Here is a 47,045-nt window from a genome sequence, read left to right as displayed (position 1 = left end):
CGGCCAGGAGCAGTACGGCCAGGAGCAGTACGGCCAGGAGCAGTACGGCCAGGAGCAGTACGGCCAGGAGCAGTACGGCCAGGAGCAGTACGGCCAGGAGCAGTACGGCCAGGAGCAGTACGGCCAGCAGGGGTACGGGCAGCAGGGGTACGCCCAGCAGTACGGGCAGCAGGGCTACGGCACCGAGCAGTACGGCCAGCAGTACGGGCAGCAGTACGGCCAGCCCGGGTACGCCCAGCAGTACGGGCAGGGCGGCGTCCCGGCCAAGCCCGGCAGCGTGGTGACGGCGGTGGTCCTCGGGTTCGTCTTCGGTGCCATCGGCGTGCTGTTCAGCCTGCTGCTGCTGTTCGCCGGAGCGGTGACCAGCAGCGCCGGCAGCGACGTCGAGAACGAGATCCCCGGCTTCGAGGCCGTCGCCGGCGCGCTCGGCGGCGTGCTCCTGGTGTTCGGCCTGCTGGCGCTGATCTGGACGGTCCTGATGATCTGGGGCTCGGTGTGGGCGCTCACCGGGCGCAGCCGCGTGCTGCTGCTCGTGGGCGGCGCGATCGCCCTGGCCGTCACGCTCCTGGGGCTGGTCGGGAACCTCGCCGACTCCCAGACCGCGGGGGCCGGCGGGATCATCACCAGCCTGCTGTTCTTCCTGGGCGCGCTGGCGATCGTCGTCCTGCTGTCCATGAAGCCGGCGGCCGCCTTCTTCGCCGCGCACCGCGCCCGCCGCGGCCGCTGACGGTGGGCGGCGGTCCCGTCCCCGGCCCCGGCAGGCCGGTCCCGCGTCCGGGGCCGGTGGTCGCCGCGGGGGCGCTGGGGCTGCTGCTGGCCGTCTACACGCTGGTGTACGCGCTGCTGCTCTTCTCCGCGGTGTCGATCAGCCCCGGGTACGCCGTGTTCGGCGTCGTCTTCCTCGCCATCTCGGGGCTGGCCGCCGGCGGCTCCGTGCAGACGCTGCGCGGCAGGGGCGGCCGGCTGCTGACGGCCGCCGGTGCGGCGTTCGCGCTGCTCACGACCCTGGGACTGGTCACGGCTCTGGTCAGCGGCGGCGTGGGGCTGCTGCCCGTCGCCCTGCTCGCCGTGGGGATCGCCGTCGCGGTGCTGCCCAACCGGCCGGCGTCGCGGTCCTGGTTCGCCGCCGTGCGCGACCGCCGCTGACCGTCCCCCGGAGGAGGGAGCGGCCGCGCCGCGCGCTCCCCACGGATCGTGTCCCCCGCCCTACACTCCGCCGACCGCCGACCCGGCGCCCGTCCCGTCCAGAGGAGATCCGCAGGCACATGACCAGCCCGAGCTTCGACAAGAACACGCCGCCGGGGGGTCAGCCCGGAGCCGGGGCGCCCGGCCAGCCCTACGGCCAGCAGCCCTACGGTCAGCAGCCCTACGGCCAGCAGCCGTACGGGCAGCAGGCGTACGGCCAGCAGGCGTACGGGCAGCAGCCCTACGGCCAGGCGGCGGCGCCCTACGGCGGCTTCGGCGGCCCCTCCCCCTCCGGCGGTCCGGCCGGGCAGCGTCCCGGTCAGGTCACGGCCGCGGCGGTCATCGGTGTCGTCATCGGCGGCCTGGGGTCGCTCTTCGGCCTCCTGGCGCTGCTGGGCATCGGCCTGCTGTTCGCGCTGAGCCCGCTGCTCGGGCTGGTCACCCTCCTGGCGATCGCCACCGCCGTGGTGGTGCTCGTGGGCGGCATCCAGGTGCTCACCGGCAAGGGTCCGCGGCTGCTGCTGCTGGGCAGCTACGCCTCGGTCGGCATCCAGCTGCTGACCCTGGTCGTCTCGCTGGCCGTCGGCGGCGGGTTCGAGTTCTCCGCGCTGCTCGGCTTCCTGCTGCCGGGGCTGATCATCTTCCTGCTGCAGCAGCCGCAGTCGAAGCAGTACTTCGCCTCGCGGGGCCTGTCCTACTGAGCCCCCGGGCCCGGACGCACGACGGCCCCCGCTGCCACGGGCAGCGGGGGCCGTTCGGTGTCCGGGCTCAGCCGCGGTCGGCGGTGCCGGTGTAGTCGTCGGAGGCCGACACCCAGCTCATCAGACCGCGCAGCTGGCGGCCGGTCTCCTCGATGGGGTGCGCCTCGGCCTCGGCGCGGCGGCGCTTGAAGTCGGGGGCGCCGGCGTCCTGGTCGGCGATGAACTCCGCGGCCCAGGAGCCGTCCTTGATGCGGGCCAGGACGTCCTTCATCGTCTCCTTGACGCGCGCGTCGATCACCCGCGGGCCGGAGGTGTAGTCGCCGTACTCGGCGGTGTCGGACACCGACCAGCGCTGCTTGGCGATGCCGCCCTCGTACATGAGGTCGACGATCAGCTTCAGCTCGTGCAGGCACTCGAAGTAGGCGATCTCGGGCTGGTAGCCGGCCTCGGTCAGCGTCTCGAACCCGGCGGTGACCAGGTGCGACATGCCGCCGCAGAGCACCGCCTGCTCGCCGAACAGGTCGGTCTCGGTCTCCTCGGCGAACGTCGTCCGGATGACGCCGGCACGGGCGCCGCCGATGGCCTTGGCGTAGGACAGCGCCAGCTGGAGCGCCTCCCCGGTGGCGTCCTGCTCGACGGCGACCAGGCAGGGCACGCCCTTGCCGTTCTCGAACTCCCGGCGGACCAGGTGGCCGGGACCCTTGGGGGCGACCATGGCGACGTCGACACCGGCCGGGGGCTTGACGTAGCCGAACCGGATGTTGAAGCCGTGGCCGAAGAACAGCGCGTCGCCGTCCTGCAGGTTGGGCTCGATGGACTCGGTGTAGAGCGTCCGCTGCACGTGGTCGGGCGCGAGGACCATGACCAGGTCGGCCTCGGCGGCGGCCTCGGCGGGGGTGACCACCCGCAGGCCCTCGGCCTCGGCCTTGGCCCGGCTCCTCGAGCCCTCGGGCAGGCCGACGCGGACGTCGACGCCGGAGTCGCGCAGCGACAGCGCGTGGGCGTGCCCCTGGCTGCCGTAGCCGATGACGGCGACGGTGCGCCCCTGGATGATCGACAGGTCGGCGTCGTCGTCGTAGAAGATCTCGGCGGCCATGCGGTGGTGCTCCTCTGGTGTGGTGCCTTCATCGTGCTGAAGGCCGGTTCGGACGGTCGGGTTCAGGCGCTGCGGTCGACCGGGCGCAAGGTACCGGCGCCGCTCATCGAGCGCGGTCCACGGCCCAGGGCGACGGTGCCCGACTGCGCCATCTCCTTGATCCCCAGCGGGGCGAGGACGGCGAGCAGGGCCTGCAGCTTGTCCGGCGTGCCGGTGGCCTCGAGGGTCACCGTGTCGGTGTTGACGTCGACGACGCGGGCGCGGAACAGCTCGGCGGTCTGCAGCACGGTGGTGCGCTCGGCCAGCGGCGCGCGCACCTTGACCAGCAGCAGCTCGCGCTGCACCGCCGCGCCGCCGTCCAGCTCGACGATCTTGATGACCTCGACCAGCTTGTTCAGCTGCTTGGTCACCTGCTCCAGCGGCGCGGACTCGGCGTCGACGACGATCGTCATCCGCGACAGGTCGGGGTTCTCGGTGGGCCCGACCGCGAGGGACTCGATGTTGAACGCGCGCCGGCTGAACAGCGCCGAGACGCGGGCGAGGACACCGGCCTTGTTCTCGACCAGGACCGACAGGGTGTGGCGGGACATGCGCGTACTCCCTCAGACCTGGTTGTCGCCGAAGACCGGGCGCAGGTCGCGCGCGGCGAGGATGTCGTCGTTGCTGGCGCCCGCGGCGACCATCGGCCACACCTGGGCGTCGGCGCCGACGACGAAGTCGATGACGACGGGGGCGTCGTCGATGGCCATGGCCTTCTCGATGACGGCGTCGACGTCGTCCTTGGTCTCGCAGCGCAGCCCGACGCAGCCGAGCGCCTCGGCGAGGGCGACGAAGTCGGGGATGCGCACCGGCTTCGGCGTGCCGTCGGCGTTGCGCGCGTGCAGCCGCGTGTTCGAGTAGCGGCCCTCGTAGAAGAGGGTCTGCCACTGCCGGACCATGCCGAGGTTGCCGTTGTTGATGACGGCGACCTTGATCGGGATGCCCTCGATGGCGCAGGTGGCCAGCTCCTGGTTGGTCATCTGGAAGCAGCCGTCGCCGTCGATGGCCCAGACGGTGGCCTCGGGGCGGCCGTACTTGGCGCCCATGGCCGCGGGGACGGCGTAGCCCATCGTCCCGGCGCCGCCGCTGTTGAGCCAGGTGCCCGGCTTCTCGTAGCGGATGAACTGCGCGGCCCACATCTGGTGCTGGCCGACGCCGGAGGTGTAGACCGCGTCGGGCCCGGCGATCGCGCCGAGCCGCTCGATGACGTACTGCGGCGACAGCGAGCCGTCCTCGGGCCAGTCGTAGCCCAGCGGGTAGCGGGTGCGCCAGTCGTCGAGCTGGGCCCACCAGGCGGTGAGGTCGGGCCGGCGGCCGGCCTCGTGCTCGGCGCGCAGGGCGCCGACCAGCTCGGCGATCGTCTCCTTGGCGTCCCCGACGATCGGGACGTCGGCCCTGCGGTTCTTGCCGATCTCGGCGGGGTCGATGTCGGCGTGCACGACCAGCGCGCCGGGCGCGAAGGTGGACAGCTTCCCGGTCACCCGGTCGTCGAAGCGGGCGCCGAGGGCGACGAGGACGTCGGCCTTCTGCAGCGCGGTGACCGCGGCGACGGTGCCGTGCATGCCGGGCATGCCCAGGTGCTGCGGCGAGCTGTCGGGGAACGCGCCGCGGGCCATGAGCGTGGTGACGACGGGCGCGCCGGTGAGCGCGGCGAGCTCGGCCAGCTCCCCGGTCGCGCCGGCCTTGAGCACCCCGCCGCCGACGTAGAGGACCGGGCGGCGGGCGCCGGCGATCAGCGTCGCCGCCTCGCGCACCTGCTTGCCGTGCGGGCGGGTGGTCGGCTTGTAGCCGGGCAGGTCCAGCCGCGGCGGCCAGGCGAAGTCGGTGGTGGCCTGCAGGACGTCCTTGGGGATGTCGACCAGGACCGGGCCGGGGCGGCCGGTGGCGGCCAGGTGGAAGGCCTCGGCGATCCGCTGCGGGATCTCCGCGGCGTCGGTCACGAGGAAGTTGTGCTTGGTGATCGGCATCGTGATGCCGCGGATGTCGGCCTCCTGGAAGGCGTCGGTGCCGATCGCGGCGCTGGGCACCTGGCCGGTGATGGCCACGATCGGGACCGAGTCCATGTAGGCGTCGGCCAGCGGGGTGACCAGGTTGGTCGCGCCCGGGCCGGAGGTGGCCATGCAGACGCCGACCCGGCCGGTGGCCTGCGCGTACCCGGTGGCCGCGTGGCCGGCGCCCTGCTCGTGCCGCACCAGGACGTGGTGGACGTGCGAGTCGAACAGCGGGTCGTAGGCCGGCAGGATCGCCCCGCCCGGGATGCCGAAGACCACCTCGACCCCCACGGCCTCCAGCGAGCGGACCAGGCTCTGCGCGCCGGTGATGCCCGACGCGGGCCGGGCGGCGGACTCGGCGATCGAGCGGGCCGTCGTCTCGACGCCGGTGAGGGCGGCGGCGGCCTCTCGGCTTGCGGACTCGCTCGGGGTGGTGGTCATGCGGGGCGTCTCCTGGGCCGGACGTGCGGGGGCGTGCGGTTCGGGTGCCAGCTCGGGCAACAAAAAACCCCTCGTGCCGCGGGCACAGAGGGGGACAGCGCGTCGGTCGGGCGACCGGCGCGCTAGGCGACTACGAGGAGCTGGCAGGCGGAGGGCACGACGACACTGTGCGCCTCCGCCGCCGCGACGTCAACCAGACCGTCCCATGCAGTGGGACCGTGTCGGCCGGTTCATGGGACGGCGACGGGGACCGGGACGGCCCCGGCGAGCGGTGCGGGGTCGAACCCGCCGACGAGCGCGGGCAGCTCGGCGGCCGGCACCGGGCGGCCGATCAGCCAGCCCTGCAGGAAGGCGCAGCCCAGCCGGGTGAGCACCGCCAGCTGCGCCGGGGTCTCGACCCCCTCGGCGACGACGTCCATGCCGAGGGTGCGGCCGAGGTCGACGACGCTGCCCACCAGCGCCGCCCCGCGCGGGTCGGTGTCGATGCCGGAGACGAAGCCGCGGTCCATCTTCAGCACCTGCACGGGCAGCCGCGCCAGGTAGGCCAGCGACGAGTACCCCTTGCCGAAGTCGTCGAGGGAGACGATGCAGCCCAGGGCCGACAGCTCGGCGAGCTCGGCGAGCAGCCGCTCGTCGTCGTCCATGAGGACGCTCTCGGTCACCTCGATCATCAGCAGGTGCGCCGGCAGGCCGGAGCGGTGCAGGGCGCGGGTGACGTCCTCGACCAGGCAGCGGGCCTGCAGGTGGCGCACGGAGATGTTGACGCCGAGCTTGAGGTCGCGGCCGCCCGCCAGCAGCCGGGCGTGCTCGGCGGTCGCCGTCTGCAGCACCCAGCGCTGCAGCGGGACGATCAGCCCGTCCTCCTCGGCCAGGCCGATGAACTCCTCCGGGGACACCGGGCCGAGCTCGGGGTGGTCCCAGCGGACCAGCGCCTCGACGCCGAGGACGCGCTGCTCCACGGTGCCGGCGACGGGCTGGTAGACCAGCCGCAGCTGGCCGCCGGTGATCGCGCCGGGCAGGTCGCGGGCCAGCCGGCTGCGGCGGGCGACCTCCTCGACGAGGGCCTCCCCCGACGCCCGCACGCCGTTCCTGCCCTGCGCCTTGACGGTGCGCAGCGCCAGGTCGGCCTCGCGGACGGTCGCCGAGACGTCGGCACCGGGCAGCACCTCGGTGACGCCGACGCTGGCCGAGACGTGCAGCAGCGGGCCGGCCTCGCCGTGGCGGCGGGTGTGGTCCAGCCGGGCGACCAGCCGCTCGGCGAGGACGAGCGCGTCCTCGGGACCGGCGTCGACGACGAGGGCGAACTCGTCGCCGCCGAGGCGGGCGACCAGGTCACCCGCCCGGGCCTCGGCGCGCAGCGCGTCGGCCACCTCGCACAGCAGCCGGTCCCCCGCGTCGTGGCCGGCGACGTCGTTGACGGCCTTGAAGCCGTCGAGGTCGACCAGCAGCACGCAGGCGCTGCGGCCCCGGCCGGCGCGGTCGAGGGCGGCCTCGAGCGCGGCCATGAACCGGGCCCGGTTGGGCAGGCCGGTCAGCGAGTCGGTGTAGGCCATCCGCTCGAGCTCGCGGTGGGTGGCGCGGCGCTCGGTCACGTCGCGCAGGTGCAGCACCAGGCCGTCGCCGGCGCGCCGGTCGCCGGTGCGGGCGGCCCCGGCGACCTCCACGTCGCGCCAGGTGCCGTCCTCGGTGCGCAGCCGGCCGGTGGCGGGCAGGCCCTCGGGGGTGCCGTCGCGCAGCGCCGCGGCGACCCGGACGAGCAGGTCGTGGTCCTCGGGGTGCAGCAGGTCGGCCAGCGCCCGGCCGCGCAGGTCGACCTCGGCGCGACCGAGCTGGTCCTGCACCGGCCCGGTCGCCGAGGTGATGGTGCCGGTGCCGTCCAGGACCACGGTGACGGCGTCGCCGCTGTGGACCAGCGCGCGGAACCAGCCCTCGGTCCGCTCCAGGCGGCGGGTGAGGCGGGCGGCGTCGAGGGCCCAGCACAGCGTGCGGGCGGAGGTGAGCAGCAGCAGGACGGCGGCACCGGCGGCCTCGGCGGCGGTCAGCGGCCGGCCGGCCACCACGCCGGCGCTCAGGCTGACCAGCGCGGCGGTGGCCGCGACGTGCGCGAGCACCCCGCCGCGCAGCGGCAGCGCGCGGCGCCGCCCGCCCTCCGGGTCGGCCGCGCCGGTGCCGGTGCGGTCGGCGGCGGCCGCGCACAGGACGGCGCCGAGCGCCCCCAGCCAGGCCAGCACGGTGAGCACGCCCCACAGCCGGGCCTGCCCGGCGTCGGGGACGGAGCGGAGGGCGGCGTTGCCGAGCGCCCCGGCGGCCATGGCCGCGAAGGCGGTGAGCAGCCAGCCGGCGGAGCGGCGCCGCTGCTCGGACACCGCGGTGACGGTGACCAGCCCGACGCCGCACAGCAGCGCCCCGGCCAGGAGGTGGCCGCGGGTGACCAGGCCCGGCCCCGGCGTGCCGACGGTGCGGACGACGCCGGCGAGCAGGACGCCGACGAGCAGCACCACGGAGGCGGTGACGACCAGGCCGTCGAGCAGCACCCGGCTGCCGAGCCGGCGCTGCGCGCGGGGCGGCAGCAGGCAGACCGCCGCAGCGACGGCGACCGGGCCGGCGAGCAGCGTGGCGAGGCCCCCGGCGCCGCCGGTGACCGGGCCGCCGGCCGGGGCGGTGACGGTGAGCAGCTGGCCCAGGGCCAGCAGGCCGCCAGCGGCGGCCAGCACCCGCCACGGCCGGCCCGGCCGGCCCGGCCGGCGGCCGGCCGACCCGGCGAGGACGGCGGCGACGGTCCCCGCGGCCAGCGCGAGCGCGCCGTGCACGAGCGCGGCGCTCCCGGGGGCACCGGTCAGCTGGACGGTGGTCGCGCCGGCGGCCAGCAGGGCGAGGAGTCCCAGCGCGGCGGGGACGGCGCGCGGGCGCGGGTCAGGCACCGCGGACCACCGGGACCACCCGCGTCTCGTCCCCGTCGGCCGACAGCCCGACCAGGCCGGGCCACAGCGCGCCGGCACCCTCGCTCAGCACCTGCACCAGCTCGGCCGGCGGCAGCGGGCGGGACAGCAGGAAGCCCTGCGCGAAGCCGATGCCCAGGCCGCGCAGCACGCCCAGCTGCGCGGGGGTCTCCACGCCCTCGGCGACGACGTCGAGGCCGAGCGTGCGGCCGATGGTCACCACCGACTCGCACAGCGCGCGGCTCTGCCGGTCGCGGTCGACGCGGGAGACGAAGGCGCGGTCGAGCTTGAGCACGTCGATGGGCAGCCGCACGAGGGTCACCAGCGAGGACGAGCCGGTGCCGAAGTCGTCGAGCGCCACGTGCACGCCCATGAGCCGCAGCGCCTGGATGTCGCCGGCCGCGGGGCCGTCGTCGGCGAGCACGGTCTCCTCGGTGATCTCCAGGACCAGCCGCTCGGGCTCCAGGCCGGCGGCCGACAGCGCGGCGGCGACGTCCTCGACCAGGGTGCGGGCGGCGACGTGCGCGGCGGAGATGTTGACGCCCAGCCGCAGCGGCAGGCCCTGCACGAGCGGCAGCGCGGCGGTGACCGTGCAGGCCTCCCGCAGCGCCCAGCGCTGCAGGTCGGCGATGACGCCGGCGCGCTCGGCGACCGGGACGAACTCGCGCGGCGGCACGTCGCCGAGCTCGGGGTGCCGCCAGCGCAGCAGCGCCTCGACGCCGGTGACCCGCTGCTCCTCCATCGACACGATCGGCTGGAAGGCCACCCACATCTCGCCCCGTCCGGCCGCGCCGGCGACGTCCTCCCGCAGCCGGTCGCGGCGGACGGCGGCCGCGCCGAGCGCCGGGGTCCACACGGTGGCGCGGGCCGAGCCGGAGGTGCGGGCGGTGGCCACGGCCAGCTCGGCGCGGGCGGTGAGCTCGGCGACGTCGAGGCCGGGCTCGGCGAGGACGACACCGACGTCGCCGGTGAGGTCGAAGACGCCCGCGGGCGTGGCCACCGGCTGCTCGACCACCGCCAGGCAGCGGTCGGCGAGCAGGGCGGCGGTGTCGGACGGGCCGGCGGCGAGGACGCCGAACGTGCCGCCGGCGATGCGCGCGACCACCTCGTCGCCGCGGACGGTGGCGCGCAGCCGTCGGCCGAGCTCGACCAGGACGGCGGACACCGTGTCGCGGCCGGCGTCCTCCCGCACGGCGTCGAGTCCGCGGACGTCGACCAGCAGCACGGCCGGCCGGGGTCCGGTCGGCTCGGCGGTCAGGGCGGCGGTCAGCGCGGCCTCCCAGCCGGCCCGGTTGGGCAGGCCGGTGAGCCCGTCGGTGTAGGCGACCTCCTCCAGCGCGCGCTCGCGGGCCTCGCGCTCGGTGACGTCGCGGCAGTGCAGCACGACCACGGCGACGGCGTCGTCGGCACGCAGGTCGGAGACGCTGGCCTCCAGGTGGCGGGTGTCCCCCGCGGCGTCGCGCAGCCGCAGCAGGACCAGCCCGCCGGTGCCGTCGGAGGCGCCGTCGAGGGCGCGGCGCAGCCGGGCGGCGTCCTCGGGGTCCATCGTCCCGGGCCGGCCGGGGGCGCCACCGAGCAGGTCGCGGCCGGCCAGCTCGCCCGGCGCGACACCCAGCAGCGCGGCCAGCGCCGGGGACGCCCAGTCCACGCGCAGCCGGCGGTCGAGGACGAGCACCGCCTCGCGGGTGGAGTGCAGCAGGTTGCGGAAGTAGGCCTCGTCGTGGCGGAGCCGGGCGCTGCGCTGGTGGTCCTCGCGGGCGGTGACCCAGCGGTGCGCCGCCGACAGCGCCACGCACAGCAGCGCGCCGGCGAGGGTGACCCAGGTGGGCCCCGTACCGAGGGCGAGCGACCCGACGACGATGGCGACCACCACGACCAGGGCGAGCTGGGGCAGCACCGACCGCAGCTGGACGGCGGGACCGCTGAGGGGCACGCGGACCGCGTCGGGGTCGGCGGCCGGGCCGGTGTCGAGCGAGCGGGCCAGCACCAGCAGCGCCAGCCCGACGACGACGGCGACGCGGGTGGCCGCGACGACGTCGGGCGCGCCGAGCAGCGCGGCGGAGGTCCCGGCACCGCGGGCGCTGGCGAGCAGGACCAGCGCGCCGAGCAGCACGGCGGCCATGCGCTGGCGGTGGGCCTCCACGGCCCCGAGGACGGTCAGGGCGGCGGCCATGACCGCGCCGGTGGCCACGACGGCGGCACCGAGGACGAGCTGCGCGCCGAGCGAGAGGGCGGTCCAGCTGTTGCCGGGGCCGACCATGAGCACCTGCATGACCACCAGCGCCGCCGCACCGAAGAGGGCCAGCTCGAGCACCGTGCGGGGGTCGGTGCGGCGCAGGCCCGCGCGCCCGGCCATGCCGAGCAGCGCGGCGACGGTGACGACGTAGCCGGGGACGGTCGGCAGCCAGCGCAGCACGACCTGGTGCAGCACGGTGTCCGGCTGCACCGTCCACGAGACCAGCAGCGCGAGGACGGGGAACAGCGGCGCGAGGGCGAGCAGCCGCCACGGGCGGTCGGCGGCCTCGCCCGAGCGGCTGGCGGCCCACAGCGCGGCCGCCGTCGCGACCCCGGCGAGGCCGGCGACGACGTCCCCGGACAGGTGCAGGGCCGGGTCCACGGCGGCGGCGACGCACACCGCGACGGCCGGCACGGCCGCCGCGAACAGCCACCTCGTCCGTCGGTCCACACCCGGGGTGTCGGCACCCCGGCCGACCGGGGACACCCGCCGGGGCGCCCGCTCACCCCAAGGAGGGGGTGGCGGGCCCTAGCCGCAGATGGCGCCCGAGGCCGCCGAGCCGACGAGCTTGGCGTACTTGCCGAGGACGCCGGTGGTGTAGCGCGGGGGCAGCGGCGCCCAGTCCGCGCGGCGGCGGGCCAGCTCGTCGTCGTCGACCAGCAGGTCCAGCGTGCGGGTGGTGAGGTCCAGGCGCACCGGGTCGCCGTCGCGGACCAGCGCGATCGGGCCGCCCTCGGTGGCCTCCGGCGCGACGTGGCCGATGCACAGGCCGGTGGTGCCGCCGGAGAAGCGGCCGTCGGTGAGCAGCAGGACGTCCTTGCCCAGGCCCGCGCCCTTGATCGCGCCGGTCACGGCGAGCATCTCGCGCATGCCCGGTCCGCCCTTGGGGCCCTCGTAGCGGATGACGACGACGTCGCCGGCCCGCAGCGTGCCCTCGGTGACCGCGTCCATGGCGCCCTGCTCGCCGTCGAAGACGCGGGCGGTGCCCTCGAAGACGTCGCGGTCGAAGCCGGCGGACTTCACCACCGCGCCCTCGGGCGCGAGCGAACCGCGCAGGATCGTCAGCCCGCCGGTCGTGTGGATCGGCTCGGACATGGCGTGGATGATCGCCCCGTCGGGGTCCGGCGGGGCGATCTCGGCGAGGTTCTCGGCCATCGTCCGCCCGGTCACGGTGAGCGTGTCGCCGTGCAGCAGGCCGGCGTCGAGCAGCGCGCGCAGGACCACGGGGACGCCGCCGATGCGGTCGACGTCGGTCATGACGTAGCGGCCGAACGGCTTGACGTCGGCCAGGTGCGGGGTGCGGTCACCGATCCGGTTGAAGTCGTCGAGGGTCAGCTCGACGCCCGCCTCGTGCGCGATCGCCAGCAGGTGCAGCACGGCGTTGGTGGAGCCGCCCAGCGCCATGACCACGGTGATCGCGTTCTCGAACGCCTCGCGGGTCATGATCTGCCGCGCGGTGATCCCCTTCCGCAGCAGGTTGACCACGGCCTCGCCGGAGGCGACGGCGAAGGCGTCACGGCGGCTGTCCGGCGCCGGCGGTGCGGCGCTGCCGGGCAGCGCCATGCCCAGCGCCTCGGCGACGCTGGCCATGGTGTTGGCGGTGTACATGCCGCCGCAGGACCCCATGCCGGGGCAGGCGGCGCGCTCGACGGCGCCCAGCTCCTCCTCGGTGATCAGCCCGCGGGCGCAGGCGCCGACCGCCTCGAAGACGTCGATGATCGTGATGTCGTCGCGGTCGCCGAGCCGGCCGGGCAGCGTGGACCCGGAGTAGAGGAAGACGCTGGCGAGGTCGAGTCGCGCGGCGGCCATGAGCATGCCCGGCAGCGACTTGTCGCAGCCGGCGAGCAGCACGGTGCCGTCGAGGCGCTCGGCGAACACCACCGTCTCCACCGAGTCGGCGATGACCTCGCGGCTGACCAGCGAGGCGCGCATGCCCTCGTGGCCCATGGAGATGCCGTCGGAGACGGAGATGGTGCCGAACTCCAGCGGGAAGCCGCCGGCGGCGTGCACGCCCTCCTTGGCCCGCTTGGCCAGCCGGTCCAGCGAGAGGTTGCAGGGGGTGATCTCGTTCCAGGACGAGGCGACGCCGACCTGCGGCTTGTCCCAGTCGTCGTCGCCCATGCCGACCGCGCGCAGCATCGCGCGCGCCGGGGCGCGGGTGATGCCGTCGGTCACCTCCCGGCTGCGGGGCTTGACGTCGGCGGTGGCGCGGGGCTCCTCCACGGTGGTCACGGAACAGCAGGGTAGGCCGGTCGGCGGGGCCGTCCCAGGCGCGCTCGATACTGGTACCGGTACCACCACCGAGGAGGCCGGCCGTGCCCACTCCCGCCCGCCGGGAACTCGCGGAGTTCCTCCGCTCCCGCCGCCGGCAGGTCGACCCGCGGGCCGCCGGGCTGCCGGCGTCCGGGGCGCGCCGGACGCCGGGGCTGCGCCGCGAGGAGGTCGCGCTGCTGTCCGGGGTGAGCCACACCTGGTACACGTGGCTGGAGCAGGGCCGCGACATCCACCCGTCCCGTCAGGTGGTCGACGCGCTGGCCCGCACGCTGCGGATGTCCCCGGCCGAGCACGGCTACGTGCTGGGGCTGACCGGGCACGGCGGCCCCGCCCCGGACGGCACCGCCGGGGGGATGCCCGGGCACGTGCAGCGGCTGCTCGACGCGCTGGGCCCCTCCCCCGCCTACGCCATCACCGCGGACTGGTCGATCGCCGGGTGGAACCGCGCCTACGAGCGCCTCTACCCCGGTGTCGCCCGCGTCCCCGCCGCCGGGCGCAACCTGCTGTGGCTGGTGTTCACCGACCCCGCGGTGCGCGCGCTGCTCGGCGACTGGGCCACCGACAGCCGCCGGTTCCTCGCCCAGTTCCGCGCGGAGGTCGGCCCGCGGCTGGCCGACCCCGCCGTCGTCGACCTGGTGTCCCGGCTGGAGGCGGCCAGCCCGCACTTCCGCGCCGGGTGGGCCAGCCACGACGTCGACCGGTTCAGCTCCGCCGAGCGCCGCTTCGAGCACCCCGAGGTGGGCACGCTGTTCCTGGAGCACCACCAGCTCGCGCCGGCCGACGCCCCCGGCCTGCAGGTCGTCGTCTACACCGCGGCCGAGGGCAGCCGGACCGCCGCCCGGCTGCAGGTGCTCGCCGGTCAGGCCGACGGCGGCTGAGGGACGTCGAAGCGGCCGCCGGACCACCCGGCCAGCCGCGGCAGGTCGCGGGCGCGCAGCACCGGCAGCGGCACCTCGCCGCCCTCGCGGGTGACCAGCCGCAGCCGCGCGTTGCGCCCGACGCGGATGCCGGCCAGGTCGTCCCACGCCACCCGGCGCTGCCCGAGCAGCCCGCGGGTGGTGATGCCGGCGTCGTCGACGTCGACCCCGACCCGCAGCACCCACGCCGCCGCGGCCAGCGGCAGCAGCAGCACGAGTGCGGCGGCGGGCGACGCGGCGGCGAACGGCAGCACGCAGACGGCGAGGAAGACGACGGGCAGCAGCGCGACCTTGCTCAGCCGCAGACGTGCGAGGACAGCCACGTCTGCCGATCATCCCCGCTCGGCCGGCGTCTCAGTACGCGTCGACGACGTCGGCCAGCGGCTCGCCGGCCAGCACCCGCCGCAGCTGGGCGAGGACGGCGGCCTGCGCCCGGGGGCCGGCGTCGGGCACCGTGCCGGCCACGTGCGGGGTCAGCAGCAGCCCGGGCGCCGACCACAGCGGGTGGCCCTCGGGCAGCGGCTCGGGGTCGGTGACGTCGAGGGCGGCGCGCAGCCGGCCGGCGGTGAGCTCGGCGAGCAGGGCGGACGTGTCGACGACGACCCCGCGCGCGGCGTTGACCAGCAGGGCACCGTCGGGCATCGCGGCGAGGAAGGCGGCGTCGACCAGGCCGGTGGTCTCGTCGGTGACCGGCACGAGGACGACCACGACGTCGGCGTGCGGCAGCAGGCCCGGCAGCTCGGCGGTGGCGTGCACGCCGTCGCGGGCGGTCCGCCCGACGTAGGTGAGCTCGACGTCGAAGCCGGACAGCATCGCGCCGACCCGGCGGCCGATGTCGCCCGCGCCGACGACGAGCACCCGCGCCCCGACCAGCGAGGAGAAGGTGCGCGGCGACCACCGCCCGGCGTCCTGCTCGCGCACCAGGTCGGGCAGCCCGCGCTGTGCGGCCAGCGTCGCGGCCACCACCCACTCGGCCGTCGCGGGGGTGTGCGCGCCGCGGGCGTTGGACAGCGCGATGCCGTCGGGCAGCCGGCCGGCGAAGCGCTCGGCGCCGGCGCTGAGCAGCTGCACCAGCCGCAGCCGCGGCAGCGCGTCGAGGAACTCCGGCGGGGGGACCGACCCGCCGAAGGGCGGCACCCAGACCTGCGCCTGCGCGGCCTCCCCGGTCGGCGGGCCGTCGCCGGGGTCGGCGACCAGCGCGCGCACCCGCGGGGACAGCGCGCCGGCGGCGTCGGCCAGCTCGCAGGTGGGGACCAGGACGGTGAGCGTCTCGTCGGGTCCGGCGACGTCGGTACCGCGGATCTCGGGGGCCACGGCACCCGAGACTGGCACCCGCCGCCGCGGGCCGCCCGGTGGCACCGTGGCGCCGGGATCCGCCCGTACTGTGGACCGGGTGAGGCGGCAGCGGGGACGGCGGGCGGCCGGCGCCGCCTGCGCGGTGGCCCTGACCCTGGTCCTCGCCGGCTGCGGCGACGACGGCTACGAGCCGCGCGGGCCGTTCCGGCCGCTGCCCGAGGGCGCCCCGCCGGAGGTCGGCCCGCCCACCGAGTCCTCCCCCGCCCCGGCGCCCGGTGAGCCCGCCGAGCCCGGCTCCGGGCAGACCGCCGGCGACCCCAACGTCGTCGCCACCGACCTGACCGTGCCCACCGGGCTGGTCGTGCTGCCCGACGGCAGCGCGGTGGTCGGCGAGCGGGAGACCGGCCGGCTGCTGCAGGTGTTCCCCGACCGCTCCCCCCCGCGCGAGCTGATGGTGCTGCCGGGGATCGACACCGCCGGCGACGGCGGGCTGCTGGGCCTGGCGCTGTCGCCGACGTTCGACGAGGACGGGCTGTTCTACGCCTACGTCTCGACCGCGACCGACAACCGCGTCGTCCGCTTCCCGATGGGCGGCACGCCCAACCCGGTCTACACCGGCATCCCGCGCGGGGAGACGCACAACGGCGGCGGCCTGCAGTTCGCCCCCGACGGCACGCTCTACGTCGGCACCGGGGACACCGGGAACCCGGCCCTGGCGCAGGACCTGACGTCGCTGGGCGGCAAGGTGCTGCACATCGACGTCTTCGGGCAGCCGGCCAACGCCGCGGGGCCGGTGTTCAGCAGCGGCTTCTCCGACGTCACCGCCGTCTGCCTGACCGGCGACCAGCCGACCGTCGTCTACGCCGTCGACGAGTCCGCGGCCGGGCCCGACGAGCTCAACCGGCTCAGCGAGGGCACCGACCACGGCTGGCCCACCCCCGGTGCCGCGACGGTCCCGCCGGTGCACACGGTCGACAACGGCGCCGGCGGACTGGGCGGGTGCGCCGCCGCCGGCACCACGGTGTTCCTCGGCGCGCTCGACGGGCAGCGGGTCTACGCCGTGCAGGTCGACGGCCAGGGCGGCGTCGTCGAGGTGCCCGAGGAGCTGCTCGGCGGCCGCTACGGGCGGCTGCGCACCGTCGTCCTCGACGGCGAGGGCGCGCTGTGGATCACGACGTCCAACCGGGACGGCGTCGGCACCCCCGCCGAGGACGACGACCGGGTGCTGCGGATCCTCCCGCCGAGCTCGACCGGCTCCAGCCCGGTCTGAGCGGGTGCGCCCGCCGGGCGCACCCGCCCGGACTCAGCTCCCGAGCACCCGCTCCTCGAGCATCCGGCGCACCGTGGCCGCGTCGGCCTTGCCGCGGGTGGCCTTCATGACCGCGCCCACGAGCGCGCCGAGGGCCTGCACCTTGCCGCCCTGCACCTTGGCGACGACGTCGGGGGCGCCGGCGATCGCGGCGTCGACGGCGGCCACCAGCTCGTCGGACTCCCCCAGCACGGCCAGCCCGCGCGACTCGACGACGGCGCGCGGGTCGCCCTCCCCGGCCAGCACGCCGTCGAGCGCCTGGCGGGCCAGCTGGTCGTTGACGGTGCCCTCGGCGACCAGCGCGCTGAGCTCGGCGACCTGCCGCGGGGTGACCGCCAGCGCGGTCAGCTCCACCCCGGCGTCGTTGGCCCGGCGCGCCAGCTCGCCCAGCCACCACTTGCGCGCGTCGGCCGGCGAGGCGCCCGCGGCGACGGTCTCCTCCACCACCCCGAGGGCGCCGGCGTTGACCAGCCAGGCCATCTCGGTGGCCGACAGGCCCCACTCCTCGCGCAGCCGCGCGCGGCGGGCGGCCGGCAGCTCGGGCAGCCCGGCGGCGAGCTTCTCCACCCACTCGGCGTCGGGGGCCAGCGGGACGAGGTCGGGCTCGGGGAAGTACCGGTAGTCGGTCGCCTCCTCCTTGCTGCGCCCCGGCGACGTGCTGCCGGTGTCCTCGTGGAAGTGGCGGGTCTCCTGCACGATCCGGCCGCCGCCGTCGAGGACCGCGGCCTGCCGGCGCATCTCGTAGCGCACGGCCCGCTCGACCGAGCGCAGCGAGTTGACGTTCTTCGTCTCGGTGCGGGTGCCCCACTCCAGGCTGCCGACCGGGGCCAGTGAGGTGTTCACGTCGCAGCGCAGGCTGCCCTGCTCCATGCGCACGTCGGAGGCGCCGAGGGTCTGGATGATCTCGCGCAGCTCGGTGACGTAGGCGCGGGCGACCTCGGGCGCCTTCGCGCCGGCCCCGGCGACCGGGCGGGTGACGATCTCGACCAGCGGGATCCCGGCCCGGTTGAAGTCGACCAGCGAGTACTCCGCGCCGTGGATGCGGCCGGTGGCCCCGCCCACGTGCAGGTTCTTGCCGGTGTCCTCCTCCAGGTGCACCCGCTCGATCTCCACGCGGTAGGTCTCGCCGTCGACCTCGACGTCGAGGTGCCCGGCGGTGCACAGCGGCTCGTCGTACTGGCTGGTCTGGAAGCCCTTGGGGATGTCCGGGTAGAAGTAGTTCTTCCGGGCGAAGCGCGACCAGGAGGCGATCCGGCAGCCCAGGGCCAGGCCGATCCGGATGGTCGACTCGACCGCGGCGGCGTTGGCCACCGGCAGCGAGCCGGGCAGGCCCAGGCACACCGGGCAGGTCTGGGTGTTGGGCTCGGCGCCGAAGGCGGTCGTGCAGCCGCAGAACATCTTCGACTCGGTGCCCAGCTCGACGTGGGTCTCCAGGCCGATGACCGGCTCGTAGCGGGTGAGGACGTCGTCGAAGTCGACGAGGGGCTCGCTCACGGGGTGCGGTCTCCCTTCGGGGTGGTGCGCCCGGTCAGCCAGGCACCGACGCCGGTCAGCAGGCCCAGGACGATGAAGACGGCGAAGACGGCCTCGCCGGTGACCAGCCACAGCACCAGCCCGGCCAGCACCACGAAGGCGGTCAGCCCCCACGCGGCCTTGAGCGCGCCGTTCACGCGGCACGCTCCAGCAGGCGGTCGGTGAGCGGCGCGCCCAGCGCGGCCTCGACGGCGGCCGCGACGCGGTAGCAGCGGTCGTCGGCCAGCGGCGGCGCCATCACCTGCAGGCCGACCGGCAGGCCGTCGGACAGCCCGCACGGCACCGAGATCGCCGGGACGCCGGCGAGGCTGGCCGGCAGCGTGCACAGGTCGGCGGCGTACATGGCCAGCGGGTCCTCGACACGGGCGCCGATCGGCCAGGCCACGGTCGGGCTGGTCGGGCTGACGAGCACGTCGACGTCGTCGAAGGCCGCGCTGAAGTCGCGGGTGATGAGCGTGCGGACCTTCTGCGCCTGCCCGTAGTAGGCCTCGTAGTAGCCGGCCGACAGCGCGTACGTGCCGAGGATGATCCGCCGCTTGACCTCGGGGCCGAAGCCCTGCTCGCGGGTCAGCGCCATGACCTCGTCGACGTCGTGGCTGCCGTCGTCGCCCACCCGGATACCGAACCGCATGCCCTCGAAGCGGGCCAGGTTCGACGACGCCTCGCTGGGGGCGATGAGGTAGTAGGCCGGCAGCGCCAGCCCGAACGACGGGCACGACACCTCGCGCACCTGCGCGCCGGCGGCCTCGAGCAGCGCGACCCCCTCGGCGACCCGGTCGAGCACGCCCTGCTCGTAGCCCTCGCGGGCACCCTCGCCGCCGAGCTCGCGGACGACGCCGACGCGCAGGCCCGACAGGTCGCCACCGGCACCGCGGCGGGCGGCCTCGACGACGGTGGGCACGGGCGCGTCGATGCTCGTGGAGTCGCGCGGGTCGTGGCCGCCGATGGCCTCGTGCAGCAGGGCGGCGTCCAGGACCGTGCGGGCCATCGGGCCGGCCTGGTCCAGGCTCGAGGAGAAGGCGATCAGCCCGTAGCGCGACACCGAGCCGTAGGTGGGCTTGTGCCCGACCAGGCCGGTGACCGCCGCGGGCTGGCGGATCGAGCCGCCGGTGTCGGTGCCCAGCGCCAGCGGCGCGAGCCGGCCGGCCACCGCCGCGCTCGACCCGCCGGAGGAGCCGCCCGGGATCCGGTCGTGGTCCCACGGGTTGCGGGTCACCGCGTAGGCGGAGTTCTCGGTGGACGACCCCATGGCGAACTCGTCCATGTTCGTCTTGCCGAGGAGCACCGTGCCGGCGTCGGCGAGCCGGCTCGCGACCGTCGCCGAGAAGGGCGGCCGCCAGCCCTCGAGGATCCGCGAGCCGCTGGTGGTGGGCACGCCCTCGGTGACGAAGACGTCCTTGAGGGCGACCGGGATGCCGGCCAGGCCGGTGCCCGCGGTGCCCGAGGCGTCGACCTCCGCGGCCCGGGCGAGCGCGGCGTCGGCGGTGACGTGGAGGAAGGCGCCGAGGGCGCCGTCCTCGGCGGCGATCCGGTCGAGGTGCGCGCGGGTGACCTCCACCGAGGAGGTCTCGCCGGCGGCCAGGGCCGCCTGCAGCTCGACGGCGGTGAGGGCGGTGAGGTCGCTCACTCCTCCTCCCCCAGGATGCGCGGGACGCGGAAGCGGCCGTCCTCGGCGGCGGGGGCGGCGGCCAGGACGGCGTCGCGCGGCAGGCACGGGGTGGCGACGTCGGCCCGCAGGACGTTGGTCAGCGGGACGGCGTGCGTGGTGGGGGCGACGTCGCCGACGTCGGCGCGCTGCACCTGGGCCACCGCGTCGAGGACGGCCCCCAGCTGGCCGGCGAAGCGGTCGAGCTCCTCGTCGGTGACGGCGAGCCGGGCCAGCCGCGCGAGGTGCGCGATGTCCTGGCGGCCGAGGGCGGGTGCCGCTCCGGGTTCGGGGGTCGTGGTGCTCATGACTGGGGCGGGACTCCTGTCGTCGGCGCCGCGCCGGCGCCAGGGACGCAACCCGGTCACTGTACGCGGGCCGCCGTGGGCCCCGGCCGGGCCGGGGAGCGCGCTCGACCGCGGGGTGCCCGGTGGGGGAAGCTGCTGGCGCCACTCGATCGACGCCGATCGGCTGCCCCTCGACGTCGTCAGCGGAGGAACCGTGTCCTATCTCCTGCGGCTGGTCGTCCCCGACCGCCCCGGCCTGCTGGGTGCGGTGGCGACCGCGCTGGGCGACGCGGGGGTCGACATCGTCTCCGTCGACGTCCTCGAGCGCGGTGGCGGGGTGGCCGTCGACGACGTCGTCGTCGACCTGCCGCCCGGCCGGCTGCCCGACAGTCTCATCACCGCCGCGCAGGCGGTGCCGGGGGTGCAGGTGGAGTCGTTGCGGCCCTTCGCCGGCGCGCTGGACACCCACCGCGAGCTCGACCTGCTCGAGGCCCTCGCCCGCGCTCCCGAGGGCACCGCGGTCAAGATCCTCGCCGCCGAGCTGCCGCGGGTGTTCCACGGTGGCTGGGCGGCGGTGGTGCAGGCCGACGGCGCCGGCGGCGGCGAGGTGCTGGCCGCCTCCGACGCCGCGCCCGCCCTCGAGGGCCTGGCGCTGCCGTGGCTGCCGCTGTCGACGCCGCGGCTGCTGCCCAGCGAGGACGACTGGCTGCCCGAGCGCTGGCGGGAGATGGCCATCGAGATGATGGCGGCGCCCTTCGGCGACCCCGCCACCGCCGTGGTCCTCGGCCGCTCGGGGGGTCCCGCGTTTCGCCGCTCGGAGCTGCTCCGGCTGACCCACCTGACGGGTATCGCCGCCACGGTGGCGCACCTCCCGCCGGTCTGAGCCGACTGGCAGCAGCCGCAGGCCAGGTTCCGTCACTCCTCCGCGGCCACGGGCCGGCACCGCCGGACCGCCGCCGGCCACCCTCGCGACCTGCTCGTTCAGCGCCCTCAGCACTTGCCCATCCACGCGTTCGAACATATGATCGAACGCGTGACGGAAACCCTGGTGGTCGACGAGCCCGTGGTGGGCTGGGCGTCGGGGCCGCTGGGCGCGGTGCAGGCCGCCGACCGGGAGATCTCCCGGCAGACCGCGTTGCGCGCGCGGGCGATCGCGGCATTCGCCGCTACCTGTCCCGCCTGCGCCGACCGCCAGCCCGGGGAGCCCGGCGCGACGTCGGCCGAGCGGTGGGCGGCGCGGGCCGAGGTGCTGCGGCCGGTCAGTGAGTGGGCCACCGCCGAGCTGGCGATCGCGTTGAACGTGACCGCGCAGCGGGCGGAGGAGGAGCTGGTCCGCTCCCTCACCCTGGTGCAGCGGCTGCCGCGGGTGCTCGACGCGCTGCAGGCCGGGGTGCTGCACGCCGGGCACCTGTGGTGCCTGCTCGAGCACGTCGCGCCGATCGCCGACCACGCGCTGCGCGCCCGCATCGAGACCGAGCTGCTGGCGTGGCTGGCCGGCCGGTCGGTGACCACCCCGGCGCAGCTGGGCGACAAGGTGCGCCGGGTGGTGCTCGCCCACCGCGCCCGTGACGCCGCCCGCGACCTGGCCCGGGCCGTCCGCCGCCGGGGGATCACCGTCCGCCCGGACCGCACCGATGGGATGAGCGTGGTGTCGGCGCTGCTGAGCACTCCGGAGGCGTGCGCGCTGCTGGCGGCGCTGCGCGCCTACGCCGACGCGCTGCCCGCCGATCCGGCCGATGGGCGCAGCCGCGGGCAGAAGATGGCCGACTGCCTGCTGGACCTGGTGCTGCGGCCCGGTGAGAGCGGGCTGCCCCCGGTGCAGGTCGCGCTGACGGTGGTCGCCCCGGTCGGGGCGCTGCTGGGCGGGGATGCCCCGTGCGAGATCGACGGGCAGGTGGTGCCCGCCGAGGTGGTGCGTGCCCTGCTCGCCGCCCTGACGGGCCAAGCGAACGGGACCGAGTCCGTCGAACCCGACACCGCGCCCGCCGACACCGCGCCCGCCGACACCGCCCCCGCCGACACCGCCCCCGCCGACACCGCCCCCGCCGACACGGCACCGGCCGGGCCCGAGCCGCCTGACAGGGCGGGCACATCCGCGGTGGTGTCCGAGGAGGAGGACTTCGCGCGCTGGTCGGAGGAGCTGGAACAGCGGGTCCTGGCCGGGGAGTTCGACGCCGAGCCGGCCCCCTGCTATCTGGAGGAGGACGGGCCACCACCCGACAGCTGGCCCGACGGCCCACCATCACTGGCGCCCCCAGGGCATCGCCCCGACCCGGCCGTGCCCGACGGCTGGTGGGCGCGCGCCGACCGCGCCGTCGACGACGCCGGCACCGCCCTGCTCACCCTCGAACGCGCCCTCGGCCACGCTCGCCGGCTGGTGGCCACCGCGCAGCGCGCCGACACCGCCGACGAGACCGCCTGGGCCACCAGCCCCGCCGGGCGAGTCAGCGCCGCACCCGACGCGCTGACCGCCCTGGTTGCCGCCGGCGCGCACGCCCGCGCCGACCTGGCCGACCTGCTCGCCCGCACGGCCGGCGGCGGGCTGGCCGACCGGCCCCGCCTCGCCCTCACCGACACCCTCAGCGGCGCCCTGCTCAGCCTCACCGACCTGCCCGGCCTGCAGCGCGCCGCCCGCGCCGGCAGCGGGCTGGGCGCTCCGGCTGAGAGCCCCGGCTACCGGCCCGCCGCCGCCCTGGACCGGTTCGTGCGCGCCCGCGACCGCCGCTGCCGCTTCCCCGGCTGCCGCCGCCCCGTTCCCCGCCGCGGCGAACTCGACCACCACACCCCCTGGCCCGCCGGGCCCACCGCCGCGGGCAACCTGGCCGGTTACTGCACCGGTCACCACCGCGGCAAGCACCAGGCACCCGGCTGGACCCACCACATGGCCCCCGACGGCACCCTCACCGTCACCACCCCATCCGGCCTCACCGCCATCACCACCCCACCGCCGTACTGACGGCCACACTGGCCGGCGTGAGCGACCTCGGGTGGGACTGGGACCCGTCGCTGTACCGCGGGAGCGCGGCCCACTACGTCCAGGGCCGCGTGCCGTATCCGTCAGAGGTGGTCGACGCCCTGGTCGACGAGCTCGCCCTCGACGGCACCGGCCGGCTGCTCGACGTCGGTTGCGGGCCGGGCTCCCTCACCCTGCTGCTCGCTCCCTGGTTCGAGCGGGCGACCGGCCTGGACGCCGACGCCGAGATGCTCGCCGAGGGGGCGCGCCAGGCCGCAGCCGCCGGGATCACCACCGTGGACTGGCTGCACCTGCGGGCCGAGGACCTGCCCGCCGACCTGGGACCGTTCCGCGTGGTCACCTTGGCGCAGTCCTTCCACTGGATGGACCGGGAGCGCGTGGCCCGCCTGCTGCACGGTGCACTCGCCCCCGACGGCGCCCTGGTGCACGTGCACGCCACCACACACACGGGGATCGACGGCGACCTGCCCCTGCCGCATCCCAGGCCGCCGCGGCGGGAGATCGACGAGCTCGTCCGGAGCTTCCTCGGCCCGCGCCGCCGCGCCGGCCAGGGGACCCTGCCCGAGGTCGCATCCGCCGACGAGGAGCTGGGCGCCCGCGAGAGCGAGGTGTACCGGGCCGCCGGCTTCACCGGCCCGACCCGCATCGAGGTCCCCGATCGCGTGGTGGTCCGCAGCGCCGACGACGTCGTGGCCAGTGTGTTCTCCCTGTCGAGCGCAGCTCCCCACCTCTTCGGGAACCGGGTCGGCGACGTCGAGGCCGGGCTCCGGCAGCTCCTCGCAGCGGCCGGTCCCGACGGACGGTTCAGCGAACAGATGGCCGGCACCACGGTCGACGTCTGGCGCCGGTAGCAGTCCGGCGACGCCAGGAATCCGGTGGCCCGGGGACCAGGACAGGCGGCACCGTGGCGCCGTGCCCGTCGACCACTTCGCCGGAGTCGTCGCCGAGCGCTACGACGAGGCGTCGGCCGAGATGTTCGACCCCGCGGTGGTCGGCCCGGCGGTCGACCTGCTGGCGGAGCTCGCCGGGGACGGCGCCGCGCTCGAGTTCGCCATCGGCACCGGTCGCCTGGCGCTGCCGCTGCAGGAGCGCGGCGTCCCCGTGCACGGCATCGACCTCTCGGCCGACATGGTCGCCCGGCTGCGCGCCAAGCCGGGCGGCGAGCGCATCCCGGTCACCCTCGGCGACGTCGCGTCGGCCACCGTCGACGGCACCTTCGCGCTGGTCTACCTGGTCTTCAACACGGTGATGAACCTGACCACCCAGCGCGAGCAGGTGGCCTGCTTCCGCAACGCCGCCCGCCACCTGCGCCCGGGCGGGGCCTTCATCGTCGAGGTGGGCGTCCCCGACCTGCAGCGCCTGCCGCCCGGCGAGCGCGCCCGGCCCTTCCGGCTCTCCCGCACCCGGCTCGGCTTCGACGAGTACGACGTCGCCACGCAGCGCCTGGTGTCGCACCACTACACCGTCACCGACGGGCACCTGGACGTCGTCTCGGTGCCGTTCCGCTACGTGTGGCCCGCCGAGCTCGACCTCATGGCCGCCCTGGCCGGGCTCGAGCCGCACGCCCGCTGGGAGGACTGGCACCGCCGGCCGTTCACCTCCGACAGCCGGGCGCACGTCTCGGTCTGGCGGACGCCGGCCTGAGCCGCCTCACTCCCCCGCGGGCGGGCTGCCGTCGCCGATCGTCGCCACCTCGCGGGCGGCCTCCGGCCCGTCCTCGAGGAGCACCCGCAGCCCGTCGTCGTCGAGGATCGGCACCTTGGCCGCCACGGCCTTGTCGTACTTGCTGCCCGGGTCGGCCCCGACGACGACGAAGCCGGTCTTCTTCGACACCGAGCCGGTGACCTTGCCACCGCGCTCCTGCACCGCGGCGATCGCCTGGTCGCGCGAGAGGTCGCGCAGCGAGCCGGTGATGACCACGGTGACGCCGGTCAGCGGCCCGGGCGGCGCGTCCTCCCCGGCGTCGGCCAGCCGCACGCCGGCGCGGCGCCACTTCTCCACGACCCCGCGGTGCCAGTCGACGGCGAACCAGTCGCGCACCGACCGGGCGATCGTCGGGCCCACGCCGTCAGCGGCGGCGAGCTCCTCCTCCGACGCCTCGGCGATCCGGTCGAGCGAGCGGAAGTCGCGGGCCAGCGCCTGCGCGGCCGTCGGCCCGACGTGCCGGATCGACAGCGCCACGAGCACCCGCCACAGCGGGACGTCCTTGCGCGCCTGCAGGTTGGCCAGCAGCCGCTGCCCGTTGGCCGAGAGCGTGCCGTCCTTCTTGGTGAAGAAGCTGGTGCGCGACAGCGCGTCCTCGGTGAGGTCGAAGACGTCGCCCTCGTCCTCCAGCAGGTGCTCGGCCAGCAGCGCGATCGCCGCCTCGTAGCCGAGCACCTCGATGTCGAAGGCACCGCGGCCGGCCACGTGGAAGACCCGCTCCCGCAGCTGCGCCGGGCACGACCGCGCGTTCGGGCAGCGGATGTCGGCGTCACCCTCCTTCTCGTGCCGCAGCTCCGTGCCGCACTCGGGGCAGTGCGTGGGCATGACGAACGGCCGCTCGTCGCCGGTCCGCGCGGCGACCACCGGGCCGAGGATCTCGGGGATGACGTCGCCGGCCTTCCGGATGACGACGGTGTCGCCGATCAGCACGCCCTTGCGCTGGACCTCGCTGGCGTTGTGCAGGGTGGCCAGCTGCACGGTCGACCCCGCGACCTTGACCGGCTCCATGTAGCCGAACGGCGTCACCCGGCCGGTGCGCCCGACGTTGACCCGGATGTCGAGGAGCTTCGTCGTCGCCTCCTCCGGCGGGTACTTGAAGGCGATGGCCCAGCGCGGCGCCCGCGCCGTCGACCCGAGGCGCCGCTGCAGTGCCACCTGGTCGACCTTGACGACGACGCCGTCGATCTCGTGCTCGACCGAGTGCCGCTGCTCGCGGTAGCGCTCGACGTAGGCCCACACCGCCTCGAGGTCGTCGACCACCTGGAACCGGTCGCTGACCGGCAGGCCGAGCGCCCGCAGCCGCTCGTAGGCCTCCGACTGGCGCTCGGCGTCGAACCCGCGGCGCGCGCCGAGGCCGTGCACGACCAGCCGCAGCGGCCGGGAGGCGGTGATCCGCGGGTCCTTCTGCCGCAGCGAGCCCGCGGCGGCGTTGCGCGGGTTGGCGAAGGGCGCCTTGCCCTGCTCGACCATGCCGGCGTTGACCTCGGCGAACCCGCTCACCGGGAAGTAGATCTCGCCGCGCACCTCGAGCAGCTCCGGCAGGTCGTCCCCGGTGAGCTGCTGCGGGACGTCGCGCATGGTGCGGACGTTGGCGGTGACGTCCTCCCCCGTCGTGCCGTCGCCGCGGGTGGCCGCGCGCACCAGCCGGCCCCGCTCGTACACCAGCGCGACCGCGACGCCGTCGACCTTGAGCTCGCACAGCCAGGCCACCCCGGCGCCGGCGTCGCGGGCCACCCGGTTCGCCCACGCCGACAGCTCGTCGCCGTCGAAGACGTTGTCCAGGCTCTGCATGCGCTCGAGGTGGGCGACCGGCGCGAACGTGGCGGTGAAGCCGCCGTTGACCTTCTGGCTCGGCGAGTCGGGGGTGACCAGGGCCGGGTGCTGCGCCTCGATGGCCTTGAGCTCGGCCATCAGCTCGTCGTACTGGCCGTCGCTGACCAGCGGCGCGTCCTGCACGTAGTAGGCGAACGCGTAGCGGTCGAGCTCCTCGGAGAGGTCCCGGTGGCGGGTGCGGGCGTCGTCGGGGACCTCGGTGAGGTCCTCCCGCTCGGCGACCGCGGCGACCTGCGGGGTGTCCAGCTCGGCGTCCGTGCTCACGCCTGGACGGTATCCGCCGGATACGACGCCGACCCGCGCACTGCCCGATCGGGTGTCGGTCACTCCGGCAGGAGGTACCGGGCGGCCTCGCGGACGTGGGTCATGGCCGCCCGGGCGTAGCCGGGGCTCGCCCCGGCCAGGCCGCACGCGGGAGTGAGGGTGACCGCGGCGTGCAGGTCGTCGGCGGGGAACCCCAGCTCCCGCCACCAGGCCCGCAGCCGCGAGGCCGTCGCCCTGGGCGCCGGGAGCGGGGCGTCGGTGCCGGGCACGACGCCGGTGAACAGGTGGGTGCCCGCCTCCACGGCGGACCCGAGCGCGTCGAGGTCCTGCACCAGCCCGAGGTCGAACGACAGCGCGGCCGCGCCGGCGGCGCGCAGCAGGTCCAGTGGCGCCCGGTTCGCACAGCAGTGGACGACGACCGGCCCGGGGACCGCGGCAACGACGGCGGCCAGCTCGGACTCGACGTCGGGCGCGGCGACGACGGGCAGCCGGCCGAACCCGCTCGCCGTCGGCAGGGCCCCCTGCAGCACCGCGGGCAGGGAGGGCTCGTCGAGCTGGACGACGACCCGCGCGCCGGGCACGCGGGCGGACACCGCGGCGACGTGCGCGGCGATGCCCTCGGCCAGCGACTGCCCCAGGTCCCGCCGGGCGCCGGGGTCGACGACCGCCCGCTCGCCGCGCTCGCGCTCCAGCCCCGCGGCCAGCGTCCAGGGGCCGGCCGCCTGCACCTTGAACGGCCCCCGGTGGGCCTCGGCGACGTCGTGGAGGGCGTCGAGGTCGCGGGCCATGAGCTCCTGGGCCCGGCGCAGGTCGATCCCGCCCCGCGGCACCAGCCGCCAGCCGCCGGGGGTGAGGTCGACGGCGAGGTCGACCAGCAGGGCGGCGCTGCGGCCGATCAGGTCGGCGCCCGGGCCGCGCGCGGGGAGCTCCGGCAGGTGCGGCAGCTCGGGCAGCTCGCCGAGGACGACCCGCAGCGCCTCGGCCGGGTCGGTGCCGGGCAGCGACCCGACGCCCGAGGCCGGCCCCCAGGGTGCGGGGACCGGCCTCGGGTCGGGAGTGGTCTCGGGCTCGGTCGGGGTGGCCACGGCGGCGACGCTATCCCGACGCCGTGACACCCCCGTGGGTCAGACGGTGCAGGGCCCCCGGCCGGAGCGGTCGTCGTCGAACGGCTGCGCCGGGTCCAGCGACGTGGCGCGGGTGAGCGCCGGAGGAGCGACCGCGGTGTCCTGCGCGGCGAGGTAGGCGTTGAACGCGTCCACGTCGTTCGGCCCGGTCACCGCGGTCTCGCCGGCCGGACGGGCGGTGCGGAACGCGGTGAAGGAGTCGCCGCCCTCGATGAGGAACGAGTTGGCCACGACGGTGTAGGTCGCCCCGAGGTCCAGCGGCGCGTCGCCGATCAGGATCGACGCCGGGTCGATCCGGTCGCCGACCGGGCGGCGCGGGTCGAAGGAGTACGTCAGGCCCGACACCGAAAGCTGCAGGAAGCTCGCCGCGCCGCTGCGAGTGGCCCACTGCTGCTCGAGCACCTGCTCGATCCCCGCGCCGGTCAGCGTCACGGAGTTGACCGTGTTGCTGAACGGCTGCACCGCGAAGGTCTCGGCGTAGGTGATCGTCCCCACGGGCGTCCCGGCGGCACAGTTGATGTCCGCACGCAGCCCCCCGGGGTTCATGAACGCCACGTCGGCGTCCGGGAACGCGGCGAGCTGCGCGTCGGCCACCAGGTTGCCCAGCGAGGACTCCGAGTCGCGCACCGGCGCACCCGCGCGGTAGGCACGGTCGAGGTCGGCGGACTGCCGCCCGACCGGCACGTTGCCGGCCTCGGCGGCGCGGGCCTCCCAATAGCTGACGATCGAGGCGATCTCCGGGTCCGGCGAGGTCTGGCGGACCGGGACGTTCGCAGCCGTCGCGGTGCTGCGGACGACGTCGCCGTCGCTGCCGAGCCGGAACCGGATGTCGGTCAGCGCCTTGCCGTAGAAGCCGGCCTGCGTGACCAAGCGGGGGTTGCCGGCCGGGTCGGGCAGCACGCAGTCGTAGGGCACGTGGGTGTGCGCGCTGATGATGACGTCGACCGACGGCGCGACGGCGGCGTTGATGGCGCCGATCGGCGTGCCCGCCATGTCGCCCACGCAGCGGTCGAAGCCGCCGCCGGCGCCCTGGGTGCCGCCCTCGTGGACCATCACGACGATCGCCTGGACGCCCTGGGTCTGCAGCTCCGCAGCGTACCGGTTCACGGCGGTGGCCTCGTCGCCGAAGGTCAGCCCCTCGATCCCGCTGGCGGCGACGATGTTCGGGGTGTCGTCGGTGACGACGCCGATCAGGCCGACCCGGCGGTTGCCGGTGGTCTGCACGATCTCGTACGGCGGCAGGATCGGCTTCCCGGTGGCGGTGTCGGTCACGTTGGCCGCGAGGTAGGGGAACTGCGCGCCCTCGAAGGCGTGCTCGCCCTCGCCGAAGCAGCCGTCGACACCCACCGTGACGCCCTCGCAGGCCTCGACGTCGTCGGAGAACTGCCCGTCGGTGGCGCCGGAGATCCGGTAGAGCTCCTCCTGGCCGCGGTCGAACTCGTGGTTGCCCACCGCGGAGAAGTCCAGCCCGAGGGCGTTGAGCACCTCGATGGTCGGCTCGTCCTTGAAGACGCTGGAGTTGAACGGGGAGGCGCTGACCAGGTCACCGGCGCCGACGAAGAAGGTGTTCTTCTCCGGTCCGCCCCAGTCCTCGCGGATCCCGGCGAGCGTGGTGGCGATGTTGGCGGCGCCACCCACCTTCTCGACGACGTTGTCCGCGGCGGTCGTGTAATCGCCGTCGGGGCCGGGCGAGGTGACCAACTCACCGTCACCACCGGACTGGGGGCTGATCCGCCCGTGGAAGTCGTTCATGGCGATCAGCTGAACGGGCAGGCCGCCGTTGCCGCTGCCGGGAGCGGCCTGCGCCGCGGCGGGGACGGCCAGCAGGCCGGCCGTGGTCGCCACCGCGGCGGCGGCGGCGAGGGGGAGGCGCGTTCGGCGCAAGGGGGTCCTCCGGAGGACGGGTGGGTCCGGACCGCCGGGGGCGACGGCCGGGGCGGGGTTCCGAGCCGGGCTGCACACGCGCAGGTCGTGGCTCGCCGCACACCGTAGGTGACGAACCGTTCCGGCACCAGGTCTCTCCGGTGACGCCGCGGGAACGTCTCGGGAACCCCTCGGGGACCCCTCCGGGGACCGCTCAGGGACGCGCGACCGCCGCCTGGCCGAGCACCAGGTCACCGCGGACCGGATCGGGAGAGTAGAGGACGGCCGACTGCCCGGGAGCGACGCCCCGCTGCGGCTGCGCCAGGGCGAGCACCAGCCCGCCGCCCGGGCCGGCGGTGACCTCGCAGCCGACCGGGGCGCCGTGGGCCCGCAGCTGCACCTCGGCCCGCAGCGGCAGCTGCGGCGGCGTGCCGGTCCAGGTGGGCCGGCCGGTACGGACGACGTCGACGCCAGCGAGGTCGGCGGTGCCGACGGTGACCGTGCGCGTCACCGGTTCGATGGACAGCACGTACCGCGGCCGCTGGTCACCGACGGCGACACCGAGCCCCCGCCGCTGGCCGACGGTGAACCCGTGGGTGCCCTCGTGCGTGCCGAGGGTGGCCCCGGTGGCGGCGTCGACGACGGGGCCCGGCCGGGCGCCGAGCCGCCGGGTGAGGAAGCCGCGGGTGTCGCCGTCGGGGATGAAGCAGATGTCGTGGGAGTCGGGCTTGGCCGCCACGGCGAAGCCACGCTCGGCGGCGATCGCCCGCACCCGCTCCTTGGTCATCGAGCCGAGCGGGAACGCCGCGCCCGCCAACTGCTCGGCGGTGAGCACCCCGAGGACGTAGGACTGGTCCTTGGCCGCGTCGACCGAGCGGCGCAGCCGGCCGCCCTCGAGCCGCGCGTGGTGGCCGGTGACGACGGCGTCGAAGCCCAATGCCCGCGCCCGGTCGAGGACCGCGGTGAACTTGATCCGCTCGTTGCAGCGCAGGCACGGGTTGGGCGTGCGGCCGGCGGCGTACTCGGCGACGAAGTCGTCGACGACGTCCTCGGTGAACCGCTCGGCGAGGTCCCAGACGTAGAACGGGATGCCCAGCTCGTCGGCGACCCGGCGCGCGTCGTGGGCGTCCTCGACGCTGCAGCAGCCACGGGCGCCGCTGCGCAGCGTCTGCCGGTCCGGCGAGAGCGCCAGGTGGACGCCGGTGACGTCGTGGCCGGCGTCGACGGCCAGGGCGGCGGCGACGGCGGAGTCCACGCCGCCGCTCATCGCGGCGAGCACGCGCACCGGCCGCTACCTCCCCGCCCGGCGGGCGCGCTCGACCACGGGGGCGATCACGGCCAGCAGGGCGGCGACGTCGTCGTCGGTGCTCGTCGTGCCGAGGCTGAACCGCAGCGAGCTGCGGGCCCGGTCGGCCTCCGCGCCGACGGCGGTGAGCACGTGGCTGGGGCGGGCGACGCCCGCGCTGCAGGCCGAGCCGGTGGAGCACTCGATGCCGCGGGCGTCGAGGAGCATGAGCAGCGCGTCGCCCTCGGCGCCGGGGAAGGACAGGTGCGCGTTGCCGGGCAGCCGGCCCGGGCCGCCGGCGACGACGTCGTCCAGCGGGGCGCCGTTGAGCTGCGCGTCGGGCACCTGCTCGAGCACGCCGGCCACCAGCCGGTCGCGCAGCGCCGCCAGCCGCGCGGCCCGCGCGGTCCGGGAGGTGACGGCGGTGGTGGCGGCGACGGCGAGGCCGACGATGGCCGGGACGTCGAGCGTGCCCGAGCGGACGTCGCGCTCCTGGCCGCCACCGTGCAGCAGCGGCGTGCACTCGGCCTCGCGCCGCAGCAGCAGCGCGCCGGCGCCCATCGGGCCGCCGAGCTTGTGCCCGGTCATGGTCAGCGCGTCGACGCCGCTGGCGGCGAAGTCGACCGGCACCTGGCCGACGGCCTGCACCGCGTCGGTGTGCAGCGGCACCCCGACCGCGTGCGCGACCTCGGCCAGGGCCGCGACGTCGCTGACCGTGCCGATCTCGTTGTTGGCCCACATGACGCTGGCCACCGCGACGTCGGACCCGTCGCCCAGCGCCTCGGCCAGCGAGTCGGGCGTGACCCGCCCGGTGGGCTCCAGGCGCAGCCAGGTGACCTCGGCGCCCTCGTGCTTGGCCAGCCACTCGGCGCTGTCGAGGACGGCGTGGTGCTCGGCGGGGCTGACCACCAGCCGGCGGCGGCGGGAGTCGGCCTCCCGCCGCGCCCAGAACAGGCCCTTGACGGCGAGGTTGTCGCTCTCGGTGCCGCCGCCGGTGAAGAGCACCTCCGACGGGCGGGCGCCGAGGACCTCGGCCAGCCGCTCCCGGGACTGCTCGGCTTCCCGTCGCGCGGCGCGGCCGGCGGCGTGCAGCGACGAGGCGTTGCCCACCCGGCCCCACTGCTCGGTCATGGCGGCGAGCACCTCGGGGAGCACCGGCGTGGTCGCCGCGTGGTCGAGGTAGGTCACCGGCCCAGGTTAGTCGCGCGCGAGGAACCCGCCCGGGCGAGCGCGACCGTGCGCCCGGCCACCCGGGCGCCCAGCAGCGCCGGGAGGGTCAGCACGGCGACCGCCGCGAGCACCGCGGGCCACAGCGGGCCGCCGGCGTCGGCGGCGCCGGCCACCAGGACGCCCGAGAGCCCGACGCACAGCGCCGACGCGGTCACGTCGGAGATCTGCAGGGCGGCCGAGTTGGCCCCCCGCTCGGCCTCCGGCGACTGGTCGAGCAGCAGCACCCCGACGCTCGGCATGCCCAGGCCCATGCCGACCCCCGCCAGCGCCCACGTGAGGTACGCCGGCCACCCGCCCAGCGCGGGGACCGCCGTCGTCGCCGTGGCGGCCAGGGCCGCCGCGAGCACGAGGCACCCCAGCCGGAGCACCCGCTGGCGCGGGACGTCGGGCCGCCGCCCCTGCAGCTGGGCGGCGGTCACCCAGCCGACGGCGCCGGCGGTCAGCGGCAGTCCGGCCGTGGCCGCGCTCCACCCGTGCTGCTCGGTCAGGACGAGCGGGAGCAGGGCGTCCATGCCGAAGAAGGCACCGGCCATCAGGCCGCGTGCGGCGACGACGGCCGGGATGCCGGGGCGGGCCCGGACGGTGCCGCGCGGCAGCAGCCGGCGCAGCGCGGCGGCCAGGCCGGCCGCGCCGAGGACGGCGATGCCGACGGCGGGGAGGTCCAGCCGCTGCGCGGCGTACTGCAGCGCGGCGATGCCGCTGCCCGCGAGCAGCGCCCAGGCGATGCGGCCGTGCCCGCGCCGGGCCGCCTGCGCGACGGCGGGCGCCTCCCCGGGACCGGCCGTGAGCAGCAGCACGAGACCGGCCGCGACGAGGGGCACCAGCCCGAGGAAGACCGCCCGCCAGCCGACGGCGGTGGTCACCAGCCCGGCGGTCAGCGGCCCGACGAGTGCCGGCAGCACCCAGCCCGCGGCGAAGGCGCCGAACAGGCGGGGGCGCAGCCGCGAGGAGTAGGCCTGCCCGGCGACGACGTAGAGCAGCACGATGACCACGCCGGCCCCGAGCCCCTGCACGGCGCGGCCGAGGACGAGCACGGCCATGTGCTGGGCGAGGCCGGCGACCACCAGGCCCGCGGCGAAGGTCACCACGCCGGCGAGGACGCCCGGTCCCGGTGGCCGCCGGTCCCCCACCTCGCCGCCGAGGACCATCCCGACGACCGAGGCGACCAGGAAGGCGCTGAACGGCCACGCGTACCAGGCGACGCCGTCGAGCTCGGCGACCGCGCGCGGCATCGCCGTCCCGACGGCCATCGCCTCGAAGGCGACGAGGGTGACGAGGGTCAGCAGGCCGATCGTCGTCCGTCGGTGGGCGGCGTCCCAGATGCTCGCCCCGGCTGCGTCCCGCCCGTCCACGTCCGCCCGTCCTCGGTCCCGTCCCCGCAGAACGCGTCGAGCGCCGGCCCCGTGGGGCCGGCGCTCGACGTGCCGGTGCCGTCAGCCCCTGCGGGCCCGGATCAGCTCGGTGGCCTTCGGGGCGACCTGGAACAGGTCGCCGACGACGCCGAAGTCGGCCAGCTCGAAGATCGGGGCCTCGGGGTCCTTGTTGACGGCCACGATCGTCTTCGACGTCTGCATGCCGGCCCGGTGCTGGATCGCACCGGAGATGCCGACGGCGATGTAGAGCTGCGGCGAGACGGTCTTGCCGGTCTGCCCGACCTGGAAGCTGTGCGGGTAGAAGCCGGAGTCGACCGCGGCGCGGGAGGCACCGACGGCGCCGCCGAGGGAGTCGGCCAGGGCCTCGATGAGCGCGAAGTTCTCCGCGCTGGCCACCCCGCGGCCACCGGAGACGACGATCGACGCCTCGGTGAGCTCGGGCCGGTTGCTCTTCTGCTCGACGACCTTGTCGACGACGCGGGTCAGCTTCGCCTGCTCGGACAGCGCGACCTCGACCGGCACGGTCTCCCCGGCGGCCGGCGCCGGCTCGGGGGTGACCGAGTTGCCGCGCAGGGTGTAGATCGGGGTGCCGACCGTGACCTTCGAGTGCACGATCTGCGCCCCGGCGAAGATCACCTGGGTGGCGGTGCCGTCCGGGGCGATCTCGGTGACGTCGGTGAGGAAGCCGCTGCCGGTCTTCAGGGCCAGCCGACCGGCGACCTCACGGCCCTCCGGGGAGGAGGGGATGACGACGGCGGCCGGCGACACCTGCGCCACCAGCTGCGCGAGCACCTCGGCCTTGGGGGCGACGAGGTACTCGTCGATCTCGGGGGACTCGGCGGCGTAGACCTTCGCCGCGCCGTACTCGGCGAGCTGCTCGCGCGCACCGGCGGCCACGCCGGGGCCGCCGGCGACGACCGCCGAGACCTCACCGAGCGCGCGGGCGGCGGTGAGCGCCTCGAGGGTGCCCTTGCGGACGGTGCCGTCGGCCGGGTTCAGCTCGACGAGGACCAGGACCTCTGCCATGGGTGTTCGCCTCTCCTGTTCGCTGCGGTCCGGGCCGGGTCAGACGAGCTTCTGCTCGGCCAGGAAGCCCACGAGCTTCTCCGCGCCGTCGCCCTCGTCGGTCACCTTGACGCCCTCGCCCTTCGGCGGGCGGCCGGTGACGTCGACGACCGCGCTGGTGGCGGTGGCCAGGCCCACGCCGGACGGGTCGACGCCGAGGTCGGCCAGCGACTTGGTCTCCACCGGCTTCTTCTTGGCGGCCATGATCCCCTTGAAGGAGGGGTACCGCGGCTCGTTGATGGTGTCCCAGGTGGACACGATGGCCGGCAGCGGCGCCTCCAGCGCCCAGAAGCCGCCGTCGGTCTGCCGCTCGACCTTGACCGTCGAGCCCTCGACGGTGAGCTTCTGCGCGCCCGACAGCTGCGGGATGCCCAGCCGCTCGGCCAGCAGCGCCGGCATGACCGCGACCTGGCCGTCGGTCGAGGTGGCGCCCATGAGGACGAGGTCGTACTCGAGCTGCTGCAGCGCCGCGGCCAGGACCCCGGAGGTCTGGATCGCGCACGAGCCGTGGATGGCGTCGTCCTGCACGTGGACGGCCCTGTCGGCGCCCATCGACAGGGCCTTGCGGATCGCGTCGGTGGCGCTGGCCGGGCCGACGGTCAGGATGGTGACCTCACCGCCCTGCGCCTCCTTGACCTGCAGCGCCTCCTCGATGGCGTACTCGTCGATCTCGTTGATGACGTTGTCCGCGGCGGCGCGGGCGACGGTGTTGTCCGACGGGTCCAGCGAGCGCTGGGTGCCGGAGTCGGGGACCTGCTTGACCAGAACGACGATGTTCATCGCCAGACCTACCTCCGCGATCGGTCATGGGGGACGCGGACCCGCGGGCCCGCCTGACTCCGATAGTGGAGGCTACTGCCGGGTAACGGGGCGCCGTGCCGGGGTGCGGGTGACCCCGCTCACCCCGTCCACCGGCCGGTCGCGCAGAACTCCTCGAGCACCGCCGCGTACGGCGCCGGGTCCAGCCCCTGCGCGGCCACCCAGGCGTCGGAGTGGTAGGTGTGCGCGTACCGCTCGCCCCCGTCGCAGAGCAGGGTGACGACGCTGCCGGTGCGCCCGGCGGCCACCATCTCGGCGACGAGCCGGTAGGCGCCCCACAGGTTGGTGCCGGTGGAGCCGCCGGCCCGCCGCCCGGTCGCCCGCTCGAGGTGGCGCACCGCCGCCAGCGACGCGGCGTCGGGGACGCGGATCATCCGGTCGACCACCGAGGGCAGGAACGACGGTTCCACCCGCGGCCGGCCGATCCCCTCGATGCGCGACGGCGTGCCGGTGGTCCACGCCGGCTCGTCCTCCACCCAGCCGGGGAAGAACGCGGAGTTCTCCGGGTCGACGACGGCCAGCCGGGTCGGGTGCCGCCGGTAGCGCAGGTAGCGGCCGAAGGTGGCGCTGGTGCCGCCGGTGCCCGCGCCGACGACGACCCACTCGGGCACCGGGTGTCGCTCGAGGGCCAGCTGCTCGAACACCGACTCGGCGATCGTGTTGTTGCCCCGCCAGTCGGTGGCCCGCTCGGCGTGGGTGAACTGGTCGAGGTAGTGCCCGCCGCACTCGTCGGCCAGCCGGCGGGCCTCGTCGTAGACGTCGGAGGCGCGCTCGACGAAGTGGCAGCGCCCGCCGGCGAACTCGATCAGCGCGACCTTCTCCGGGCTGGTGGAGGCCGGCATCACCGCCACGAACGGCAGGCCCAGCATCCGCGCGAAGTAGGCCTCGCTCACCGCCGTCGACCCGCTGGAGGCCTCGACGACGGTGCTGCCCTCGGTGATCCAGCCCGAGCACAGCGCGTGCAGGAACAGCGAGCGCGCCAGGCGGTGCTTGAGGCTGCCGGTCGGGTGGGTCGACTCGTCCTTGAGGTAGAGGTCGACGCCCCACTCCGGCGGCAGGGGGTGGACCAGCAGGTGGGTGTCGGCGCTGCGCACCGCGTCGGCCTCGACGACGGCGACGGCCCGCTCCACCCACGCGCGCCCGGCGGGGTCGGACCGGTCGACGTCGAGGACCTCGGGACCGACGACCTCGGGACCGGGCGGCGGGGGCTGGCTCACCCGGCCATCCTCGTGCACGCCCGCTCCCCTCCCCGCGGACACTCCGTCGCCGGGTGCTGGCGGTGGGGCGGGACGCGCGGCGGCCGGTGCCGGGGCGGTCCGGGTGGCCCCGGGAGGAGGCGGTGGGCTCCCTACGCTCCGGCGCGCACCCGATCCCCTGCCGGTGACGGCCGCCCGCGGTGGCCCGGCCGACCAGCCGAGGAGCCCCGATGTCGCGCGAGTTCGGCCCCTACGTCCTGGAGGACCTGCTCGGGACGGGCGGGATGGGCGAGGTGTGGCGGGCCCGCGACACCCGCCGCCAGCGGCTGGTGGCGCTCAAGCTGCTGCCCGAGAACCTCAACGGGGACCCGGAGTTCGCCAGCCGCTTCCGGCGCGAGTCGCACGTCGCGGCGCGGCTGCGCGAGCCGCACGTGGTGCCGATCCACGACTACGGCGAGATCGACGGCCGGCTGTTCATCGACATGCGGCTGGTCGACGGCCGCGACCTCGGCGACCTGCTCCGCGAGGGGCCGCTGCCGCCGGCGCGGACGGTGGCGCTGCTGTCCCAGGTCGCCGACGCCCTGGAGGCCGCGCACGCCGACTCCCTGGTGCACCGGGACGTCAAGCCGAGCAACGTCCTGGTGACGCCCACCGACTTCGTCTACGTCGTGGACTTCGGCATCGCCCGCTCCATCGGCAGCACCCGGACGTCGCTGACGATCACCGGCGCCACGGTCGGGACGCTGGACTACATGGCGCCCGAGCGCTTCACCGACCAGCCGATCGACGGCCGGGTGGACGTCTACTCCCTGGCCTGCGTCCTCGCGCAGTGCCTGACCGGCCGCCGCCCGTTCCGCGGCGAGGACCTGCCCGCGCTGCTCTACGCTCACCTCTACGTCGACCCGCCCCGGCCCAGCGAGCTGGTGCCCGGCGTCCCCCCGGCCCTCGACGCGGTCATCGCCCGCGGCATGGCCAAGCGTCCCGAGGACCGCCACCCGACGCCCCGCGCGCTGATCGACGCCGCACGCCGCGCCCTGGAGCCGCCCGCCGCCCCACGGTCCGGGACCTCCTCGACGGCGACCGTGCCCGCGAGCACGGTGACGGCCCCGACCGCCGTGCTGGGGGTGCACTCGGGCGACGGCACGCACAGCTCCGTGCAGCAGCTGCCCGCCCTGCCGCCGCCCGTGGTCCCGTCCCGTCCCCCGGCCGGCCGGCGCCCGGGACGGCGGGTCGCGCTGGCGGCCGCGCTCGTCCTCGCCCTGGTCGCCGCGGGCCTCGCCGTGCTGCTGTGGCCCCGCGACGACGGCGGGGCCGACGCGGCGGCCGGGACCCCCTCCGGCTCACCGGAGAGCACCCTCGCGCCCGAGGGGACCAGCCCGGCCCCGACGCCGAGCGGGCCGCCGCCGGCCAGCCTCGCGGTGCCGACCCGGCTCGGCGACCCCATCCGCGTCCCCGCGACGCCGGGGTACCTCGCGATCGCGCCCAACGACCGGTACGCCTACATCGCGCACCGCGACGCGGGCGTGGTCAGCGTCCTCGACCTGACCTCGCTGAGCGTGAGCGCCGAGATCCGCATCGAGGCCGGGCCGCCGCGGTTCGTCACGTTCTCCCCGGACGGCAGCCGGGCCTACGTCACCGTCTACGACGACGCCGACACCGTGCACGCGGTCGTCGTCGTCGACACGGCCACCACCGAGGTGCTGCAGACGGCCCCGGTCGGGCTGCGGCCCTACGCCCCGGAGGTCTCCCCCGACGGCACCCGGCTCTACGTCCCGCTGCACGACGAGGCGCGGGTGCAGGTGCTCGACACCGCCACCGGCGAGGAGGTCGACTCCTACCCGGTGGCGCCGAACCCGCACTGGATCGCCGTCTCCTCCGACGGCCGGCGTGCCTGGGCGGCCAACCACGAGTCCGGCGTGCTGTCCGTGCTCGCCCTGGACGACGGCGGGCGGGTGCTGCAGGAGATCCCGGCCGGCGTCGCCCCGCACAGCGTCGCGATCTCGCCGGACGGCAGCCGCGTGGCCGTCGTCTCCTTCGGCAGCCACGAGATCCGCCTCGTCGACGCCGCGACCGACACCGTCGTCGACACCGGTCCCGTGGGCCGCAGCCCGCAGGACGTCGCGTGGGCGCCCGACGGCCGGCACCTCTACACCACCGACGTCGACGGGAACACGATGTCGGTGGTCGACGCCGCCACGCTCGACGTCACCGCCTCCCCGACCCCGGGCACGTCACCGACGAGCGTGGCGGTGTCCGCGGACGGGCAGCGGGCCTACGTCACCAACCTCGACGACGCCACCGTGGTGGTCTACCGGCTCACGGCGTGACCGGGGCGGCCGGCTCGACCAGCACCGGCCGCTCGGCGGGGGTGACGGTGACCGGCGTCCCGGGCGTGAGGCCCTGGCTGCCGGCGCTGGGGACGTCGGCGCGCACCTCGACGCCGTCGGGCAGCGCGACCGCCAGCCGCGTGGTGGCGCCGGAGAACGTGCGGGTGACGACGCGGCCGGTCCCCCGCGGGTCGGCCTCGACCGCCAGCGCCTCCGGGCGGACCAGCGCGGACGCCGGACCGGGCGGCGGCGTGGCGCCCAGCACCTCGCGGCGGACCCCGAGGAACTCGACGTCGCCGTCGCCGAGCACGGCCGGGATGCGGTTCATCGTGCCGACGAAGGAGGCCACGAACGCCGTCGCGGGGCGCTCGTAGAGCTCGTCGGGCGAGGCGACCTGCTCCAGCCGCCCGGCCCGCATGACACCGACCCGATCAGCCACCGACAGCGCCTCGGCCTGGTCGTGGGTGACGAACACCGTGGTGGTGCCGAGCTCGAGCTGGATGCGGCGGATCTCCTCGCGCAGCTGCACGCGCACCTGGGCGTCGAGGGCGGAGAGCGGCTCGTCGAGCAGCAGCACCTGCGGGGCGACGGCGAGCGCGCGGGCCAGCGCCACCCGCTGCTGCTGGCCGCCGGAGAGCTGGTGCGGGTAGCGGCCGCCGCGGTCGGCGAGGCCGACCAGCTCCAGCAGCTCCGCGGCGCGGCCGGCCCGCTCGGCCTTCCCCCGGCGGCGCACCCGCAGGCCGTAGGCGACGTTGTCGGCCACGGTCATGTTCGGGAACAGGCTGTAGGCCTGGAACACCATGCCGACGTCGCGCCGGGCGGGCGGGAGCCCGGTGACGTCGCGGCGGTCGAACCACACCCGCCCGGCGTCGGGGACCTCGAAGCCGGCGATCGCGCGCAGCGCCGTCGTCTTGCCGCACCCCGAGGGCCCGAGCAGGGCGAGGAACTCCCCGCCGGCGATGTCCAGGTCCAGCCCGTCGAGGGCGAGCACCGAGCCGTAGCGGCGCGTCAGCCCCTCCAGCCGGACGCCGACCGGCGCCTGCTCGCGCAGGTCGGCGGGCGCGGCGGCGCGGGGAGCCGAGGGGACGGCGGTCATGCGGGGTCCTCCTCGCGGCGCCGGCGGTCCAGCGCGGAGATGAGCAGCAGCAGCACCCAGGTGAGCAGCAGGGAGAGCACCGAGACGGCGACCGACAGCCGCGGCTGCGAGCCGGAGATGCGCACGATCCAGGTGGGGAAGGTCTCGAAGCCGAGGACGGCGGCGACGGTGAACTCGCCGAGGACGAGCGCGAGGGTGAGGAAGGCGGCGTTGAGCACCGAGGTCCGCAGCACCGGCAGCACGACGGTCCCCATCACCCGCGGCCAGGAGGCGCCGAGCACCCGCGCGGCCTCGGTGAGCGTGCGCAGCTGGGCACCGCGGACGCCGGCGTCCAGCGCCCGGTACACGAACGGCAGCGCCAGGACGACGTAGACGAGCACCAGGATCCACGGCAGCGCCGGCTCCTGGAGGGCGAAGAACGCCTCGGCCAGCGGCGTGCCGTAGAAGTGGTCCGGCGCCCAGGCCAGCACGCTGCGCACGCCGACCACCAGCGCGATCGGCGGCAGCAGCAGCGGCACGAGGGTGAGGAACTCGACCAGCGGGCGCAGCCGCGGCAGCCGCAGCTCCACGAGCACCACCGTGGGCACCACGAGCAGCAGCGCGACGAGGACGGTCAGCACCCCGAGCAGCAGCGAGCGGCCGAAGGTCTCGGCGAACCCCTCGGCGGTGGGGATGCCCGTGTAGGCGTCGGCGGTGAGCCCGTCGCGGCCCCGGACGGTGAACCACACCGAGGCGCCCAGCGGCACGAGGAAGTACAGGCCGAGGACGGCGAACACCGCCCAGCGCCACCAGCCGCGTCCCTGCCGGGCGGACCGGACCGGGGTCCCCGGCTGCACACCGCCGGCGCCGGCCACCGCCGCGGTGGAGACGCCGGCCGTCGTCGCGCTCACGACAGCCACCGCGACGTGCGCCGCTGCACCCAGGTGTAGAAGACCATCACCAGCCCGACGAGCACGACCATGCCCAGCGCCAGCGCCTTGCCGAGGTTCTCCGCGCCGACGACGACGTTGCTCGACAGCGAGTCGGCGATCTGCAGCGTCACCAGCGGCAGGCTGGAGCCGACCAGCGCCCGGGCGGTGGCGTAGGCGGCGAAGGCGGAGGCGAACAGCAGCACCGTGGCGCCGAGCACCGGCGGGGCGAGGACGGGCCCGCCGACGTGGCGCCAGTACTGCCAGCGGCTGGCGCCCAGGACGTCGGAGGCCTCCCGCCACTGCGGCCGCAGCGCCTCCACCGCGGGGACGATGGTCAGCACCATCAGCGGCACGAGGAAGTACAGGTAGACCACGGCCAGGCCGGTCATCGAGTACAGCGAGAAGCCGCCGAGGCCGAGGGTGTCGGTGAGCAGGGCGGTGACGACGCCGGCGGTGCCGATGGTGGCGATGAACGCGAACGCCAGCGGGATGCCGCCGAAGTTGGCCAGCACACCGGAGGCGGTGAGCACCAGCCGGCGCAGCAGCCGGCCGCGCCGGGTGCCGACGACGGCGAAGGCCAGCGCCAGGCCGAGCACCGCGCCCAGCACCGCGGTGACCGCCGACAGCCGCAGGCTGCCGAGGTAGGCGCGGCCGTAGGCGCCGCCGGTGACCGTGCCGATGTTCGCCGTGGACCAGCTCTCCTCGAAGGTGACCGGGTCGGTGGCGCGGAACGCCTCGACGGCGAGCACGACGACCGGCAGCAGCAGGAAGACCGCGACGTAGAGCAGGAACGGCAGGACGCCGAGCGCGGGCAGCAGCGCGCCGCGCCGGCGTCCCCTGCGGGACGCCGGCGCGGTGGGTGCGGGTGCGGTGCTCAGCCGGACATCTCCTGGTTCCACCGGGTGGCGACCACCTGCTGGGCGGCGCTCTCCTGCTCCTGGGTGGGGAAGTCCGCGGTGCCCTCGACCGGCGGCAGGGCGGCGAGCGCCTCGGCGTCGGCCGTGCCGGCCTCCTCCATCGCGGGCAGGCGCACCGGCCGGGCGCCGCCCCGCAGCCAGATGTTCTGGCCCTCGTCGCTGTAGAGGAACTCCTGCCACAGCCGGGCGGCGGCCGGGTGCGGGGCGTAGGCGCTGATCGCCTGGCTGTAGTAGCCGCCGAACAGCCCGTCGCTGGGCACGTTCACCTGCCAGTCGACGCCCTGCTCGGCGAACGTCGCGGTCTGCGCGGCGTTGAGGTAGTCCCAGTCGATCGAGAGGGGCGTCTCGCCGCTCTGGATGGTCGCCGGGGTAATCTCGACCGGGTTCCAGTTGCCGGCGTCCTTGACCTGGGTGAAGAAGTCGATGCCCGGGCCGATGTCGTCGAGGTCCCCGCCGGTGGCCAGCGAGGCCGCCCACACCCCGGCGAAGGCCGCCGCGGCCTGCGTCGGGTTGCCGTTGAGGGCGACCTGGCCGGCGTACTGCGGGTCGAGCAGCTGCTCGAACGAGGTCGGGCACTGCGCGATCACCGAGGCGTTGCAGCCGATGGAGATGTAGCCGCCGTAGTCGTTGTACCAGTGCCCCTCGGGGTCCTTCTGGCCCTCGGGGATCTCGTCCCAGGTCTCCACCTGGTAGGGCGCGAGCAGGTCCTGGGCCTGGGCCTGCCGGGCGAACGCGGTGCCGAGGTCGAGGACGTCGGGCGCACGGTCCTGGCCGCGCTGGCTCTCCACGGCGTTGAGCTCGTCCTGGCTGGAGCCGGTCGGGTTGGCCTCGTCGATCTCGATGCCGTACTTCTCGCTGAAGGTGTCGAGCATCTCGCCGTAGTTGGCCCAGTCGCGGGGCAGCGCGATGACGTTGAGCGTGCCCTCCTCCTGCGCGGCCTCGACCAGCGCGTCCATGCCGCCGAGGTCCTCGGCCGACGTGGCGCTCGCCGCGTCGGTGCCGCCGCCGGAGCCGCCGCTGCCGCCGTCGTCACCCCCACCGCAGGCCGACAGCACGAGGGTCGCGGCCGCCAGCACGGTCGCGGTCCTCAGGGTGGGGGTCGATCGCACGGGTCCTCCAGGGGGGCGGGGGTCGGCCGGGGCGGCCGAGCGGATGGTGGCAGAACCGCACCGTGCGGCGGGGCCGAACCGGGTGACGGCGCGGGGAACACTCGGCGTCGGCGGGCTCAGCGGCCGCTGAAGGTGGCCTTCCCCGGCCCGTTCTCCAGGAACGAGCGCATGCCGGTCTTCTGGTCCTCGGTGTCGAACAGCTCGGCGAACAGCCGGCTCTCCAGCTCCAGGCCGCCGTCGAGCGGCAGGTCGAGCCCCTCGTCGACCGCCCGCTTGGCGGCGGCCAGCGCCAGGGGCGGGCCGGCGGCGAACTTGCGCGCCATCGCCACCGCCGTCGGGTAGACCTCGGCGTCGGGGACGACGGCGTCGGCCAGGCCGATCTCCAGCGCCTCCTCGGCGCCGACGTGCCGGCCGGTGAACACCAGGTCCTTGGCCTTGGCCGGGCCGACCAGGCGCGCCAGCCGCTGGGTGCCGCCGGCACCGGGGATGACGCCGAGCAGGATCTCCGGCTGGCCGATCCTGGCGCCGGCGCCCATCACCCGGAAGTCCGCGCACAGCGCCAGCTCGTAGCCGCCGCCGAGGGCGTACCCGGTGATCGCGGCGATGACCGGCTTGGGGACGCGGGCGACGGTGGTGAAGCTGTTGGTCAGCTCGCGGCCCCAGGCGACCATCGACCGCCCGTCGAGCTGCGACATGGCCTTGATGTCGGCGCCGGCGGCGAACACCCGCTCACCGCCGTACAGGACGACGGCGCGCACGTCGGCCCGCTCGCCGGCCTCCAGGGCCGCGGCGCGCACCTCGGTGTGCAGCTGCTCGTCGATCGCGTTCATCTTGGGGCGGTCGAGGCGGATGGTGCCCACCCCGTCCTCGACCGACAGGGTCACGAACTGCGGCGCTGCTGACATGCCGGGCACCCTAGCCAGGCGCCCCGCCCCAGGGTGCTCAGCCGCGGCGGCGGGCGGTGAACCGGCCGTCGGAGCGCTCCAGGCGCAGCGGCAGCCCGAAGGTGGTCGACAGCGCGTCACCCGTGATGACCTGCGACAGCGGGCCGGAGGCGACGACGGCGCCCTCGCGCAGCAGCAGCGCGTGCGTGTAGCCCGGCGGGATCTCCTCGACGTGGTGGGTGACCAGCACCTGCGCCGGGGCGTAGAGGTAGCGGGCGAGGTCGGACAGCCGGCTGACGAGGTCCTCGCGGCCGCCGAGGTCGAGACCGGCGCCGGGCTCGTCGAGCAGCAGCAGCTCCGGGTCGGGCATCAGCGCGCGGGCGATCTGGGCCCGCTTGCGCTCGCCCTCGCTCAGCGTCCCGAAGGGGCGGTGGGCGATCGCCTGCACCCCCCACTGCTGCATGAGCGTGGCGGCACGGGTGAGGTCGTGGATGTCGTAGCGCTCCCGGCCCCGTCCGACGACGGCGTACCCGGCGGACAGGACGACGTCGCCGGTCCGCTCCCCCGGCTCGATCCGCTGGGCGAGCGCGGCGCTGGTCAGCCCGATCCGCGGGCGCAGCTCGAAGACGTCGACCGCGCCCATCGTCTCGCCGAGCAGCCGCACCTCGCCGCGGGTCGGGTGCAGGTGCGCGCCGGCCAGCTGCAGCAGCGTCGTCTTGCCCGCGCCGTTGGGCCCGAGCACCACCCAGCGCTGCTCGGGCAGCACCGTCCAGTCGACCCCGCGCAGCAGGTACGAGGTGCCGCGGACGACGTCCACCCCGCGCATCCGGACGACCGGCTCGGCTCCGGCGGGCCGGGGGGACACTCCACCGCTCGAGACGGCGCTGCTCGACACGGCCCCATCCAACCAACTGCCCTGATCCCTCCGCCCGACGGACGGACCGTGCAGTATCGGCGGGTGATCACCGCCGACGACAGCCCCGACGACGCGGACGTGTGGCCGGGGTCCCCCGCGCCGCTGGGCGCGCACTGGGACGGCACCGGCACGAACTTCGCTCTGTGGTCGGCCGGTGCGACCGCCGTCGACCTGTGCCTGTTCGACCCCGACGGGACCGAGCACCGTCACCGGCTGCAGGAGACCACCCACCAGGTCTGGCACGGCCGGCTGCCCGGCGTCGGCCCGGGACAGCGCTACGGCTACCGGGTGCACGGCCCCTACGACCCCGGCGCCGGCTGGCGGTGGAACCCCGCCAAGCTGCTGCTGGACCCCTACGCGCGGGCGGTCGACGGCGAGCAGACCCTCGACCCGGCGCTGTTCGGCTTCCGCCCCGACGCGGCCACCCCCGACGGCCGCGACTCGGCCCCGTTCGTGCCGCGCGGCGTCGTCGTGCACGACTCCTTCCCCTGGGACGGCGACCGGCGGCCGGGCACCTCCTGGTCGGACACCGTGATCTACGAGGTGCACGTCAAGGGCGCGACCATGCGCCACCCCGAGGTCCCGCCGGCGCTGCGCGGCACCTACGCGGGCCTGGCGCACCCGGCGTTCGTCGAGCACCTGCAGTCGCTCGGGGTCACCGCCGTCGAGCTGCTGCCGGTGCACCACTTCGTCAGCGAGCCGCACCTGTTGCGCCGCGGGCTGACCAACTACTGGGGCTACAACTCGCTGGCCTTCTTCGCCCCGCACGCCGCCTACAGCTCGGCGGGGTCCGGCGGTGCCCAGGTGACCGAGTTCAAGGCGATGGTCAAGGCGCTGCACGCGGCCGGCATCGAGGTGGTCCTCGACGTGGTCTACAACCACACCGCCGAGGGCGACGCCACCGGCCCGACCCTGTCGCTGCGGGGCATCGACAACCCCGGCTACTACCGGCTCGACGGCGCCAACCCGGCCCGCTACACCGACTACACCGGCTGCGGGAACACCCTCGACGTCCGCCGCCCGCAGGTGCTGGCGCTGCTCATGGACTCGCTGCGCTACTGGGTCACCGAGATGCACGTCGACGGGTTCCGCTTCGACCTCGCCGCGGCGCTCGCCCGCTCGATGCACGACGTCGACCGGCTCTCGGCGTTCTTCGACGTCGTCCACCAGGACCCGGTGGTCAGCCAGGTCAAGCTGATCGCCGAGCCGTGGGACATCGGCGAGGGCGGCTACCAGGTGGGCAACTTCCCGCCGCTGTGGACCGAGTGGAACGGCCGCTACCGCGACACCGTGCGCGACGTGTGGTCCGGGGCGCACGTCGGCGTGCGCGACCTCGCCTACCGGCTGACCGGCTCGTCGGACCTCTACCGCTCCGACGGCCGGCGCCCCTTCGCCAGCATCAACTTCGTCACCGCGCACGACGGGTTCACCCTCGCCGACCTGGTCACCTACGAGCGCAAGCGCAACGAGGCCAACGGCGAGGACAACCGCGACGGCGAGAGCCACAACCGCAACTGGAACTGCGGCGTCGAGGGACCCACCGACGACCCGGAGGTCCAGGAGCTGCGGGCGCGGCAGGTGCGCAACCACCTGGCCACGCTGCTGCTGTCCACCGGCGTGCCGATGCTCACCGCCGGCGACGAGCTCGGCCGCAGCCAGGGCGGCAACAACAACGCCTACTGCCAGGACAACGAGGTGTCCTGGATCGACTGGGACGGCGTCGACGCGGACCTGCTGGCCTTCGTCCGCCGGCTGCTGCAGGTGCGCCGCGACTCGCCGGTGCTGCGCCAGGAGGCGTTCTTCGAGGGCCACGAGATCCCCGCGACCGGCGGCACCCGCGACGTCGCCTGGTTCGCCCCCGGCGGCGGCCAGCTGACCACCGGGGACTGGTTCGACGCCGGCCTGCAGACGGTCGGCATGTACCTCGACGGGCGCGCGATCCGGCACCGCGACCCGTACGGCCGGCCGGTGGTCGACGACTCCTACCTCGTGCAGCTGCACGCGGGGCCCGATCCGGTGACCGTGCACCTGCCCGGGGCGCCGTGGGCCGACGGCTACGAGTTCGTCGTCAGCACCGAGTACGCCACCGGGGCACCGCCGCGGCCGGCCGTCGTCGCGCCGGGGCCGATCGAGGTCCCGGCCCGCACGGTGTGGCTGCTGCGGGTCCTCCGCCGCCCGTGACGCCGTCCGGGTCGGGGTCCGCCGGGATCAGGTGACCTGATCGTGGCGCGTCCTCCCGCACGGTGGGACGTGAGGGAGGACGCCC

General features: G+C 75.7%; 38 protein-coding genes. 11 read left to right on the top strand and 27 right to left on the bottom strand.

Annotated elements, in window-relative coordinates:
- From ACI8AD_RS20655 to ACI8AD_RS20645, 3 genes are all read left to right on the top strand, one after another.
- The coding region (locus tag ACI8AD_RS20655; protein WP_456872404.1) for a hypothetical protein at window positions 1–727 on the top strand (727 nt) is incomplete at its 5' end.
- A 56-nt stretch (window positions 728–783) separates the two neighbouring features.
- Window positions 784–1,146, top strand: a complete 363-nt coding sequence (locus ACI8AD_RS20650) for a hypothetical protein (protein WP_456872403.1) — start codon at window positions 784–786, stop codon at window positions 1,144–1,146.
- Between the two features lie 119 nt (window positions 1,147–1,265).
- Complete coding sequence (locus ACI8AD_RS20645) at window positions 1,266–1,886, top strand: hypothetical protein (RefSeq protein WP_456872402.1); 621 nt, start codon at window positions 1,266–1,268, stop codon at window positions 1,884–1,886.
- A gap of 67 nt (window positions 1,887–1,953) precedes the next feature.
- Here ACI8AD_RS20645 and ilvC read toward each other — a convergent pair whose 3' ends face one another.
- The 6 genes from ilvC to ilvD all read right to left on the bottom strand — a co-directional run bounded on the left by ilvC (window position 1,954) and on the right by ilvD (window position 12,860).
- Complete coding sequence (ilvC, locus tag ACI8AD_RS20640; RefSeq protein WP_456872401.1) at window positions 1,954–2,982, bottom strand: ketol-acid reductoisomerase; 1,029 nt, start codon at window positions 2,980–2,982, stop codon at window positions 1,954–1,956.
- Window positions 2,983–3,044: 62 nt separating this feature from the next.
- The gene (gene ilvN / locus ACI8AD_RS20635; RefSeq protein WP_089402463.1) at window positions 3,045–3,572 is read right to left on the bottom strand and encodes an acetolactate synthase small subunit; all 528 of its coding nucleotides are present in this window, start codon (window positions 3,570–3,572) and stop codon (window positions 3,045–3,047) included.
- Window positions 3,573–3,584: 12 nt separating this feature from the next.
- Window positions 3,585–5,453, bottom strand: a complete 1,869-nt coding sequence (locus ACI8AD_RS20630) for an acetolactate synthase large subunit (RefSeq protein WP_456872400.1) — start codon at window positions 5,451–5,453, stop codon at window positions 3,585–3,587.
- A gap of 230 nt (window positions 5,454–5,683) precedes the next feature.
- Window positions 5,684–8,374, bottom strand: a complete 2,691-nt coding sequence (locus ACI8AD_RS20625; protein ID WP_456872399.1) for a putative bifunctional diguanylate cyclase/phosphodiesterase — start codon at window positions 8,372–8,374, stop codon at window positions 5,684–5,686.
- Entirely contained in the window at window positions 8,367–11,078 is a 2,712-nt protein-coding gene (locus ACI8AD_RS20620) for a putative bifunctional diguanylate cyclase/phosphodiesterase (RefSeq protein ID WP_456872398.1), read from the bottom strand. Before ACI8AD_RS20620 ends, ACI8AD_RS20625 begins: the two co-directional genes overlap by 8 nt.
- 78 nt (window positions 11,079–11,156) lie before the next feature.
- Window positions 11,157–12,860, bottom strand: coding sequence for a dihydroxy-acid dehydratase (gene ilvD, locus ACI8AD_RS20615; RefSeq protein ID WP_456872397.1), 1,704 nt, complete (start codon window positions 12,858–12,860; stop codon window positions 11,157–11,159).
- An 83-nt stretch (window positions 12,861–12,943) separates the two neighbouring features.
- Between ilvD and ACI8AD_RS20610 the strand changes: the two genes are divergently transcribed.
- Window positions 12,944–13,780 (top strand): helix-turn-helix transcriptional regulator, encoded by an 837-nt coding sequence (locus ACI8AD_RS20610; protein ID WP_456872396.1) that lies wholly within the window; start codon window positions 12,944–12,946, stop codon window positions 13,778–13,780.
- On the opposite strand, the gene ACI8AD_RS20605 is transcribed toward ACI8AD_RS20610, so the two are convergent.
- Window positions 13,762–14,142, bottom strand: coding sequence for a PH domain-containing protein (locus tag ACI8AD_RS20605; RefSeq protein ID WP_456872395.1), 381 nt, complete (start codon window positions 14,140–14,142; stop codon window positions 13,762–13,764). The genes ACI8AD_RS20610 and ACI8AD_RS20605 overlap by 19 nt on opposite strands.
- Window positions 14,143–14,173: 31 nt before the next feature.
- The gene (locus tag ACI8AD_RS20600) at window positions 14,174–15,133 is read right to left on the bottom strand and encodes a 2-hydroxyacid dehydrogenase (protein WP_456872394.1); all 960 of its coding nucleotides are present in this window, start codon (window positions 15,131–15,133) and stop codon (window positions 14,174–14,176) included.
- Between the two features lie 79 nt (window positions 15,134–15,212).
- Between ACI8AD_RS20600 and ACI8AD_RS20595 the strand changes: the two genes are divergently transcribed.
- Entirely contained in the window at window positions 15,213–16,385 is a 1,173-nt protein-coding gene (locus tag ACI8AD_RS20595) for a PQQ-dependent sugar dehydrogenase (protein ID WP_456872393.1), read from the top strand.
- A 33-nt stretch (window positions 16,386–16,418) separates the two neighbouring features.
- Here the strand turns inward: ACI8AD_RS20595 and gatB are convergent, their stop codons facing one another.
- The 4 genes from gatB to gatC are packed head-to-tail and all read right to left on the bottom strand — an operon-like array spanning window position 16,419 to window position 19,910.
- On the bottom strand, window positions 16,419–17,918 hold the full coding sequence (gatB, locus tag ACI8AD_RS20590) for an Asp-tRNA(Asn)/Glu-tRNA(Gln) amidotransferase subunit GatB (protein ID WP_456872392.1): 1,500 nt from the start codon (window positions 17,916–17,918) through the stop codon (window positions 16,419–16,421).
- The gene (locus tag ACI8AD_RS20585) at window positions 17,915–18,094 is read right to left on the bottom strand and encodes a hypothetical protein (RefSeq protein WP_456872391.1); all 180 of its coding nucleotides are present in this window, start codon (window positions 18,092–18,094) and stop codon (window positions 17,915–17,917) included. Before ACI8AD_RS20585 ends, gatB begins: the two co-directional genes overlap by 4 nt.
- Window positions 18,091–19,584: an Asp-tRNA(Asn)/Glu-tRNA(Gln) amidotransferase subunit GatA gene (gene gatA, locus ACI8AD_RS20580; RefSeq protein WP_456872390.1), complete on the bottom strand. Its 1,494-nt coding sequence runs from the start codon at window positions 19,582–19,584 to the stop codon at window positions 18,091–18,093. Before gatA ends, ACI8AD_RS20585 begins: the two co-directional genes overlap by 4 nt.
- Window positions 19,581–19,910: an Asp-tRNA(Asn)/Glu-tRNA(Gln) amidotransferase subunit GatC gene (gene gatC, locus ACI8AD_RS20575; RefSeq protein WP_456872389.1), complete on the bottom strand. Its 330-nt coding sequence runs from the start codon at window positions 19,908–19,910 to the stop codon at window positions 19,581–19,583. The genes gatA and gatC overlap by 4 nt, the downstream gene beginning before the upstream one ends.
- Before the next feature lie 193 nt (window positions 19,911–20,103).
- Here gatC and ACI8AD_RS20570 point away from each other — a divergent pair, with 193 nt between their 5' ends.
- The 4 genes from ACI8AD_RS20570 to ACI8AD_RS20555 all read left to right on the top strand — a co-directional run bounded on the left by ACI8AD_RS20570 (window position 20,104) and on the right by ACI8AD_RS20555 (window position 24,507).
- Window positions 20,104–20,772 carry an ACT domain-containing protein gene (locus ACI8AD_RS20570; protein WP_456872388.1) on the top strand — a complete coding sequence of 223 codons (669 nt, stop codon included), beginning with the start codon at window positions 20,104–20,106 and terminating at the stop codon, window positions 20,770–20,772.
- 150 nt (window positions 20,773–20,922) lie between these two features.
- On the top strand, window positions 20,923–22,845 hold the full coding sequence (locus ACI8AD_RS20565; RefSeq protein WP_456872387.1) for a DUF222 domain-containing protein: 1,923 nt from the start codon (window positions 20,923–20,925) through the stop codon (window positions 22,843–22,845).
- Between the two features lie 17 nt (window positions 22,846–22,862).
- Window positions 22,863–23,714: a class I SAM-dependent methyltransferase gene (locus ACI8AD_RS20560; RefSeq protein ID WP_456872386.1), complete on the top strand. Its 852-nt coding sequence runs from the start codon at window positions 22,863–22,865 to the stop codon at window positions 23,712–23,714.
- 61 nt (window positions 23,715–23,775) lie between these two features.
- Window positions 23,776–24,507: a class I SAM-dependent DNA methyltransferase gene (locus ACI8AD_RS20555; protein WP_456872385.1), complete on the top strand. Its 732-nt coding sequence runs from the start codon at window positions 23,776–23,778 to the stop codon at window positions 24,505–24,507.
- 6 nt (window positions 24,508–24,513) lie between these two features.
- Here ACI8AD_RS20555 and ligA read toward each other — a convergent pair whose 3' ends face one another.
- The 9 genes from ligA to cds1 form a co-directional block, all read right to left on the bottom strand.
- Window positions 24,514–26,664: an NAD-dependent DNA ligase LigA gene (gene ligA, locus ACI8AD_RS20550; RefSeq protein WP_456872384.1), complete on the bottom strand. Its 2,151-nt coding sequence runs from the start codon at window positions 26,662–26,664 to the stop codon at window positions 24,514–24,516.
- A 59-nt stretch (window positions 26,665–26,723) separates the two neighbouring features.
- On the bottom strand, window positions 26,724–27,749 hold the full coding sequence (locus tag ACI8AD_RS20545; RefSeq protein WP_456872383.1) for a methionine synthase: 1,026 nt from the start codon (window positions 27,747–27,749) through the stop codon (window positions 26,724–26,726).
- 39 nt (window positions 27,750–27,788) lie between these two features.
- On the bottom strand, window positions 27,789–29,672 hold the full coding sequence (locus ACI8AD_RS20540) for a bifunctional metallophosphatase/5'-nucleotidase (protein ID WP_456872382.1): 1,884 nt from the start codon (window positions 29,670–29,672) through the stop codon (window positions 27,789–27,791).
- A gap of 193 nt (window positions 29,673–29,865) precedes the next feature.
- On the bottom strand, window positions 29,866–30,936 hold the full coding sequence (gene mnmA / locus ACI8AD_RS20535; RefSeq protein WP_456872381.1) for a tRNA 2-thiouridine(34) synthase MnmA: 1,071 nt from the start codon (window positions 30,934–30,936) through the stop codon (window positions 29,866–29,868).
- A 6-nt stretch (window positions 30,937–30,942) separates the two neighbouring features.
- Window positions 30,943–32,124 carry a cysteine desulfurase family protein gene (locus tag ACI8AD_RS20530; RefSeq protein ID WP_456872380.1) on the bottom strand — a complete coding sequence of 394 codons (1,182 nt, stop codon included), beginning with the start codon at window positions 32,122–32,124 and terminating at the stop codon, window positions 30,943–30,945.
- A complete protein-coding gene (locus ACI8AD_RS20525; RefSeq protein ID WP_456872379.1) occupies window positions 32,121–33,518 on the bottom strand; it encodes an MFS transporter in 1,398 nt (465 codons plus the stop codon). The genes ACI8AD_RS20530 and ACI8AD_RS20525 overlap by 4 nt, the downstream gene beginning before the upstream one ends.
- A gap of 81 nt (window positions 33,519–33,599) precedes the next feature.
- Complete coding sequence (locus tag ACI8AD_RS20520; protein ID WP_456872378.1) at window positions 33,600–34,565, bottom strand: electron transfer flavoprotein subunit alpha/FixB family protein; 966 nt, start codon at window positions 34,563–34,565, stop codon at window positions 33,600–33,602.
- A 39-nt stretch (window positions 34,566–34,604) separates the two neighbouring features.
- Window positions 34,605–35,384, bottom strand: a complete 780-nt coding sequence (locus ACI8AD_RS20515; RefSeq protein WP_456872377.1) for an electron transfer flavoprotein subunit beta/FixA family protein — start codon at window positions 35,382–35,384, stop codon at window positions 34,605–34,607.
- 119 nt (window positions 35,385–35,503) lie between these two features.
- Window positions 35,504–36,640, bottom strand: a complete 1,137-nt coding sequence (gene cds1 / locus ACI8AD_RS20510; RefSeq protein ID WP_456872376.1) for an L-cysteine desulfhydrase Cds1 — start codon at window positions 36,638–36,640, stop codon at window positions 35,504–35,506.
- Between the two features lie 209 nt (window positions 36,641–36,849).
- On the opposite strand from cds1, the gene ACI8AD_RS20505 reads away from it, so the two are divergent.
- On the top strand, window positions 36,850–38,946 hold the full coding sequence (locus tag ACI8AD_RS20505) for a protein kinase domain-containing protein (RefSeq protein ID WP_456872375.1): 2,097 nt from the start codon (window positions 36,850–36,852) through the stop codon (window positions 38,944–38,946).
- Here the strand turns inward: ACI8AD_RS20505 and ACI8AD_RS20500 are convergent.
- The 6 genes from ACI8AD_RS20500 to ACI8AD_RS20475 all read right to left on the bottom strand — a co-directional run bounded on the left by ACI8AD_RS20500 (window position 38,936) and on the right by ACI8AD_RS20475 (window position 44,689).
- On the bottom strand, window positions 38,936–40,042 hold the full coding sequence (locus ACI8AD_RS20500; protein WP_456872374.1) for an ABC transporter ATP-binding protein: 1,107 nt from the start codon (window positions 40,040–40,042) through the stop codon (window positions 38,936–38,938). The genes ACI8AD_RS20505 and ACI8AD_RS20500 overlap by 11 nt on opposite strands.
- Entirely contained in the window at window positions 40,039–40,932 is an 894-nt protein-coding gene (locus ACI8AD_RS20495) for an ABC transporter permease subunit (protein ID WP_456872373.1), read from the bottom strand. Before ACI8AD_RS20495 ends, ACI8AD_RS20500 begins: the two co-directional genes overlap by 4 nt.
- Entirely contained in the window at window positions 40,929–41,852 is a 924-nt protein-coding gene (locus ACI8AD_RS20490; RefSeq protein WP_456872372.1) for an ABC transporter permease, read from the bottom strand. Before ACI8AD_RS20490 ends, ACI8AD_RS20495 begins: the two co-directional genes overlap by 4 nt.
- Window positions 41,828–42,979, bottom strand: coding sequence for an ABC transporter substrate-binding protein (locus ACI8AD_RS20485; protein WP_456872371.1), 1,152 nt, complete (start codon window positions 42,977–42,979; stop codon window positions 41,828–41,830). Before ACI8AD_RS20485 ends, ACI8AD_RS20490 begins: the two co-directional genes overlap by 25 nt.
- Window positions 42,980–43,095: 116 nt before the next feature.
- Window positions 43,096–43,884: an enoyl-CoA hydratase/isomerase family protein gene (locus tag ACI8AD_RS20480; protein ID WP_456872370.1), complete on the bottom strand. Its 789-nt coding sequence runs from the start codon at window positions 43,882–43,884 to the stop codon at window positions 43,096–43,098.
- A 37-nt stretch (window positions 43,885–43,921) separates the two neighbouring features.
- Window positions 43,922–44,689, bottom strand: coding sequence for an ABC transporter ATP-binding protein (locus ACI8AD_RS20475; RefSeq protein ID WP_456872369.1), 768 nt, complete (start codon window positions 44,687–44,689; stop codon window positions 43,922–43,924).
- Between the two features lie 132 nt (window positions 44,690–44,821).
- Here ACI8AD_RS20475 and glgX point away from each other — a divergent pair, with 132 nt between their 5' ends.
- The gene (gene glgX / locus ACI8AD_RS20470; protein ID WP_456872368.1) at window positions 44,822–46,960 is read left to right on the top strand and encodes a glycogen debranching protein GlgX; all 2,139 of its coding nucleotides are present in this window, start codon (window positions 44,822–44,824) and stop codon (window positions 46,958–46,960) included.
- The last annotated feature ends 85 nt before the right edge of the window (window positions 46,961–47,045 follow it).

Source organism: Geodermatophilus sp. SYSU D00766 (genome assembly GCF_054049915.1).
The sequence above is the reverse complement of the archived record's forward strand: the minus strand, read 5'-3'. Positions and strand labels throughout refer to the sequence as shown.

Coding starts and splice junctions, on each gene's coding strand:
- ACI8AD_RS20520 (WP_456872378.1), bottom strand. CDS start 34,565: ATGGCAGAGGTCCTGGTCCTCGTCGAGCTGAACCCGGCCGACGGCACC.
- ACI8AD_RS20505 (WP_456872375.1), top strand. CDS start 36,850: ATGTCGCGCGAGTTCGGCCCCTACGTCCTGGAGGACCTGCTCGGGACG.
- ACI8AD_RS20515 (WP_456872377.1), bottom strand. CDS start 35,384: ATGAACATCGTCGTTCTGGTCAAGCAGGTCCCCGACTCCGGCACCCAG.
- ACI8AD_RS20630 (WP_456872400.1), bottom strand. CDS start 5,453: ATGACCACCACCCCGAGCGAGTCCGCAAGCCGAGAGGCCGCCGCCGCC.
- gatC (WP_456872389.1), bottom strand. CDS start 19,910: ATGAGCACCACGACCCCCGAACCCGGAGCGGCACCCGCCCTCGGCCGC.
- ACI8AD_RS20645 (WP_456872402.1), top strand. CDS start 1,266: ATGACCAGCCCGAGCTTCGACAAGAACACGCCGCCGGGGGGTCAGCCC.
- ACI8AD_RS20475 (WP_456872369.1), bottom strand. CDS start 44,689: ATGCGCGGGGTGGACGTCGTCCGCGGCACCTCGTACCTGCTGCGCGGG.
- ilvC (WP_456872401.1), bottom strand. CDS start 2,982: ATGGCCGCCGAGATCTTCTACGACGACGACGCCGACCTGTCGATCATC.
- ACI8AD_RS20500 (WP_456872374.1), bottom strand. CDS start 40,042: ATGACCGCCGTCCCCTCGGCTCCCCGCGCCGCCGCGCCCGCCGACCTG.
- ACI8AD_RS20480 (WP_456872370.1), bottom strand. CDS start 43,884: ATGTCAGCAGCGCCGCAGTTCGTGACCCTGTCGGTCGAGGACGGGGTG.
- ilvN (WP_089402463.1), bottom strand. CDS start 3,572: ATGTCCCGCCACACCCTGTCGGTCCTGGTCGAGAACAAGGCCGGTGTC.